This window comes from Pseudomonas sp. FG36 (assembly GCF_057809275.1).
In genome coordinates, this window is the sequence record NZ_JBMDJQ010000010.1 from 115,344 (window position 1) to 158,290 (window position 42,947).

General features: G+C 64.5%; 43 protein-coding genes and 1 pseudogene (1 of these 44 only partly in view). 19 read left to right on the plus strand and 25 right to left on the minus strand.

What is annotated here, in order from left to right; translation table 11 throughout:
* The 6 genes from ACODS9_RS10625 to exbB form a co-directional block, all read right to left on the minus strand.
* A protein-coding gene (locus ACODS9_RS10625) for an aminoacyl-tRNA deacylase and HDOD domain-containing protein (protein WP_489093875.1) crosses the window boundary here: on the minus strand, nucleotides 1-424 show its 5' portion. It extends 980 nt beyond the left edge of the window; only the first 424 of its 1,404 coding nucleotides appear in the window; its start codon is at nucleotides 422-424; the stop codon falls past the left edge of the window.
* A gap of 78 nt (nucleotides 425-502) precedes the next feature.
* Nucleotides 503-2,581 (minus strand): ATP-dependent DNA helicase RecG, encoded by a 2,079-nt coding sequence (recG, locus tag ACODS9_RS10630; protein WP_367857459.1) that lies wholly within the window; start codon nucleotides 2,579-2,581, stop codon nucleotides 503-505.
* A gap of 4 nt (nucleotides 2,582-2,585) precedes the next feature.
* Nucleotides 2,586-3,512, minus strand: a complete 927-nt coding sequence (locus tag ACODS9_RS10635) for a hydrogen peroxide-inducible genes activator (RefSeq protein WP_102684588.1) — start codon at nucleotides 3,510-3,512, stop codon at nucleotides 2,586-2,588.
* A gap of 94 nt (nucleotides 3,513-3,606) precedes the next feature.
* Entirely contained in the window at nucleotides 3,607-4,341 is a 735-nt protein-coding gene (locus ACODS9_RS10640) for an energy transducer TonB (protein WP_046857596.1), read from the minus strand.
* Nucleotides 4,338-4,766: a TonB system transport protein ExbD gene (exbD, locus tag ACODS9_RS10645; RefSeq protein ID WP_023632733.1), complete on the minus strand. Its 429-nt coding sequence runs from the start codon at nucleotides 4,764-4,766 to the stop codon at nucleotides 4,338-4,340. The genes ACODS9_RS10640 and exbD overlap by 4 nt, the downstream gene beginning before the upstream one ends.
* A gap of 3 nt (nucleotides 4,767-4,769) precedes the next feature.
* Nucleotides 4,770-5,756 carry a tonB-system energizer ExbB gene (gene exbB / locus ACODS9_RS10650; protein WP_401107951.1) on the minus strand — a complete coding sequence of 329 codons (987 nt, stop codon included), beginning with the start codon at nucleotides 5,754-5,756 and terminating at the stop codon, nucleotides 4,770-4,772.
* A gap of 191 nt (nucleotides 5,757-5,947) precedes the next feature.
* Between exbB and ACODS9_RS10655 the strand changes: the two genes are divergently transcribed.
* Nucleotides 5,948-6,805 (plus strand): SDR family oxidoreductase, encoded by an 858-nt coding sequence (locus ACODS9_RS10655; protein ID WP_489093876.1) that lies wholly within the window; start codon nucleotides 5,948-5,950, stop codon nucleotides 6,803-6,805.
* 46 nt (nucleotides 6,806-6,851) lie between these two features.
* Here ACODS9_RS10655 and ACODS9_RS10660 read toward each other — a convergent pair whose 3' ends face one another.
* From ACODS9_RS10660 to ACODS9_RS10680, 5 genes are all read right to left on the minus strand, one after another.
* A complete protein-coding gene (locus ACODS9_RS10660) occupies nucleotides 6,852-7,577 on the minus strand; it encodes a hypothetical protein (RefSeq protein WP_489093877.1) in 726 nt (241 codons plus the stop codon).
* A 55-nt stretch (nucleotides 7,578-7,632) separates the two neighbouring features.
* Nucleotides 7,633-8,013: a RidA family protein gene (locus ACODS9_RS10665; protein ID WP_489093878.1), complete on the minus strand. Its 381-nt coding sequence runs from the start codon at nucleotides 8,011-8,013 to the stop codon at nucleotides 7,633-7,635.
* Nucleotides 8,014-8,036: 23 nt separating this feature from the next.
* Nucleotides 8,037-10,145 (minus strand): bifunctional GTP diphosphokinase/guanosine-3',5'-bis pyrophosphate 3'-pyrophosphohydrolase, encoded by a 2,109-nt coding sequence (gene spoT, locus ACODS9_RS10670; protein WP_038707062.1) that lies wholly within the window; start codon nucleotides 10,143-10,145, stop codon nucleotides 8,037-8,039.
* Nucleotides 10,146-10,204: 59 nt separating this feature from the next.
* Nucleotides 10,205-10,468, minus strand: a complete 264-nt coding sequence (rpoZ, locus tag ACODS9_RS10675; protein ID WP_008091595.1) for a DNA-directed RNA polymerase subunit omega — start codon at nucleotides 10,466-10,468, stop codon at nucleotides 10,205-10,207.
* A gap of 239 nt (nucleotides 10,469-10,707) precedes the next feature.
* Nucleotides 10,708-11,583, minus strand: a complete 876-nt coding sequence (locus ACODS9_RS10680) for a LysR family transcriptional regulator (protein ID WP_038707061.1) — start codon at nucleotides 11,581-11,583, stop codon at nucleotides 10,708-10,710.
* Between the two features lie 207 nt (nucleotides 11,584-11,790).
* Here ACODS9_RS10680 and ACODS9_RS10685 point away from each other — a divergent pair, with 207 nt between their 5' ends.
* The 3 genes from ACODS9_RS10685 (at nucleotide 11,791) to ACODS9_RS10695 (ending at nucleotide 15,605) form a co-directional block, all read left to right on the plus strand.
* A complete protein-coding gene (locus ACODS9_RS10685) occupies nucleotides 11,791-13,173 on the plus strand; it encodes a glutamine synthetase family protein (protein WP_489093879.1) in 1,383 nt (460 codons plus the stop codon).
* Between the two features lie 4 nt (nucleotides 13,174-13,177).
* Nucleotides 13,178-13,951 (plus strand): gamma-glutamyl-gamma-aminobutyrate hydrolase family protein, encoded by a 774-nt coding sequence (locus tag ACODS9_RS10690; protein WP_489093880.1) that lies wholly within the window; start codon nucleotides 13,178-13,180, stop codon nucleotides 13,949-13,951.
* A gap of 112 nt (nucleotides 13,952-14,063) precedes the next feature.
* The gene (locus tag ACODS9_RS10695) at nucleotides 14,064-15,605 is read left to right on the plus strand and encodes an APC family permease (RefSeq protein ID WP_023631275.1); all 1,542 of its coding nucleotides are present in this window, start codon (nucleotides 14,064-14,066) and stop codon (nucleotides 15,603-15,605) included.
* A gap of 76 nt (nucleotides 15,606-15,681) precedes the next feature.
* On the opposite strand, the gene gmk is transcribed toward ACODS9_RS10695, so the two are convergent.
* Together gmk and ACODS9_RS10705 are read right to left on the minus strand one after the other, a co-directional pair.
* Complete coding sequence (gmk, locus tag ACODS9_RS10700) at nucleotides 15,682-16,302, minus strand: guanylate kinase (protein ID WP_401107932.1); 621 nt, start codon at nucleotides 16,300-16,302, stop codon at nucleotides 15,682-15,684.
* Nucleotides 16,303-16,315: 13 nt separating this feature from the next.
* Complete coding sequence (locus ACODS9_RS10705; RefSeq protein WP_038707059.1) at nucleotides 16,316-17,179, minus strand: YicC/YloC family endoribonuclease; 864 nt, start codon at nucleotides 17,177-17,179, stop codon at nucleotides 16,316-16,318.
* 224 nt (nucleotides 17,180-17,403) lie between these two features.
* On the opposite strand from ACODS9_RS10705, the gene rph reads away from it, so the two are divergent.
* Both rph and ACODS9_RS10715 read left to right on the plus strand, forming a co-directional pair.
* Complete coding sequence (rph, locus tag ACODS9_RS10710; protein ID WP_046857587.1) at nucleotides 17,404-18,126, plus strand: ribonuclease PH; 723 nt, start codon at nucleotides 17,404-17,406, stop codon at nucleotides 18,124-18,126.
* 24 nt (nucleotides 18,127-18,150) lie between these two features.
* A complete protein-coding gene (locus tag ACODS9_RS10715; RefSeq protein WP_401107929.1) occupies nucleotides 18,151-18,519 on the plus strand; it encodes a DUF4870 domain-containing protein in 369 nt (122 codons plus the stop codon).
* A gap of 47 nt (nucleotides 18,520-18,566) precedes the next feature.
* Here the strand turns inward: ACODS9_RS10715 and crc are convergent, their stop codons facing one another.
* Nucleotides 18,567-19,346 carry a catabolite repression control protein Crc gene (gene crc, locus ACODS9_RS10720; protein WP_023629898.1) on the minus strand — a complete coding sequence of 260 codons (780 nt, stop codon included), beginning with the start codon at nucleotides 19,344-19,346 and terminating at the stop codon, nucleotides 18,567-18,569.
* An 80-nt stretch (nucleotides 19,347-19,426) separates the two neighbouring features.
* Here crc and pyrE point away from each other — a divergent pair, with 80 nt between their 5' ends.
* Nucleotides 19,427-20,068: an orotate phosphoribosyltransferase gene (gene pyrE, locus ACODS9_RS10725; RefSeq protein ID WP_011536401.1), complete on the plus strand. Its 642-nt coding sequence runs from the start codon at nucleotides 19,427-19,429 to the stop codon at nucleotides 20,066-20,068.
* 57 nt (nucleotides 20,069-20,125) lie between these two features.
* Here the strand turns inward: pyrE and ACODS9_RS10730 are convergent, their stop codons facing one another.
* The 5 genes and pseudogenes from ACODS9_RS10730 to coaBC all read right to left on the minus strand — a co-directional run bounded on the left by ACODS9_RS10730 (nucleotide 20,126) and on the right by coaBC (nucleotide 24,627).
* A complete protein-coding gene (locus ACODS9_RS10730) occupies nucleotides 20,126-20,332 on the minus strand; it encodes a hypothetical protein (RefSeq protein ID WP_401107926.1) in 207 nt (68 codons plus the stop codon).
* A 177-nt stretch (nucleotides 20,333-20,509) separates the two neighbouring features.
* A complete protein-coding gene (gene argB / locus ACODS9_RS10735; RefSeq protein WP_023629901.1) occupies nucleotides 20,510-21,415 on the minus strand; it encodes an acetylglutamate kinase in 906 nt (301 codons plus the stop codon).
* Nucleotides 21,416-21,445: 30 nt separating this feature from the next.
* Nucleotides 21,446-22,819: pseudogene (locus ACODS9_RS10740) on the minus strand (phosphomannomutase/phosphoglucomutase); the annotation flags it as partial.
* Nucleotides 22,820-22,954: 135 nt separating this feature from the next.
* Nucleotides 22,955-23,410 carry a dUTP diphosphatase gene (gene dut, locus ACODS9_RS10745; protein WP_401107924.1) on the minus strand — a complete coding sequence of 152 codons (456 nt, stop codon included), beginning with the start codon at nucleotides 23,408-23,410 and terminating at the stop codon, nucleotides 22,955-22,957.
* Nucleotides 23,411-23,415: 5 nt separating this feature from the next.
* Nucleotides 23,416-24,627 carry a bifunctional phosphopantothenoylcysteine decarboxylase/phosphopantothenate--cysteine ligase CoaBC gene (coaBC, locus tag ACODS9_RS10750; RefSeq protein WP_401107922.1) on the minus strand — a complete coding sequence of 404 codons (1,212 nt, stop codon included), beginning with the start codon at nucleotides 24,625-24,627 and terminating at the stop codon, nucleotides 23,416-23,418.
* Between the two features lie 127 nt (nucleotides 24,628-24,754).
* Between coaBC and radC the strand changes: the two genes are divergently transcribed.
* Nucleotides 24,755-25,435 carry a RadC family protein gene (radC, locus tag ACODS9_RS10755; RefSeq protein ID WP_401107918.1) on the plus strand — a complete coding sequence of 227 codons (681 nt, stop codon included), beginning with the start codon at nucleotides 24,755-24,757 and terminating at the stop codon, nucleotides 25,433-25,435.
* Between the two features lie 57 nt (nucleotides 25,436-25,492).
* Here radC and ACODS9_RS10760 read toward each other — a convergent pair whose 3' ends face one another.
* Complete coding sequence (locus ACODS9_RS10760; protein ID WP_489093881.1) at nucleotides 25,493-27,082, minus strand: ABC transporter substrate-binding protein; 1,590 nt, start codon at nucleotides 27,080-27,082, stop codon at nucleotides 25,493-25,495.
* A 372-nt stretch (nucleotides 27,083-27,454) separates the two neighbouring features.
* Here ACODS9_RS10760 and rpmB point away from each other — a divergent pair, with 372 nt between their 5' ends.
* Together rpmB and rpmG are read left to right on the plus strand one after the other, a co-directional pair.
* Nucleotides 27,455-27,691 (plus strand): 50S ribosomal protein L28, encoded by a 237-nt coding sequence (gene rpmB / locus ACODS9_RS10765; protein ID WP_023629974.1) that lies wholly within the window; start codon nucleotides 27,455-27,457, stop codon nucleotides 27,689-27,691.
* An 11-nt stretch (nucleotides 27,692-27,702) separates the two neighbouring features.
* On the plus strand, nucleotides 27,703-27,858 hold the full coding sequence (rpmG, locus tag ACODS9_RS10770; protein ID WP_003253507.1) for a 50S ribosomal protein L33: 156 nt from the start codon (nucleotides 27,703-27,705) through the stop codon (nucleotides 27,856-27,858).
* Nucleotides 27,859-27,964: 106 nt separating this feature from the next.
* On the opposite strand, the gene ACODS9_RS10775 is transcribed toward rpmG, so the two are convergent.
* The gene (locus tag ACODS9_RS10775; protein WP_046857580.1) at nucleotides 27,965-28,324 is read right to left on the minus strand and encodes a cupin domain-containing protein; all 360 of its coding nucleotides are present in this window, start codon (nucleotides 28,322-28,324) and stop codon (nucleotides 27,965-27,967) included.
* 195 nt (nucleotides 28,325-28,519) lie between these two features.
* Between ACODS9_RS10775 and ACODS9_RS10780 the strand changes: the two genes are divergently transcribed.
* On the plus strand, nucleotides 28,520-30,013 hold the full coding sequence (locus ACODS9_RS10780) for an aldehyde dehydrogenase (protein ID WP_367857450.1): 1,494 nt from the start codon (nucleotides 28,520-28,522) through the stop codon (nucleotides 30,011-30,013).
* A 103-nt stretch (nucleotides 30,014-30,116) separates the two neighbouring features.
* Complete coding sequence (locus tag ACODS9_RS10785; protein ID WP_401107911.1) at nucleotides 30,117-31,256, plus strand: MFS transporter; 1,140 nt, start codon at nucleotides 30,117-30,119, stop codon at nucleotides 31,254-31,256.
* Between the two features lie 21 nt (nucleotides 31,257-31,277).
* Here ACODS9_RS10785 and ACODS9_RS10790 read toward each other — a convergent pair whose 3' ends face one another.
* Complete coding sequence (locus ACODS9_RS10790) at nucleotides 31,278-32,828, minus strand: phospholipase D family protein (protein ID WP_489093882.1); 1,551 nt, start codon at nucleotides 32,826-32,828, stop codon at nucleotides 31,278-31,280.
* A gap of 60 nt (nucleotides 32,829-32,888) precedes the next feature.
* Entirely contained in the window at nucleotides 32,889-34,319 is a 1,431-nt protein-coding gene (locus tag ACODS9_RS10795; RefSeq protein ID WP_401107906.1) for an aminotransferase-like domain-containing protein, read from the minus strand.
* Nucleotides 34,320-34,497: 178 nt separating this feature from the next.
* Here ACODS9_RS10795 and ACODS9_RS10800 point away from each other — a divergent pair, with 178 nt between their 5' ends.
* On the plus strand, nucleotides 34,498-34,728 hold the full coding sequence (locus tag ACODS9_RS10800) for a DUF1127 domain-containing protein (RefSeq protein ID WP_046857575.1): 231 nt from the start codon (nucleotides 34,498-34,500) through the stop codon (nucleotides 34,726-34,728).
* On the opposite strand, the gene ACODS9_RS10805 is transcribed toward ACODS9_RS10800, so the two are convergent.
* Nucleotides 34,725-36,017 (minus strand): NAD(P)/FAD-dependent oxidoreductase, encoded by a 1,293-nt coding sequence (locus ACODS9_RS10805; protein ID WP_489093883.1) that lies wholly within the window; start codon nucleotides 36,015-36,017, stop codon nucleotides 34,725-34,727. The two genes, ACODS9_RS10800 and ACODS9_RS10805, sit on opposite strands and share 4 nt — an antisense overlap.
* 117 nt (nucleotides 36,018-36,134) lie before the next feature.
* On the opposite strand from ACODS9_RS10805, the gene ACODS9_RS10810 reads away from it, so the two are divergent.
* Nucleotides 36,135-36,488: a YkgJ family cysteine cluster protein gene (locus ACODS9_RS10810; protein WP_401107900.1), complete on the plus strand. Its 354-nt coding sequence runs from the start codon at nucleotides 36,135-36,137 to the stop codon at nucleotides 36,486-36,488.
* Nucleotides 36,489-36,492: 4 nt separating this feature from the next.
* On the opposite strand, the gene dadR is transcribed toward ACODS9_RS10810, so the two are convergent.
* Complete coding sequence (gene dadR, locus ACODS9_RS10815) at nucleotides 36,493-36,981, minus strand: transcriptional regulator DadR (protein WP_003258963.1); 489 nt, start codon at nucleotides 36,979-36,981, stop codon at nucleotides 36,493-36,495.
* A 156-nt stretch (nucleotides 36,982-37,137) separates the two neighbouring features.
* Between dadR and dadA the strand changes: the two genes are divergently transcribed.
* From dadA to ACODS9_RS10840, 5 genes are all read left to right on the plus strand, one after another.
* Nucleotides 37,138-38,439 (plus strand): D-amino acid dehydrogenase, encoded by a 1,302-nt coding sequence (gene dadA / locus ACODS9_RS10820; RefSeq protein WP_094010769.1) that lies wholly within the window; start codon nucleotides 37,138-37,140, stop codon nucleotides 38,437-38,439.
* Between the two features lie 165 nt (nucleotides 38,440-38,604).
* Nucleotides 38,605-39,678, plus strand: coding sequence for an alanine racemase (gene alr, locus ACODS9_RS10825; protein ID WP_102684792.1), 1,074 nt, complete (start codon nucleotides 38,605-38,607; stop codon nucleotides 39,676-39,678).
* A gap of 108 nt (nucleotides 39,679-39,786) precedes the next feature.
* Nucleotides 39,787-40,335, plus strand: coding sequence for a cupin domain-containing protein (locus ACODS9_RS10830; RefSeq protein ID WP_023629132.1), 549 nt, complete (start codon nucleotides 39,787-39,789; stop codon nucleotides 40,333-40,335).
* 154 nt (nucleotides 40,336-40,489) lie between these two features.
* Nucleotides 40,490-40,894: a c-type cytochrome gene (locus ACODS9_RS10835; protein ID WP_046857927.1), complete on the plus strand. Its 405-nt coding sequence runs from the start codon at nucleotides 40,490-40,492 to the stop codon at nucleotides 40,892-40,894.
* A 145-nt stretch (nucleotides 40,895-41,039) separates the two neighbouring features.
* Complete coding sequence (locus ACODS9_RS10840; protein WP_489093884.1) at nucleotides 41,040-42,902, plus strand: acetyl-CoA hydrolase/transferase C-terminal domain-containing protein; 1,863 nt, start codon at nucleotides 41,040-41,042, stop codon at nucleotides 42,900-42,902.
* Nucleotides 42,903-42,947 lie beyond the last annotated feature (45 nt).

Genomic DNA, 42,947 nt, shown 5'->3' on the forward strand with positions numbered 1-42,947 from the left:
TCTTCTTGAAAGCCGTCCGGCCGATTTCCAGGAGCAGCCCGGCTTCACCGGACTGGATCAGCAGGGTTTCATTGTCGAGCAGGCTCTTTTCGTACTGGCACGGCGAGCTGGTCAGCGCGGGAATGGCGGGCAGGGCCTTGAGGTGATGCTTGTCGAGCATCTGCTTCAAGCGCTCCAGCGGCACGGCCTTGAGCTTGCGTCCGGTCAGTTCCTCGAGGCGCTTGAGGTCCAGCAACTGGCTTTGCGGGAACAGCACCATCAAGGCACCGATCTCGTCATCGAGCAGCACGGCCTGAACGCGCGAGTTGGCCGGCAGCCCCGGGTGCTCGGGGACCTCGCGGAAGCTGACGCCGAGCTTTTCGAGCAACAGCCGGATGACAGACGGTGCGTGTAGGGTTGCGGTATCCAGGGCAACTTCAGTCATGGCCTGTATCCAATCATTTCTGTAAACGCGAAGTATAACCAGCCTGGCCGCCAAGCTGGATCCATAATGGGACGGGCGTCACACCTGGCCATATTGTTGGCCGTGGCGCAACCAGCGGTCGAGTAGCGGGCTGACGTGGTCGGGCCAGCGTGCCAGGAGGGCCTGGGCGGCATCGCGCACCGCCGGCAACAGGTCGGCATCGCGCATCAGGTCGGCGACCTTGAACTGTAGCAGGCCGGTCTGGCGGGTCCCGAGCATTTCGCCTGGGCCACGCAACTCCAGGTCCTTCTCTGCTATGACGAAACCATCGTTGGTTTCCCGCATGATACCCAGGCGTTCGCGGCCGATCTGCGAAAGTGGCGGGTGGTAGAGCAGCACACAATGGCTTGCCGCGCTGCCCCTGCCGACCCGGCCGCGCAGCTGGTGCAGCTGGGCCAGGCCCAGGCGCTCGGGGTTCTCGATGATCATCAAGCTGGCATTGGGTACGTCGACGCCGACCTCGATCACCGTGGTGGCGACCAGCAGTTGCAGCTCGCCGGCCTTGAACTCGGCCATCACCGCAGCCTTTTCCGCGGGCTTCATGCGCCCGTGGATCAGGCCCACGCGCAGTTCGCCCAAGGCGCTGCCCAACTCCTCGAAGGTGCTTTCGGCTGCCTGGCAGGTCAGTTCCTCGGACTCTTCGATCAAGGTGCACACCCAGTAGGCCTGACGACCTTCGGCACAGGCGGCGCGGACCCGCTCGACCACCTCGAAACGACGGCTGTCGGCGACCAGCACGGTGTTCACCGGTGTACGACCGGGCGGCAATTCGTCGAGGACCGAGGTGTCCAGGTCGGCGTAGGCGCTCATGGCCAGGGTGCGTGGGATCGGGGTGGCGGTCATGATCAACTGGTGCGGGCACAGTTGGCCCATGACGCCTTTCTTGCGCAGGGCCAGGCGCTGTTGCACGCCGAAACGGTGTTGTTCGTCGATGATCGCCAGGGCCAGGTGCTTGAACTGTACCTCGTCCTGGAACAGCGCATGGGTACCGACCACCATCGGCGCGCCATTGGCGATCTGCTCCAGGGCGCTGGCGCGGGCCTTGCCCTTGAGCTTGCCGGCCAGCCAGGCGACTTCGATGCCCAGCGGCTCGAGCCAGCGTTTGAAGGTGATGAAATGCTGCTCGGCGAGGATCTCGGTGGGGGCCATCAGCGCCACCTGGTAACCGGCTTCCAGGGCCTGCAGCGCCGCCAGGGCGGCGACCACGGTCTTGCCAGCGCCCACGTCACCCTGTACCAGGCGCATCATCGGTTCGGGTTGACTGAGGTCGTAGGCGATCTCGTTACCGACGCGCTGCTGGGCACCGGTTGGATTGAAGCCGAGGTTGGCCAGGTACTGGGCCGGCAGGCGGGTGGCCTTGGGCAGTACCGGCGCACGCAGGCTGCGCTGGCTTTCCCGCAGGCGCTGCTGGGAGAGCTGGTGGGTCAGCAGTTCCTCGAAGGCCAGGCGGTGCTGGGCCCAGTGATGGCCCTCGGCAAGCTCGTCCAGATCGGCATCGGCCGGCGGGTTGTGCAGGTAGCGGATGGCATCGCTCAATGGCGCCAACTGGTAGTCGCGGGCCAGTTGGTCGGGCAGCCAGTCGGGCAGGCTGCGCGGGCCGAGCAAGCCCAGACTCTGCTGGCACAGCAGGCGCAGGCGCTGCTGGGTGAGGCCTTCGGTGGTCGGGTAGATCGGCGTCAGCGTCTGTTCGACCGGCGGCGGTGCTTCGTCGCCGTTCAGCGCCCGGTATTCCGGGTGGTAGATTTCCAGCCCCGAGGCACCGGGGCGCGCTTCGCCATAGCAACGCAGGTGGGTGCCACGCTTGAGGCCTTCCTTCTGCGCATTGCTGAAATGGTAGAAGCGCAAGCTCAGCGTGCCGCTGCCATCGCCCAGGCGCACCACGAGACTGCGACGCTTGCCCATGGTCACGTCAGCGCCGCTGACCACGCCCTCGATCACCGCGTCCTGGCCGGGACGCAGCTGGCCAATGGGCACCACACGGGTGCGGTCCTGGTAGCGCAACGGCAGGTGGAACAGCATGTCCTGCAGGTTCTCCAGGCCGACCTTGGCGAGTTTCTCTGCCATGGCTTCACCAACACCCTTGAGCGTGGTGACCGGGACGTTCGACAGCTCGGTCATGGGCTCAGGCCGGTTGTTCCACGGGTGGCTTGGCCACCGAGCAGAGACGGATCGAGTCGGCGAGGATCTCGATGGCCTTCGGCCGCGGGAAGCTGGCGCGCCAGGCGATGGCCACGGTGCGGAACGGCGCGGGCGCGGTCAGCGGGCGAACTTCGATGACGCCCGGCGCGTAATGATGGCTGTGCACCGCCGACAGCGGCAGGATCGAGACGCCCAGGCCGGAAGCGACCATGTGGCGGATGGTTTCCAGCGAGCTGGATTCGACCGTGGTGTGCTTGGAAGCTTCGCCGCCCTTGTTCAGGGTCGGGCAGGCTTCCAGCACCTGGTCGCGGAAACAATGCCCCTCGCCCAGCAGCAGCAGGCTCTTGTCGTTGAGCATGGCGGTGTCGATGGTGTCCTTGGCGGTCCACGGGTGGTCGGCCGGCATCAGCGCACAGAACGGTTCGTCGTACAACGGCAGGGTCAGCACGTCGGCCTCATTGAACGGCAGGGCGATGATCACCGCGTCCAGTTCGCCATTGCGCAGCTTCTCGCGCAGCACGTGGGTGAAGTTCTCTTCGATGTACAGCGGCATCTGCGGCGCCACGCGGTGCAGTTGCGGGATCAAGTGCGGGAAGAGATACGGGCCGACGGTGTAGATGGCGCCAACCTTGAGCGGGGCAGTCAGCTGGTTCTTGCCGGCCTGGGCCAGTTCGCGGATGCCCTGAGCCTGTTCCAGCACCTTCTGCGCCTGGGCGACGATGCTCTCGCCGACTGGCGTTAGGCGCACCGCGCTCTTGCTGCGCTCGAAGATCAGCACGCCGAGTTCGTCCTCGAGCTTCTTCACGCCCACCGAAAGGGTCGGCTGGCTGACGTGGCAACGCTCGGCCGCGTGGCCGAAGTGCTGCTCTTGCGCGAGGGTGACGATGTAGCGAAGTTCGGTGAGGGTCATAACGTGCGTCCATGAAGTTGCGGCCCCAGCATAGCGGCTGCAATCGATAGACGCACGTTATCAGACTTGCCGTTTTGTGACAGAAACAAAAACGTCAGCGTCGGTCCAGCGAGTAGACGAACGGCGCAACCACTTCGATCGTGCCATTGTTCAGCAACTCCGCCGGAGGCTTGGGTACCGTGCCGGCACGGCGGATCATCTCCAGCGTGGCCCGGTCCAGCGCCGCGCTACCCGAACCACCGGCCAGCGTGTACGACACCACCTTGCCTTCGGCGTCGACCACGAAGCGCAGGCGGTTGATGCCCTGCAACCCACGGCGGCGAGCGTCCTCGGGGTACTTCTTGTACTTGGCCAGGTGACGCAGCAGGTCACTCTGCCAGCTCGGCAGGGCATTGCTGTTGGACGCGATGCTTGGCTGCGGCGCCGCCGACTTCTGCGGTGGCGTGTTGCTGGGCGGTGTATCCGCCACATCGTCCTTGGCCGGCGGTTCGTCCTTCGGCGGCTCCAGTTTTTTCTCAGGCTTGGGCGGCTGTGGCTTGGCCTTGGGCTTGGGCGGCTTGGGGATGGCGATCTTCGGCTTCGGCGCCTCTGCCAGCTTGGGCAACGGCGGCTCCTCGATCGGCGTCGGCGGTTTCGGGGCGGCCTTGGGCGGTGGCGGTGGCGCGGGCTCTGGCAGTGGTGCCAGCTCGACCATCATCGCTGCCGGCGGCAACTCGAGGGCCTGGGGCACCGACCAGTTGAGCGTCAGCAGCACGGCGACCGCGTGCACACCCAGCACGATCGCCAGGCTGCCACCGTAGCGCGCCATGTTTGAGCGCGTTTTCGTCATTTCTTGGCTGCCGTCTCGAGTCCGACCAGGCCGACCTTGAGGTAGCCGGCGGCGCGCATGGTGTTCATCACTTCCATCAGGTCGCCGTAGTCGACGCCCTTGTCAGCCTGGAAGAAGATGGTGGTTTCCTTGTCGCCCTTGGTCTTGGCGTCGAGCATGGCGCCAAGCTGGTCGCGCTGGGCCACCTCGTCGTCGCCGAGGTAGAGCTTCTTGTCGGCCTTGACGCTGACGAACACCGGCTTCTCGGGCCTCGGCGCCGGCTTGGCGGTCGAGGCGGGCAGGTCGACCTTGATGTCGACCGTGGCCAAGGGTGCCGCGACCATGAAGATGATCAGCAGCACCAGCATCACGTCGATGAACGGCGTGACGTTGATTTCGTGGTTCTCGGCGAGGTCGTCGCCACCTTCGTTGAGATGCAGGCCCATGGTTTACCCCACTTTCACCATGTGCGGGGCGGCGCGTTCGCCACCCTGGTGGTCCAGATCACGGCTGACCAGCAGCAGTACCTGGGCGGAGGCGTCGGACACCTGTGCCTTGTAGCCAGCGATGGAGCGGGCGAAGACGTTGTAGATGACCACGGCCGGGATCGCGGCAACCAGGCCCAGGGCGGTAGCCAGCAGGGCTTCGGCGATGCCTGGAGCGACCACGGCGAGGTTGGTGGTCTGAGTCTTGGCGATGCCGATGAAGCTGTTCATGATGCCCCACACGGTACCGAACAGACCGACGAACGGGGCAGTGGAGCCGATGGTGGCCAGCACGCCGGTGCCGCTGCTCATGTTGCGACCGCTGGCGGCCACCAGACGCTCGAGGCGGAAGCTGACGCGTTCCTTGATGCCTTCCTTCTCGCGAGCGTTGGCCGACAGGCGCATCTCTTCGAGGGCGTCATGCACCAGGGTGTGGGCCAGGGTGCCTTCCTTGTTCGACACCTCGCTGGCCTCTTTCAGGCTCACCGAGCGTTTCAGGGCGGCGATCTCGCCACGCAGGCGGCGCTTGGCGCCCATCAGCTCGAAGCCTTTGGCGATCCAGATGGTCCAGGTGATGATCGAGGCGATGGCCAGGCCGATCATCACGGCCTTCACCACCACGTCGGCGTTCTTGTACATGCCCCATGGGGACAGGTCGTGGGCCATGCCCAGCGAGGTGTCCTCGACCATCGCCTGCACGTTCTCGTCGGCCGGTGCCTGGCCATCCACTGGGGCGTTGGCGTCGGCAGGCGCGTCGGTTGGCGCAGCGACCGGTGCCTGGCCTTCGGCGGCAGGCGCGGCGGGGGCGCTGGCGGCTGCCGGTGCGGCGGCAGTGGCGGCGGGCTCATCGGCCATGGCCACGGGGGCCAGTACCAGGCTGAACATCAGCGCGGCAATGGCGCGCCAGGCGCGCGACGGGGTTGGCGAAGCGGAAGGTTGAGTACGTGTCATGCTGGCCGGACCTGATGAAGAGAAATGGGTTGAGTTCTTCAAGGCCTCGAAGCAGGCCGAGAACAGACAGGGCCGCCATTATTGCAAGTAATTCTTGTTAACAAAAGAATGGAGAGCGCTTTTTTTAACCTTTGTCTAGCCGCTGATCGCTAAATCCGGTTAGCGTGAACCTTTGGATTTGGAGTTTCATGATGTCGGACCTGAGTGCGTTGATCGTCGGCTGCGGCGATGTGGGAGGCCGTCTGGCCCGCCAGTTGCTCGCCGATGGGTGGCAGGTCGATGGCCTGCGCCGGTCGGTGCGGGACCTGCCCGAAGGGGTGCGGCCCGTTGCCGCCGACCTGTCGAACCCGCGCCTGCCGGAAGCGTGGCCCGCGCGCGCGCCGGACTACCTGGTGTACTGCGTGGCGGCCAGCCAGCATGACGAAGCGGGCTACCAGGCCGCCTATGTCGACGGTTTGCGCCATGTGCTCGATTGGTTGAAAACCAATGGCCAGCGGCCGCGTCGCCTGCTGTTCGTTTCCAGCAGCAGTGTCTATGCGCAACAGGATGGTGAGTGGATCGACGAGAGCGCAGCCACCGCACCCGAGGGGTATTCGGGCAAGGTGATGCTCGAAGCGGAGCGCCTGGCGCTGGGTAGCGGCATTCCCGCCAGCATCGTGCGCCTGACCGGGATCTACGGACCGGGACGTGAGTGGCTGCTGAGCCAGGTACGTCAAGGCTACCGAGTGGCCGAGGAGCCGCCATTGTACGGCAACCGCATTCACGCCGAGGATGCCGCTGGTTTGTTGGCGCACCTGCTGCAGGCCGATGCCCGGGGTGTGGCGTTGGACGATTGCTACATCGGCGTCGATGACGATCCGGCGCCACTGGCCGAGGTGGTGGGCTGGCTGCGCGAGTACCTGGGGGTCACCGAGTGGTCGGACGAGCAGCGGGTGCGGCGTACCGGCAGCAAGCGCTGCAGCAATGCGCGGGCTCGGGCACTGGGCTGGGCGCCGCAGTATCCGAGCTATAAAGAAGGCTATGCGGCCATTCTGCAAGGGCGTGGTTGAGAGATCTGGCTCTATCGCGGGGCCAGTCGGGCCGCCGCGATGATGGCTAATCCTTTTCCAGCACCCACTGCCGGGCGCCGGCAGTCAGTTGCGGCATTTCATCCGGCTGGGCGCGGTTCACCGCCTGGAAGATCTCCAGGGTGTCGCCGTCGCGCTTGAAGATCCACGGCGCGCCACGCTGGTTGCGCTCCAGCCACAGGCTGTCGTTGCCATCGCCCATGGTCGCGCAGTCACCCGCCAGGCACAGGGCAAAGCGGTCCGGCCCGGGCAGGCCGGTGACATTGCCGGTATCGCTGAAGCGCACTAACCCGCCCTTGCCCTGACCCTCGACGATCTTCCAGTCACCGCCCAGGTATTGCTGGTACAGCGCCTTCTCGAAACTGCCGCCCAGCGCAGCGCCTTCTGGCGCCTTGCTGCGCACGAACGTCTGCTGATGGCCGGAGGGGTCGATAGTCACCAGTTCGTCGCCATCGAGCTTGAGCTGTTCGGTCAGGTCGCCTTCGAAGTTGACCTGCCAGTCCTTCTCGTTGGCGCTCAGACGCCCGTCGGCGGCCTCGAAGCCATTGCTGAAGCTGGCCTGCTGGTTCTTGACGTCGATCTTCCACTCGAACACCGGACCCTTCGCGTCCAGGGCTTGGCGCAGGCTGGTGCCTTCGCTGGCGGTGTCGATGGCGGCCTGGTTGATCCAGGTGCCGTTGAAATCTTCAGGCTTGTGGCTGGCGCAGCCGCCCAGGAGCAGGGCTGCCAGCGTGAGAGGCAATGCGTGGCGCATGGTGAAAACCTTGAGGCAGGAGGGGGGTGACGGGCCTTGACCCGTCACCGGGGTATTACTCGAGAACCAGGATGGCGTCCATCTCGACCTGGGCGCCCTTGGGCAGGGCAGCCACGCCGATGGCGGCGCGGGCCGGGTAGGGCTGCTCGAAGTAGCGGCCCATGATCTCGTTGACCTTGGCGAAGTGGCTCAGGTCGGTGAGGAAGATGTTCAGCTTGACGATGTCCTTGAACGAACCGCCAGCGGCTTCGGCCACCGACTTCAGGTTCTCGAACACCTGGACGGTCTGGGCTTCGAAGCCATCCACCAGTTCCATGGTTTTCGGGTCGAGCGGGATCTGCCCCGACATGTACACGGTGTTGCCGGCCTTGATCGCTTGCGAGTAAGTGCCGATGGCGGCTGGGGCCTTGTCGCTGGTGATGACGGTCTTGCTCATGATGACTCCTTGCGGTTGGCGGACTACGCACGCATCCGGGTGATGCGGACCACGCCGGTCAAGGTGCGCAGCTTCTTGATCACACGGGCCAGGTGCACGCGGTCGTGCACGCTGACCACCAGTTGGACCACGCTGATACGGCCGTCGCGTTCGTCCATGCTGATTTTCTCGATGTTGCCGTCGGCGGCGTTGACGCTGCTCGCCAGCAGGGCGATCAGGCCGCGCTGGTGCTCCAGCTCGACGCGCAGCTCGACGTTGAACTCGCCGGTGATGTCTTTGGCCCAGGAGAGCTGCAGGCACTTCTCTGGGTTATGCCGGACTTCACTGATGTTACGGCAGTCTTCCAGGTGCACGACCATGCCCTTGCCCGCCGACAGGTGGCCGACGATCGGGTCGCCCGGGATCGGCGTGCAGCACTTGGCGTAGCTGAGCACCAGGCCCTCGGTGCCGCGGATCGCCAGCGGGCCTTCCGGGGCCGGCAGCTGTTCGCCTTCGGCAGACAGCAGGCGGCGGGCGACCACGTAGGCCATGCGGTTGCCCAGGCCGATGTCTTCGAGCAGGTCTTCGACCAGCTCCAGGCGGTACTCGGTGAGGATCGCCTGGACGCGCTCCTGCGGAATCTTCTCAAGGCTGCTGTCGAAGCCGGTCAGCACTTTGTTCAGCAAGCGCTCGCCAAGGCTGATGGACTCGGAGCGGCGCTGCTGCTTGAGGGCGTGGCGGATATGCGTGCGCGCCTTGCCGGTGACCACGAAGTTGAGCCAGGCCGGGTTCGGCCGGGCCCCCGGTGCGCTGACGATCTCGACGGTGGAGCCGCTCTGCAGCGGCTCGGACAGCGGTGCCAGGCGGCGGTTGATGCGGCAGGCGATGCAGCTGTTGCCGACGTCGGTGTGTACCGCGTAGGCGAAGTCGACGGCGGTGGAGCCCTTGGGCAGCTCCATGATCCGGCCTTTCGGGGTGAAGACGTAGACCTCGTCCGGGAACAGGTCGATCTTCACGCTCTCGATGAATTCCAGCGAGTTGCCGGCGCGCTGCTGCAGCTCGAGGATGCCCTTGACCCATTGGCGGGCGCGGGCATGGCTGCCTTTTGGCTGCTCTTCCTCGTTGGACTTGTACAGCCAGTGCGCGGCGATGCCGTTGTTGGCCATCTCTTCCATTTCACGGGTGCGGATCTGGATTTCGATGGGCACGCCGTGCATGCCGAACAGCGTGGTGTGCAACGACTGGTAGCCGTTGGCCTTGGGGATCGCGATGTAGTCCTTGAAGCGGCCCGGCAGCGGCTTGTACAGGTTGTGCACGGCACCGAGCACGCGGTAGCAGGTGTCGACCTTGTCGACGATGATGCGGAAGGCGTACACGTCCATGATCTCGGTGAAGGCGCGGCGTTTGCCGCGCATCTTCTTGTAGATGCCATAGAGGTGTTTCTGCCGGCCGCTGACCTCGCCCTCGATGCCGTCGGCGGCCAGGCAGTTGGCCAGCGAGGTCTCGATCTTGGCGACGATTTCCTTGCGGTTGCCGCGCGCGGCCTTCACCGCCCGGTGGATCAGCGACGAACGCATCGGGTGCATGGCTTTGAAGCCGAGGTCCTCGAACTCCACGCGCACGGTGTGCATGCCCAGGCGATTGGCGATGGGGGCGTAGATCTCGAGGGTTTCCTTGGCGATGCGCCGGCGTTTTTCGCCGGAGAGCACTTCCAGGGTGCGCATGTTGTGCAGGCGGTCGGCCAGCTTGACCAGGATCACGCGGATATCGCGGGCCATGGCCATGGCCATCTTCTGGAAGTTCTCGGCCTGCGCCTCGGCCTTGGTCTCGAAGTTCATCTGGGTCAGCTTGCTGACCCCGTCGACCAGCTCGGCGACGGTCTCGCCGAATTGCTGGCTCAAGGCTTCCTTGGCGATGCCGGTATCTTCGATCACGTCGTGCAGCATGGCCGCCATCAGGCTCTGATGGTCCATGTGCATGTCGGCAAGGATGCTGGCTACCGCCAGCGGATGGGTCACGTAGGGCTCGCCGCTGCGGCGGCGCTGGCCATCGTGGGCCTGCTCGGCGTAGAAGTAGGCCCGACGAACCAGGTTGACCTGTTCGGGGCCCAGATAGGTCGACAGCCGTTCGGCGAGGGCTTCTATACCCGGCATGGTTTCACCTCTTGCAGTAGAAGAGGGCCTTGCGCCGCACGGTGTCGACTGGGCATCAATCAGACAGCCTCGTTGTTCTCGTCCTCGAACGCGGCGAATACCGGATCCTCGGTGACGATCTCTTCGGCGGCGATGAACTCTGGAGTGACGATGCCTTCGGCGATTTCACGCAGGGCGACGACGGTAGGCTTGTCGTTTTCCCACGCAACGCGTGGCTCTTTGCCGCCGGTAGCCAGCTGGCGGGCGCGCTTGGTCGAGAGCATGACCAGCTCAAAGCGGTTATCCACGTGTTCCAGGCAGTCTTCAACAGTTACGCGGGCCATGGTCTTCCTCAGTAGCAAATGCGGTTAGGCGTGCAGCCCAGAATGGGCAGGCGGACTCGATAGTTTAAAAAATCACCAGCCAATAGGGAAGGGCTGTTTTGTCGGGTGGCCTTTCTCCGATGCTGTTGGAATCGCTTTGCGGGCCCTGTGGAAGCGGACTTGCCCGCGCAGCAGTCCGTGTCCTGCCTGATTCGGACGATAACGGTTCTTGTTACCCGAAAACAACCGCCCTTGACGCGTTAACGCAACATTGCGTCGCGCAGGCGCGGGGTCAGCTCCTCGAACAGCGTCTGCACCGAGCGCAGGGCACGGCAATCGGGCCGCGTCAGCAGCCACAACTGGGTGTCGCAGCCGGGCAGTGGGCCGCTCAGTGCCTCGACGCCGGGCAGGTCGTGGACCATGTAGTCGGGCAGTGCCGCCACGCCCAGGCCGGTGGTCACCAGTTGGGCGATGGTCGACATGCCGCTGCACTGGTAACGCGGGATCAGGCCGGGATGGTGCTGGTTGCGCCAGACCACGGTGGCGTGGTCCTGCATGGAATCGTCGGGGGCGATCCACGGCACGCTCAGGGGTGCCTCCTGCAGCCGCTCGCGCAGCGCCGGCTGGCCGCAGACCACGTAGGAGGTCGACCCCAGGCAGCGCCCGACAAGGTGCTCCGGCGGCGTGTTGGTCAGGCGCAGGGCGATGTCGGCATCGCGGCGGCTGAGGTTGGCGAAGGTGTTGGAGGTACCCATCTCCAGCGACAACGCCGGATAGTTGGGCATGAACTCGGCCAGCGCCGGCAGCAGCAGGCTGTGCAGCACGGCTTCGGTACAGGTCAGGCGCACGGTGCCGCTGACCACCTGTTCGCCGCTGGTCAGGGCGATGCGCGCCGCATCCAGGGCCTGCTCGGCGCGCTCGGCCTGCTCGGCCAGGGCCTGGGCGGTGTCGGTGGGCAGGTAGCCTTTACGGCTCTTGACGAACAAGGCGGTGCCCAGCGCCGACTCAAGCCGGCGGATTGAGCGGAACACCGTCGAAACGTCGACCTTGAGCAGTTCGGCTGCCTTGGCCAGCGAGCGGCCGCGCTCCAGTGCCAGGACCAGGGAAAGGTCCGCATGGTTGATCTGATATTGCATCGGTGCACGCTCTGCTTGCCAAAATGCCAATGTCTGTTGCGTTTTGGCCATTTTATAGTGGAACGGCCCCCGGGAATCAATGCAGCCGGTCGGCAACCAGCCCCCAACGATGGGCCAGTGAAAAGAACAACAGCAGCACCATCGTCGCCCTCCAAGGCGTCATCCGCAGTTCCCACATCGCCGCTCCGAATCAAAGGATGTACAGCCATGACGTCGGTCTCCCCGTGCGCCAGTTCTTCCCGCGAGATGAATGAATTCCTGGATGCCCATCCGGATACCCAGTACGTCGACCTGCTGATCTCCGACATGAACGGCGTGGTGCGCGGCAAGCGCATCGAGCGTGCCAGCCTGCACAAGGTGTACGAGAAGGGCATCAACCTGCCGGCGTCGCTGTTTGCCCTGGATATCAACGGCTCGACCGTCGAAAGCACCGGGCTGGGCCTGGATATCGGTGACGCCGACCGCATCTGTCTGCCGATTCCCGGCACGCTGTGCGACGAACCCTGGCAGAAACGCCCCACCGCCCAGCTGCTGATGACCATGCATGAGCTGGACGGCGCGCCGTTCTTCGCCGACCCGCGGGAAGTGCTGCGCCAGGTGGTGAGCAAGTTCGACGACCTGGGCCTGGATATCTGCGCCGCGTTCGAGCTGGAGTTCTACCTGATCGACCAGGACAACCTCAACGGCCGCCCGCAGCCGCCGCGCTCGCCGATTTCGGGCAAGCGCCCGCAGTCGACCCAGGTGTACCTGATCGACGACCTCGATGAGTACGCCGACTGCCTGCAGGACATGCTCGAAGCCGCCAAGGAGCAGGGCCTGCCGGCCGATGCCATCGTCAAGGAAAGCGCCCCGGCGCAGTTCGAGGTGAACCTGCACCACGTCGCCGACCCGCTGAAGGCCTGTGACTACGCGATCCTGCTCAAGCGCCTGATCAAGAACGTCGCCTACGACCATGAGATGGACTCCACCTTCATGGCCAAGCCCTATCCGGGCCAGGCCGGCAACGGCCTGCACGTGCACATTTCGTTGCTGGACAAGAAAACCGGCAAGAACATCTTCGCCAATGAGGACCCGCTGCAAAGCGACACCCTGCGCCATGCCGTCGGCGGTGTGCTGGAAACCATGCCTGCATCGATGGCGTTCCTCTGCCCGAACATCAACTCGTACCGTCGCTTCGGTGCCCAGTTCTATGTGCCCAACGCGCCGAGCTGGGGCCTGGACAACCGCACCGTGGCCATCCGCGTGCCGACTGACAGCAGCGAGAACGTACGCATCGAACACCGTGTGGCCGGCGCCGACGCCAACCCGTACCTGATGCTTGCGGCAATCCTCGCCGGCATCCACCACGGCCTGACCAACAAGGTCGAGCCGGACGCGCCGATCGAAGGCAACTCGTACGAGCAGTTGGAGCAGAGCCTGCCGAACAACCTGCGCGATGCCCTGCGCGCGCTGGATGACAGTGAAGTCCTCAACCAATACATCAGCCCGGACTACATCGACATTTTCGTGGCCTGCAAGGAGAGCGAGCTGGCCGAGTTCGAAGTGTCGATCTCCGACCTCGAGTACAACTGGTACCTGCACACGGTGTAAGCCCATGAGCGCAATTGCGGTCCCCTTGATCGGTGTCAGCGCCTGCCGCCAGCAGGTGGGGAAAAACTCGTCGCACACGGTGGGCGACAAGTATGTCGAGGCCGCGGGCTTTGCCGGGCTGCCGCTGATCCTGCCGGCCCGTGACGGCGGCAGCGACACGCAGGCGCTGCTGGCCAGGCTCGATGGCATTCTTTTTACCGGTTCGCCTTCAAATGTCGAGCCGCATCATTACAATGGCGCGCCCAGCGCGGAAGGCACCCGGCACGATCTTGCACGTGACCGCCTGACCTTGCCGCTGCTGCAGGCGGCCATTGCCGCGGGTGTGCCAGTGTTGTGCATCTGCCGTGGCTTCCAGGAACTGAACGTGGCCCTCGGTGGCAGCCTGCACCAACGGGTGCATGAGTTGCCCGGCTACCTGGACCACCGCGAACCTGAGGACGCACCCCTGGAGGTGCAATACGGCCCTCGTCACCCCGTCGGCATACAGCCGGGTGGGATGTTCGAGCGCCTGGGCCTGGCTGCGCGGTTCGAGGTCAACTCGCTGCACAGCCAGGGTATCGACCGCCTGGCCCCGGGCCTGCGCGTCGAGGCACGGGCCCCGGATGGCCTGATTGAAGCGGTGTCGATGCCTGATGCGCCGGGCTTTGTACTCGGCGTGCAGTGGCACCCTGAATGGCGTTTCGCCGAAAACCCGGTTTCGCTGCGCCTGTTCGAGGCGTTCCGCGAGGCCTGCATTGCCCATGCTGCACGGGAGGGTGTGCGCCAGAAGACCCTCTGACGTCACCCGGTAGTCTCGGATGACCCACCCCGGCAGTGAGCTTTCAATGAGTGGAAGCGGGCCCTCTACGGCGGGCCTGTGAAAACAATTCCAATAGTTACGGCAAATACTCATGAGCGATTACACAGAAGCCGGCCGCCCACCCGACGTGGCGGCCGACTCGGGCAACACCCAGCGCAGCAAAGGCTTGGCCAAGGGCCGCCTCGGCCTGCTGGCCAGCGTCGTGCTGGGCATTTCCACCATTGCACCGGTCTACACCCTGACTGGCGCGCTCGGCCCGACCGTGCGTGAAGTCGGCGCCCACTTGCCGGCGGTGTTCATCGTCGGCTTCCTACCGATGCTGCTGGTCGCCCTGGGCTACCGCGAGCTGAACTCGGCGGAGCCCGACAGCGGCACGTCCTTCACCTGGTCGGCCCGGGCCTTCGGCCCGATGATCGGCTGGATTGGCGGCTGGGGGCTGGTGGTGGCCACCACCATCGTGCTGTCCAACCTGGCAGGCGTGGCGGTGGACTTCTTCTACCTGTTCCTGGCGCAGATCACCGGCAACCAGGAGCTGGCCGCGCTGGCGGACAACCTGTTGATAAACGTCACCACCTGTTGCGTGTTCATCGCCCTGGCAGTGTGGATCTGCTGTCGCGGCATGGCCACCACCATGACGGTGCAGTACGGCCTGGTGGCCTTGCAGTTGCTGGTGCTGATCGGCTTCGCCTTTGCCGCGTTCGGCGAGACCACCGCGCCGCCGCCGTTGGCGTTCGACCTGGCCTGGTTCAACCCGTTCGGTGTCGAGTCGTTCTCGGCCTTTGCCGCCGGCCTGTCGCTGTCGATCTTCATTTTCTGGGGCTGGGACGTGTGCCTGACCGTCAGCGAAGAGTCGATCGGCAGCGACGAAGTGCCGGGCAAGGCGGCGACCTGGACCGTGCTGCTGATCCTCGGCCTGTACCTGCTCACCGCCATCGCCACCCTGCAGTTTGCCGGGATCAGCGAGCATGGCCTGGGCCTGAACAACCCGCGCATCCAGGAGAACGTGTTCGCCCACCTGGCCGGCCCGGTCATGGGGCCGCTGGCGATCCTGATGTCGATCGCGGTGCTGGCCAGCACCGCCGCCTCGCTGCAATCGACCTTCGTCTCGCCGGCGCGCACCCTGCTCGCCATGGGTTACTACGGCGCTGTGCCGCAACGCTTCGCCACGGTGTGCCCGCGTTCGCAGACGCCGCGCTACGCGACCATCTGTGCCGGTATTGCCGCAGGCCTGTTCTACGTGACCATGCGTACCCTCAGCGAGAACGTGCTGGCCGACACCATCACCGCCCTGGGCATGATGATCTGCTTCTACTACTCGCTGACCGCCTTTGCCTGCGTGTGGTACTTCCGCCGCAGCCTGTTCGACAGCGTGCGCCACTTCTTCATGCGCGGCGTGTGCCCGTTGGTGGGTGGCCTGATCCTGTCGGTGATCTTCCTGCGCACGGCGATCGACAGCGCCTCGCCAGACTTCGGCAGCGGCTCGCATGTGGGTGGGCTGGGGCTGGTATTCGTGATCGCGGCGATCATCTCGGCGCTGGGCATCGTGCTGATGCTGCTGTCGCGGCTGCGTGCGCCAGCGTACTTCCTGGGGGCTACCCTGCGTCAGCAGGCGACGTTGCAGTTGCAGGAATAAACCAGTCGGAACCCTCGCGGGGCAATCCCGCCGCCACGCGTTTGGCGTGGCGGCGGGATTGCCCCGCGATGCTTTTTCAGCCGACCAGTTGTTTCAGCAGTGCTCCATGGCGCTGTTGCTGTTTTTTCAGCAGCAGACGGTTCGAGGCGAACACTGCCTTCATTTCTTCCAGTGCCACCGCGAAGTCATCGTTGATGATGACGTACTCATATTCGTCGTAGTGCACCATCTCGCTGACCGCTTCCTTCATGCGTCCGGCGATGATTTCCTCGCTGTCCTGGCCACGGCCGTCCAGGCGTTGGCGCAGGGCCTCCTGGCTTGGCGGCAGGATGAAGATCGAACGCGCCTCGGGCATCAGCTTGCGCACCTGCTGGGCACCTTGCCAGTCGATCTCCAGGATCAGGTCGTAGCCCTGATCGAGGGTTTCCTGCAGGGCGCTGCGCGAAGTGCCGTAGAAGTTGCCGAACACTTCGGCGTGCTCGAGGAAATCGCCCTGGGCGATCAGTGCCTTGAACGCTTCGTGGACGACGAAGTGATAGTTGACCCCGTGTTCCTCGCCCGGGCGCATGGCGCGGGTGGTGTGGGAGACCGAGACGCGGACGCGCTCGTCGTCCTTGATCAGGGCCGTGACCAGGCTGGTCTTGCCGGCGCCGGACGGGGCCGAGACGATGTAGAGGGTGCCGCTGCTGTGGTTCATGGTAGGGGTGGCCTTACTCGATGTTCTGTACTTGTTCACGCATCTGTTCGATCAGCACCTTCAGGTTGACTGCCGCCTGCGTGCTGCGTGGGTCGAATGCCTTGGAGCCAAGGGTGTTGGCTTCGCGGTTGAGCTCCTGCATCAGGAAGTCCAGGCGCCGGCCGGCGGCGCCGCCCGACTTGAGCACCCGGCGCACTTCGGTGACGTGGGTGCTGAGGCGGTCCAGCTCTTCGGCGACGTCGCTCTTCTGCGCCAGCAGGACCATTTCCTGTTCCAGGCGCTGCGGGTCGAGCTCGGCCTTCATATCGCCGAAGCGATCGAGGACCTTCTGCCGTTGCGCGGCCAGCATCTGCGGCACCAGGGTGCGCAGGGTGGCGACTTCGCCGGCCATGCTGTCCAGGCGCTCGTTGATTAGCCGGGCCAGTTCGGCGCCTTCGCGTTGGCGGCCGGCCTTGAGTTCGGTCAGGGCTTCGTCGAACAGTGCGATGGCTTCGGCATTGAGCGCTTGCGGATCGGTGGCGTCGGCCACCAGCACGCCCGGCCAGGCCAGTACTTCCAGCGGGTTGAGCGGTGCCGGTTGCTTGATCAGGCTGGCGACGGTTTCGGCGGCGGCGACCAGTTGCGCGGCGCGTTCGCGATCGACCTGCAGTGGCTTGCCGGTGCTGTCTTCGCTCAGGCGCAGGGTGCACTCGACCTTGCCGCGCGAGAGACCTTGGCGCAGGCCTTCGCGTACGGCGCCTTCGAGGTCGCGCAGGGCCTCGGGCAGGCGCAGGTGGGGTTCGAGATAGCGGTGGTTGACCGAGCGCAGCTCCCAGACCAGGGTGCCTTGGCTGCCAGCGCGCTCGACACGAGCAAAAGCGGTCATGCTATGCACCATGGGGAGTACCTCGCGTATTCAGGTGGACGGGGAGCCTGTCGGCTGCAAGGCGCAGGATTGTAGCGCAGTGCGGCGCGGGCGCCCAATCCAGCCATGCTAACGGTCGCCCCGAAACCTGTCGGAAAACACGACAGGCTGCGCGAGCGCGACGACAGGCGTGCCTTCGTCGGGTGTCGGGCTCTATAATGCTCGGCAGATTCAAAGTCCCCGTACAGGTATTCCAGATGAAACGTCCAAGTGGTCGCGCCGCCGATCAGCTCCGCTCGATCCGCATTACTCGCAACTACACCAAGCACGCCGAAGGATCGGTTCTGGTCGAGTTCGGTGACACCAAGGTCATCTGCACGGTCAGCGTCGAGAACGGTGTTCCCCGCTTCCTCAAAGGCCAGGGCCAAGGTTGGCTGACCGCCGAGTACGGCATGCTGCCGCGCTCCACCGGCGAGCGTAACCAGCGCGAGGCCAGCCGTGGCAAGCAAGGCGGCCGCACCCTCGAGATCCAGCGCCTGATTGGCCGCTCCCTGCGCGCCGCGCTGGACATGAGCAAGCTCGGCGACATCACCCTGTACGTCGACTGCGACGTGATCCAGGCCGACGGCGGCACTCGCACTGCCTCGATCACCGGCGCCATGGTCGCTCTGTGCGACGCCCTGGCGGTGATCAAGAAACGTGGCGGTCTCAAGGGTGGCAACCCGCTCAAGCACATGATCGCCGCAGTGTCGGTGGGCATGTACCAGGGCGAGGCCGTGCTCGACCTCGACTACCTCGAGGACTCCGCCGCCGAGACCGACCTGAACGTGGTCATGACCAGTGCCGGTGGTTTCATCGAAGTACAGGGCACTGCCGAGGGCGCGCCGTTCCAGCCTGCCGACTTCAACGCCATGCTGGCGCTGGCGCAGAAGGGCATGGACGAAATCTTCGAACTGCAGAAGGCGGCGCTGGCCGACTGAGCAGACACCAGGGAGGTGCGGGACATGAACGATTCGGATCTGCCGATCACTCCGCCCAGCGCCGATGTCCGGCAATGGGCGATGTTCTGCCACCTCTCGGCGCTCTTGGGGCTGGTGCTGCCCCTTGGGCATTTGCTGGGCCCGCTGGTGCTGTGGCACCTCAAGCGCGAGCAGGATCCGTTCATCGATGCCCAGGGCAAGGAGGCGCTGAACTTCCAGATCAGCGTGACCATCGCCGGCTTCGTCTGCTTCCTGCTGATGTTCGTGTTCATCGGCATCCTGCTGTTCGCCGTGCTGATGGTGGCGGTGCTGATCCTGATCATCCTGGCAGCGGTCAAGGCAAATGAAGGGCAGCCGTATCGCTATCCCTTCATCTGGCGGCCGATCAGATAGACACAAAAAAGCCGACCTGATGGTCGGCTTTTTTGTGCGTGCCATCCTCAGATGGTCAGCGTCCAGTCGTAGTCCACGATCAGCGGCGCGTGCTGGGAGAAGCGCGGCTGGCGCGGCAGGCGGGCGTTGCGCACGAAGCGGCGCAGGCCTGGGGTGAGGATCTGGTAGTCGAACCGGTAACCCAGGTTGAGCATCTCGGCCTGCTCGTTGTCCGGCCACCAGCTGTACTGGTCGCCTTCACGGCTGACTTCGCGCAGGGCATCGACATAGCCCATGTCGCCGACGATGGCGTCCATCCAGGCGCGCTCGGGTGGCAGGAAACCCGGCGACTGCTGGCTGTCACGCCAGTTCTTGATGTCGAGCTTCTGCTGCGCCACGTAGAACGAGCCGCAGTAGATGTACTCGCGACGCTTGCGGCGCTGCTTGTCCAGGTACTTGGCGAAGTCGTCCATCAACTTGAATTTCTGGTTCAAGTCCTCGTCGCCGTTCATGCCCGAAGGCAGCAACAGGCTGGCAATACTGACTTTGTCGAAATCTGCTTGCAGATAACGCCCGTAGCGGTCGGCTGTCTCGAAGCCCAGGCCGGTGATGACTGCCTTGGGCTGCATGCGCGAGTAAAGTGCCACGCCACCTTGGGTGGGCACCTCCGCGTCGCAGGCGTAAAGGAAATAGCCATCGAGCTGGAAAGCTGGGTCGTCGAGTTCAAAGGCCGAGGCGCGGGTATCCTGAAGGCAGATGACGTCGGCATTCTGGGCCTGTAACCAGCTGAGCAATCCACGCTCGGCCGCAGCCTGAATGCCATTTACGTTCACACTGATGATCCGCATAAATGGCCCCAAAAATCTCGTGCGTGTATGATACCCGAGCTCAACACATTTAGCTAAATCCGTGGTGTCCGGGACCTTTCATGCAGCCGTATCAGCGCGACTTCATCCGTTTTGCCATCGATCGCGGCGTTCTGCGCTTCGGTGAGTTCACCCTGAAATCGGGGCGTACCAGCCCGTACTTCTTCAATGCCGGCCTGTTCAACACCGGGTCCGCCCTGGCGCAGCTGGGGCGTTGCTACGCGGCGGCCATCGTCGACAGCAAGATCCCCTTCGACGTGCTGTTCGGCCCGGCCTACAAGGGTATCCCCCTGGCCGCGGCCACTGCCGTGGCCCTGGCCGAGCAGCACCAGCTCGACGTGCCGTGGTGCTTCAACCGCAAGGAAGCCAAGGACCATGGTGAGGGCGGCAGCCTGGTCGGCGCCCCGCTGGCCGGCGACGTGCTGATCATCGACGACGTGATCACCGCCGGCACTGCCATCCGCGAAGTGATGCAGATCATCAACGCCCAGCAGGCCAAGGCCGCCGGCGTGCTGATCGCGCTGAACCGCGAAGAGCGCGGCAATGGCGAGCTGTCGGCGATCCAGGAAGTCGAGCGCGACTTCGGTATCCCGGTCGTGAGCATCGTCTCGCTGACCCAGGTGCTGGAATTCCTGGCTGACGACCCGCAGCTCAAGCAACACCTGCCGGCGGTCGAAGCCTACCGCGCCCAGTACGGTATCTGACGTACACACGGCAACGGAAAAGGCGACCCTGAGGTCGCCTTTTTTCATGCCGGTGTTTCAACGGCCGTTGGGGTAGGGGTCCTGCACGGCGTCGCCGACACCGGTCAGGATCTTCCAGGCGCGCTTCGGGTGGGAAATGGAGTCGAAATCGGGGCAAGGCGGGAGTGACTTCTTACCCTGATTGGAGTACTCGTAGCCGCAGTCGGCACACTCGTAACTACCTGCGGAAACATCGCTGCCGTAGGGCACCTCGTCTTTTTTCATCGCTGGATCTCCTGTGTGTGGGAAGTCTCCATGCTAATCAGCCGATGAAAGCAGATGTTGTAGTACCCGTCCGACACTGCTGTGGGACTGTTCTGGGCGGTGCTCGTCTTGTCGCGATACAAGCCCGTACCCTCCATCTGCGTGGGGGCGGGCTTGCATAGCAGAGGGCTGGTTGAATCAGCGTGGCTTGCGGTTGCTGATCAGCGTGCCCACGCCGCTGTCGGTGAAAATCTCCAGCAGCACGGCATTCGGCACGCGGCCGTCGATGATGTGCGAGCTGTTCACGCCGCCCTGGACGGCATCCAGCGCGCACTTGATCTTCGGCAGCATGCCGCCGTAGATGGTGCCGTCGGCGATCAGCTCGTTGACCTGCTCGGTGCTCAGCCCGGTGAGGACCTCGCCCTGCTTGTCCATCAGGCCGGCGATGTTGGTCAGCAGCATCAGCTTCTCGGCCTTCAGTGCCTCGGCCACCTTGCCGGCTACCAGGTCGGCGTTGATGTTGTAGGACTCGCCGTTGGCGCCCACGCCGATCGGCGCGATCACCGGAATGAAGTCACCCTTGACCAGCATGTTCAGCAGGTCGGTGTTGACGCTGACGACCTCGCCGACATGGCCGATGTCGATGATTTCCGGGGTGGTCATCTCCGGGGTCTGGCGGGTGACGGTGAGCTTCTTGGCGCGGATCAGCTCAGCATCCTTGCCGGTCAGGCCGATGGCGCTGCCGCCGTGGCGGTTGATCAGGTTGACGATGTCCTTGTTCACCTGGCCGCCCAGGACCATCTCCACCACGTCCATGGTCGCCGCGTCGGTGACGCGCATGCCATCGATGAAGTGGCTGTCGATCGACAGGCGCTTGAGCAGGTCGCCGATCTGCGGGCCGCCACCGTGAACCACCACCGGGTTGATGCCTACAGCCTTCATCAGCACGATGTCACGGGCGAAGCCGGTCTTGAGCTCCTCGCTCTCCATCGCGTTGCCGCCGTACTTGATCACCAGGGTCTTGCCGACGAAGCGGCGGATGTAAGGCAGTGCTTCGGACAAAACCTCGGCTACATGGGAAGCGGCATCGCGATCGAGGGTCATGCAGGGCTCCAGGTAAGGAACGGATAGTCGTCAGAACGGCAGTTGCAGGCCTGGTTGGACCCGCAGCAACTGCGTGCGGAATACAGCCTTGATTCGGTCGAGTTCTGCGGCGCTGTCGGCCTCGAAGCGCAGCACCAGCACCGGTGTGGTGTTGGAGGCGCGAACCAGGCCCCAGCCGTGGGGATAGTCGACCCGCACACCGTCGATGGTGGTCAGGCTGGCTTCGCCCCAGTCGGCGTCGCGTTGCAGTGCATCAATGATGCTGAATTTACCCTCGTCGGTCACATCAATGTTGATTTCCGGCGTGGAAATATCATTGGGGAACGCGGCGAACAGGCTTTCGGCGTCCTGCCCGGCCTTGCTGAGGATCTCCAGCAAGCGCGCGGCGCTGTAGATGCCGTCGTCGAAACCGTACCAGCGCTCCTTGATGAAGATGTGCCCGCTCATCTCGCCGGCCAGCAGCGAGCCGGTCTGCTTCATCTTCTTCTTGATCAGCGAGTGGCCGGTCTTCCACATCAGCGCGCGGCCACCGTGCTGTTCGATCAGCGGGGTCAGGCGGCGTGTGCATTTGACGTCGAAGATGATTTCGGCGCCCGGGTTGCGCGACAGCACGTCCTGGGCGAACAGCATCAGCAGGCGGTCGGGGTAGACGATGCTGCCGGTGTTGGTCACCACACCCACGCGGTCACCGTCGCCGTCGAAGGCCAGGCCGATATCGGCGCCGGTCTCTTTCACCTTGGCGATCAGGTCTTCAAGGTTCTCGGGCTTGCCCGGGTCCGGGTGGTGGTTGGGGAAGTTGCCGTCGACTTCGCAGAACAGCGGGATGACGTCGCAGCCCAGCGCTTCGATCAGTTGCGGAGCGACCACGCCGGCGGCGCCGTTGCCGCAGTCGACCACCACCTTCAGGCGCTTGGCCAGTTTCACGTCGGCGACGATCTGCTGGAAGTAGCGCTCAAGGATCTCGACCTTTTCCACGCGGCCATCGCCACGGGTCAGGTCATTGGTCTTCAGGCGCGTCAGCAGGGCCTGGATCTGTTCATTGGCCAGGGTGTCGCCGGCGATGACGATCTTGAAACCGTTGTAGTCCGACGGGTTGTGGCTGCCGGTGAGCATCACGCCCGACTTGCCGGCCAGCACATTGGCCGCGTAGTACAGCGCTGGGGTCGGCACCAGACCGACATCGCTGACCTGGCAACCGGCGTCGGCCAGGCCTTTGATCAGTTGCTCGACCAGCATCGGGCCGGACAGGCGGCCATCGCGGCCGACCGAGATCTGTGGCTCGCCCTGGGCGAGGGTCTGAGCGCCGATGGCGCGACCGATCCAGTAGGCGGTCTCGGCATGCAGGGTCTTGCCGACCACGCCGCGGATGTCATAGGCGCGGAAGATGCTGTCGGGCAGTGCGGGGACCAGTTGGGCCATGTCGTTCATCTCTGGGGACTCCAAGTATTCAAAGGCTTCTGGGCAGGCACAAACTGAACGCTTGGACGGTGGTTTCGCCGCAGAGTTCGCCATCCATGGCCCGAACGGTCTGCTGTCGGCTCAGCGGGTGCCAGAGTGGCCGAAGCCGCCGGCACCGCGCTGGGTCTCGTCGAACTGTTCGACGATATCGAAGTGCGCCTGCACCACCGGCACCAGGATCAGCTGCGCGATACGCTCGCCGACGGTGATGGTGAACGGCGTGGTGCCACGGTTCCAGCAGGACACCATCAGCTCGCCCTGGTAGTCGGAGTCGATCAGGCCGACCAGGTTGCCCAGCACGATGCCGTGCTTATGGCCCAGGCCCGAGCGCGGCAGGATCATGGCCGCCAGGCCCGGGTCGCCGATGTACACCGACAGGCCGGTGGGGATCAGCAGGGTCTGGCCCGGTTCGAGGACGGTGTCCTCCTTGAGCAGGGCGCGCAGGTCCAGCCCGGCGGAACCGGGGGTGGCGTACTGCGGCAGGGGGAATTCGGTGCCCAGGCGTGGGTCGAGGATCTTGGCTTGAAGAGCGTGCATGTAACTTATTGAACCTGGTTGAGCCGTTCGGCGATGAAGGCGACCAACTGGCGGGCAATCTTGCCTTTGCTGGTCTGCGCGAAGAGGGTTTGATGCTGCTGCCGGTCGATCACGGTCAGGGCATTTTCCTCGCTGTTGAAGCCGATGCTGGGGTTGGCCACATCATTGGCGACGATCAGGTCGAGGTTCTTGTCCTTGAGCTTGCGCGTGGCGTAGTCGAGCAGGTGCTCGGTCTCGGCGGCGAAGCCGACGCTGAACGGGCGGTCGGCGCGGCCGGCAATGGTCGCAAGGATATCGGGATTGCGCACCATCTGCAGCAGCATGCCGTCGCCGGTGGTGGGATCTTTCTTGAGCTTCTGCGCGGCGACGACCTCAGGGCGGTAGTCCGCGACCGCAGCCGAGGCGATGAACAGGTCGCATGGCATGGCTGCTTCGCAGGCCGCGAGCATGTCCCGCGCGCTGACCACGTCGATGCGGCTGACCCGGTCGGGGGTCTGCAGGTGCACAGGACCGGTGACGAGGGTAACCCGGGCCCCGGCTTCGGCTGCGGCCTCGGCCAGGGCGAAGCCCATCTTCCCTGAACTATGGTTGGTGATGTAGCGCACCGGGTCGATGTTCTCCTGGGTGGGACCGGCGGTGATCAGCACGTGCTTGCCGGTCAGGGCCTGGCGTTTGAAGCTTTCGGCGGCGCACCAGGCCAGGTCGGTGGCTTCGAGCATGCGGCCCAGGCCCACGTCGCCACAGGCCTGGCTGCCGGAGGCCGGGCCGAACACCTGGATGCCACGGCGCTTGAGCAGGTCGAGGTTGTCCTGAGTTGCCGGGTCACGCCACATGGCCTGGTTCATCGCCGGGGCGACGGCGACGGTGGCGTCGGTGGCCAGCACCAGGGTGGTCAGCAGGTCGTCGGCCATGCCTTGGGCCATGCGCGCCATCAGGTCGGCGGTGGCCGGGGCGATCAGCACCAGGTCGGCCCATTTGGCCAGCTCGATATGGCCCATGGCCGCTTCGGCCGCGGGGTCGAGCAGGTCCATGTGCACCGGGTGGCCGGACAGCGCCTGCAGCGTGAGCGGGGTGATGAACTCGGCGCCACCACGGGTCATGACCACGCGCACCTGCGCGCCGTGTTCCAGGAGTCGGCGAATCAGCTCGGCGCTCTTGTAGGCGGCGATGCCGCCACCCACGCCGAGAACGATGCGCTTGCGATACAACCGCTGCATAGGCCTTGCCTTATTCCAGTGAAAGCGGGTGGCGACGACGGCTGCCTGCGGCAGATCGTCGCATTTTCGAAGCGAACTAGATTAACACAGCGCCCAAAGGGGCCGTAGTGGCAGGCGAGGAGGGGAAATGAACATCAGGGAGTGGCCGGCTGAAGAACGGCCGAGGGAGAAGTTGTTGCAGCGCGGGGCGGCGATTTTGTCGGATGCGGAATTGCTGGCGGTACTGCTGGGGTCTGGGGTTGCCGGGCGCAATGTGCTCGACCTGGCGCGTGGGCTGCTGGCGAAGTTCGGCGGGCTGCGGCAGTTCCTCGAGGCGGATCGGGCCATGGTGCTGCGCGAGCCTGGCCTGGGGCCGGTGCGGTATGCGCAGTTGCAGGCATTGCTGGAAATAGGCAGGCGCTACCTGGACGAGCACATCGAGCGTGCGTCGGTCCTGGAGAGCCCAGCCTCGGTTAGGCGCTATCTCAAGTCCATGCTGCGGCACGAGTCCAGCGAGGTGTTCGGCTGCCTGTTCCTGGACACCAAGCATCGGCCGTTGGCGTTCGAGATACTGTTCCGTGGCACCATCGACCGCGCGAGTATCTACCCCCGCGAAGTCGTTCGGCGCTCATTGCTGCACAACGCGGCGGCCCTGATCCTTTGCCATAACCATCCGTCGGGCATTTGCGAGCCGAGCCAGGATGACGTGCACTTGACACTGATGCTCAAGCGCTCGCTGGCGCTGATCGATGTGCGGGTGATGGACCATGTCATCGTGGGTGATGGCGAGCCGTTATCGATGGTCGAGCATGGATGGCTGGCCGGTTAGGCAGCGCGGGGCAAGCCCGCTGTCACAATGACTGTGGGCTTGCCTCGCGATTGGGCGTCAGCGGTTGACTGAGACCTTGCTGAAATCCTGCCGCCCGAACGGGCTCACCTGGTAACCCTGTATGTCCTGGCGCAGCAGCGCGGCCGCCGTCGGATGCGCCAGCGGCAGCCACAGCGCCTGCTGCTGGATCAGCGTCTGTGCCTGCTGGTACAGGCGGCTGCGCACGCTCTGGTCGTTGGTGGTGCGTCCGGCGTTGATCAACTGGTCCAGGCGGTTGTCGCAGAAACGCGCGAAGTTGGTCCCGGACTTGACCGCGGCGCAGGCAAACTGCGGGCTGAGGAAGTTGTCCGGGTCGCCGTTGTCTCCGGCCCAGCCCATGAACAGCAGGTCGTGCTCGCCGGCCTTGGCGCGGCGGATCAGCTCGCCCCACTCGATGGTGCGGATCTCGGCCTTGATGCCGATTTTCGCAAGGTCGGCCTGCAGCATCTGTGCGCCCAGGCTGGGGTTGGGGTTGAGCAGGCTGCCCGACGGGCGGGTCCAGATGGTGGTCTCGAAACCCTTGCCCAGGCCGGCCTTGGCCAGCAATGCCTTGGCTTTCTTGTGGTCGAGCGTGTAGCCGGGCAGGTCCTTGGCATAGCTCCAGGTATTCGGCGGATAGGGACCGTTGGCGGCAGTGGCGGTGTCTTCGAACACGGCCTTGAGGTAGGCAGGCTTGTCGAAGGCCAGGTTGATGGCCTGGCGCACTTCAGGCTTGTCCAGTGGCGGGTGCTGGCTGTTGATGGCGACGAAGGCGGTCATGAATGCCGGGGTGGTGGCGACCTTGAGGTTGCCGTCCTTGCCGGCCTCGGCGATGTCCAGCGGCTTGGGCGACAGGGCCACCTGGCATTCGCCGCGCCTGATCTTTTGCAGACGGACGTTGGCGTCCGGGGTGATGGCGTAGATCAGCGGGTCGATCGACGGCTTGCCGGCGAAATAGTCAGGGTTGGCGCGGTAGCGCACCACGGCGTCTTTCTGGAAACGCTGGAAGACGAACGGGCCGGTGCCCACTGGCTGGTTGTTGAGTTTCTCGGGGGTACCGGCCTTGAGCAGCTTGTCGGCATATTCGGCGGAGTAGATCGAGGCAAAGCCCATGCTCAGGGTGGCCAGGAAAGTGGCGTCGGCGTGGGTCAGGGTGAAGCGCACGGTGTGCGGCTCGGGTGCGTCGATGGCCTTGATCAGGCTGCCCAGTTGCAGAGATTGGGCATGCGGGTAGCCGCCAGGGGCGGTCTTGTGCCAGGCGTGGGCCGGGTAGAGCATGCGTTGGAAGCTGAACAGCACGTCGTCGGCGTCCAGTTCGCGGGTCGGCTTGAAGTAAGCGGTGGTGTGGAACTTCACGTCCGGGCGCAGCTTGAAGTCGTAGACCAGGCCGTCAGGCGACACCGTCCAGCTTTGCGCCAGGCTCGGCACCACCTTGCCCTCGGCTGCGTCGAACTCGACCAGGCGGTTCATCAGCACGTCGGCCGAGGCGTTGGTGGTGGTCAGCGAGTTGTACTGCACCACGTCGAAGCCTTCTGGGCTGGCTTCGGTGCACACCGACAGCGCTGCGGCCTGGGCAAGGCCCGCGGCGCACAGGGTGGTGAACAGGAGGGAAAGGGCGGCGGCACGCATGGTGACTCCTTGGCTGGTCGGTGGCCCATCTGCCGGTGCAGTCTGGAAAATTGAGGAAATGTCCTACCCTAGTGCGGGCATGGGCAAATGACCACACCCTTTCGCATTAATTCGGCGACGGGCGGTCGACAGCTTGCCGCCCCAGTCGTTATGCTGCCCAGGCGCGCTCGGCCCGACCGGAACTCTCATATTCTGTTGTTGTGGCGGAGTCTTTCTGGTATAAAGCAGCGCTCTTTTCTAGGGGCTCGGTCTGTCGCGTAAGCGCACCCGGCCGATAAGACCCCCGGGAACACGGCGCCTTGGCGCCATTGACTGAGAGATTAAGCGGCCAACCCATGCCGGGTTGGGCATGTGGTTTTAGAGGGCTGAGGCATGTCGAGAGTCTGTCAAGTTACCGGTAAGGGTCCGGTAACTGGGAACAATATTTCCCACGCAAACAACAAAACCCGTCGTCGTTTCCTGCCGAACCTGCAGCACCACCGTTTCTGGGTTGAGTCCGAGAAGCGCTTCGTGCGTCTGCGCGTTTCCGCCAAAGGCATGCGTATCATCGACAAGCGCGGCATCGATGCCGTTCTGGTCGACATCCGTCGCGCTGGCGCCAAGGTTTAAAGGAGAACATCATGCGTGAATTGATCCGTCTGGTTTCGAGTGCCGGTACCGGCCACTTCTACACCACCGACAAGAACAAGCGCACCACTCCGGACAAGATCGAGATCAAGAAGTACGATCCGGTCGTCCGCAAGCACGTGGTGTACAAGGAAGCCAAGATCAAGTAATTGATCGGCAACCTGAAAAAACCCGCAACCGCAAGGTGGCGGGTTTTTTTATGTCTCCAGCAAAGTCATCGCGGGGCCTGCATAAGGCGGGGCCCCGCGATTGGGTTCATTTCTGCTCGAACATCACATAGATCTTGCGGCACGGCTCCAGCACTTCCCAGGTGCCCTTGAAGCCTGCGGGGATCACAAAGCGATCGCCGGCACGCAAGGTCTTGGCGCCGCCGTCCTGGTCGCGCAGCACCGACACACCCTGGACGATCTCGCAGTACTCGTGCTCGGTGTAGTTCACCGTCCACTGGCCCACCTCGCCTTCCCAGACGCCCGCGGCGAACTGCCCGCACGGGCTGGCGTAGTGGTTGTAGACAGCCTGGTCAGGCTCGCCCTTGAGGATTTTCTCCGCTGCCGGGCGGTAGCGTTCGGCTTCGGTCAGAACCTGGGCAAAGTCGACGATGCTGGTGATACTCATGGTGGTTACCCTGTTGTTGTTTAATAAAATGAACATCAGTAGGCATTTGAGCCGTTGGTGTCAAATATATTGATAGTTTCCCCGCCCTGGTTTAGGGTGGCAGGTGCCCGTGTGCGTCGTCACCCGGCCAGAATTTCTGACAGCGCCCGTGAGTCCTCAGTGCGGCGTTGCACCTTAACAAGAGAGGAGTTTCCTATGACCACCCTGACTCGTGCGGACTGGGAACAGCGTGCCCAGCAACTGAAGATCGAAGGCCGCGCCTTCATCAACGGCGAATACACCGATGCCGCATCCGGTGAAACCTTCGACTGCCTGAGCCCGGTGGACGGACGCTTCCTGGCCAAGGTCGCCAGCTGCGACCTGGCCGACGCCAACCGCGCTGTCGACAACGCCCGCGCCGTGTTCGAATCCGGCGCCTGGTCGCGCCTGGCCCCGGCCAAGCGCAAGGCCAAGCTGATCCGCTTCGCCGACTTGCTGCGCAAGAACGTCGAGGAGCTGGCCCTGCTCGAAACCCTCGACATGGGCAAGCCGATCGGTGACTCCTCCACCATCGATATCCCGGGGGCGGCCCAGGCCATCCACTGGACTGCCGAAGCCATCGACAAAGTCTACGACGAAGTCGCCCCGACCCCGCACGACCAGCTCGGCCTGGTGACCCGCGAGCCAGTGGGTGTGGTCGGTGCCATCGTACCGTGGAACTTCCCGCTGCTGATGGCGTGCTGGAAGCTGGGCCCGGCCCTGGCCACCGGCAACTCCATCGTGCTCAAACCGTCCGAAAAATCGCCGCTGACCGCGATCCGCATCGCCCAGCTGGCCATCGAGGCCGGTATTCCGGCTGGCGTGCTGAACGTGCTGCCAGGCTACGGTCACACCGTGGGCAAGGCCCTGGCCCTGCACATGGACGTCGACACCCTGGTATTCACCGGTTCGACCAAGATCGCCAAGCAACTGATGGTCTATGCCGGTGAGTCGAACATGAAGCGTGTCTGGCTGGAAGCCGGTGGCAAGAGCCCGAACATCGTCTTCGCCGACGCCCCTGACCTGCAGGCCGCCGCCGAGGCCGCCGCCAGCGCCATCGCCTTCAACCAGGGTGAAGTCTGCACCGCAGGTTCCCGCCTGTTGGTCGAGCGCTCGATCAAGGACAAGTTCCTGCCCATGGTGGTCGAGGCCCTCAAGGCCTGGAAACCGGGCAACCCGCTGGACCCGGCAACCACCGTCGGTGCACTGGTCGACACCCAGCAAATGAACACCGTGCTGTCCTACATCGAGGCCGGCCACCAGGATGGCGCCAAGCTGCTGGCTGGCGGCAAGCGCATCTTGGAAGAGACTGGTGGCACTTACGTCGAGCCGACCATCTTCGACGGCGTGACCAACGCCATGAAGATCGCCAAGGAAGAGATCTTCGGCCCGGTACTGTCGGTGATCACCTTCGATACCGCCGAAGAGGCCGTGGCCATCGCCAACGACACGCCATACGGCCTGGCGGCGGGCATCTGGACCTCGGACATCTCCAAGGCGCACAAGACCGCCCGCGCCGTGCGCGCCGGCAGTGTCTGGGTCAACCAGTACGACGGTGGCGACATGACCGCGCCGTTTGGCGGCTTCAAACAGTCGGGCAACGGCCGTGACAAGTCGCTGCACGCGCTGGAGAAGTACACCGAGCTGAAGGCGACCTGGATCAAGCTGTAATCGGGTAGCGCCTTTTTCGCGGGGCAAGCCCGCTCCCACGTGAGTTGTGGGAGCGGGCTTGCCCCGCGATGCTTTTTGCCAGAATTCTTACCCGGAGGCCGCTATGCGTTGGGGAACCTACTTTGCCGTCCTGGCGTCGGTGCTCAGTGTCGGCCTTGCGCTCGGCGTGAGCATGCCGCTGGTGTCCCTGCGCCTGGAGGGCTGGGGCTACGGTGGGTTCGCCATCGGCGTGATGGCGGCGATGCCGGCCCTTGGTGTACTGGTCGGTGCCAGCCTGGCCAGCCGCCTTGCCGGCTGGGTCGGCGTGCCCATGGCCATGCGTCTGTGCCTGTGGGGTGGGGCGCTGTCGATCGGCCTGGTGGCGGTGCTGCCCAGCTATGCCCTGTGGCTGGTGCTGCGCTTGATGATTGGTATGTCGCTGACGGTGGTGTTCATCCTTGGCGAGAGCTGGATCAACCAGTTGGTAGTCGAGCAGTGGCGTGGCCGGCTGGTGGCGCTGTATGGCAGCAGCTATGCCCTGAGCCAATTGGCCGGGCCGCTGGTGCTGGGGTTCCTGGGCTCGGACGATGATTTCGGTTTCTGGGCCGCGACCGGGTTGCTGCTGGTCGCACCGCTGATCCTGCTGGGGCGCGGCGGTGCACCCACCACCGAGGCGTGCAGCGTCACCTTTGCCGACCTGTTCGGCTTCTGTCGGCGTCTGCCGGTGATCGCCTGGGCCATCGCGCTGTTCGCGGCATTCGAGGCGATGATCCTGACGTTGCTGCCGGTGTACTGCCTGCAGCAAGGGTTCACCACGGAGGTGGCGTTGTTCATGGTCAGCACCGTGGTGGTGGGGGATGCGGTGCTGCAATTGCCGATTGGCGCCTTGGCCGACCGCATGTCGCGGCGCACGTTGTTCAGTGGTTGCGCACTGACCTTGATGGTTTCCAGCCTGGCGATTCCGCTGCTGTTGCATACACCGGTGATCTGGCCGTTGTGGGTACTGTTCGGTGCCAGCGCGGGTGGGTTGTTCACCTTGTCGCTGGTGCTGATCGGCGAGCGCTACCGGGATGACGAACTGGTGCGGGCCAATGCCCATGTGGCGCAGCTATGGGGCATCGGTTGCCTGCTCGGGCCTTTGCTGGCTGGGGCGGGAAGCCAGTGGATCAGCGGACATGCACTGCCGTTGCTGATGGCGGTGGGCGCGGCGGGGTTGGTGCTGCTGACGCGGCGCAAGGATGCCTTCGAGCCGGCGGCGGCCTGACCGATCGCTCCGCCATGGGTACTACAGCATCTTCTCCAGCCCGACCGCCTTGCTGATCCAGGCATTGAAGCGCCGCCATATTCCCCCAGGCTCGGTCACCAGCATATGCCGCTGGCCGTTGTCTTCTGTCGCCCAGACCATCTTTCCCTCCACCAGCTTCACCTGGTAACTCAGCGCTGGTGCCATGCCTTGTAGCGCCAGTTCGCGGGTGTACTCGGCCAGCTCTGGGCTGTCCACCATCACGCCCACCTCGGTGTTCCACAGCACGGAACGCGGGTCGAAGTTGAACGAGCCGATGAAGGTCTTGCGTCGGTCGAACACCATTGCCTTGCTGTGCAGGCTCGAATCGGAGCTGCCGTGAAAGCCCAGCCGTGGGCGCGGATCGCCGGGCTGGCGGCGCAACTCGTACAACTGCACGCCATGCTCCAGCAAGGCGCGGCGATAAGGCGCGTAGCCGCCATGGACCGCTGGCACATCGGTGGCTTCCAGCGAGTTGGTCAGGAGCTTGACCGAGGTGCCGGCGTCAGCGCGACTGGTCAGGTACAGCAGGCCGGGTTCGCCGGGTACGAAGTAGGCGGACACCAGGATCAATTCCTTGTGCACGCGGTTCAGGTCGGGCGCCAGTTGCTGGGTCATCAGCAGTTGCGGGTCCGGCTCGCCATCTGCCAGGACTTTGCTGGGCGCGTCCCACAGAGCCTGACTGTGGGCCCAGATCAGCTCATTGCGCCATACATCCAGGCGGGGCTGCGACTGATAGGCCATCAAGCGATCGTACAGGGCCTTGCGCTTGATCCGTGCTTCGGCCAGGGACACCTCCAGGCGCTGACGGCTGCTGAACAGGTCGTCGGCGTCGGGCTGGCGCCAGAGAAAATCGCCGATCGGGCGGCTCAAGGCGCTGTTCCAGTACTGGTCGAAGCTGTGTCCGAGTTGTTCGGCCACAGGCCCCACGCCCAGCAGGTCGATGTCGGTGAAGTTGAGGTTGGGTTCGGCGTCGAAGTACTCGTCGCCCAGGTTACGGCCGCCGACGATGGCCATGCTGTTGTCCACCAGGAACAACTTGTTGTGCATGCGCCGGTGCTGGCGCGACAGGTTGAACAGCCGGCCGACGGCGCGGGTGGCACCGGTACTGCGCCCCAGGTGCAGCGGGTTGAACACGCGGATGTGGATGTTCGGGTGGGCGGCGAGGGTACCCATGAGGTTGTCGAGGCCATCGCTGGTGGTGTCGTCGAGCAGGATGCGCACACGTACGCCGCGGTCGGCGGCGCGCAGCAGTTCATGGACCAGGGCGCGGGTGCTGAGACCATCGTGGACGATGTAGTACTGCAGGTCGATGCTTGCCTGGGCGTTGCGGATCAGCTCCGCGCGGGCGCGGAATGCCTCGTTGCTGTTGGGCAGCAGGCGAAAGCCCGAGCGTCCCTCGTAGGGCGCGGCCTGGCGCTGCACCGAGCGGCCGAAGGCCGAGTCGGCCGCCGGCAGCGCCTGGCTGACTTCACGTGGTGTACCGACACTGGCGCAGCCCGACAGGCCGAGCAGCAGCACCAGCAGCAGGGGCAGGGCATGCTGGAGTCTCAAGGGTGGATCGTCCTGTGCGGCAAGGGCTTATGAAGTTGGACCGTGGCAGGCGGCGCAAAGTTACCCGCCAGGGTGTTCGGCATCCAGTAGACGAAGGGCGGTTTCACCGACCTTGCGCACGGCGGCTTCGATCTGCTCCGTAGGCCGGGCGGCGAAGTTCATGCGCAGGCAGTTACGGTACTTGCCCGAGGCCGAGAATATGCTGCCCACCGCGATCTGCACGCCTTGCTCCAGTAAAGCGCGGTTCAGGCGCAGCGTATCGAAACTCTCCGGCAGTTCCACCCACAGCATGAAGCCACCTTGCGGGCGGCTGGCCCGGGTGCCTGTCGGGAAGAAGCGGGTCACCCAGTCGCACATCTGGTCGCGGCCGCGCTGGTACTGGCTGCGCATGCGCCGCAGGTGCGGCTGGTAGTGACCTTCGGCGATGAAGTCGGCGATCGCCAGTTGCGGTTGGCAAGAGGTGCTGCCGGTGCTGATGTACTTCATGTGCAGTACACGCTCCAGGTAGCGCCCCGGGGCCACCCAACCTACCCGCAGGCCCGGGGCCAGGGTCTTGGAGAACGAACTGCAGAGTAATACCCGGCCATCGTCGTCGAACGACTTGATGGTGCGCGGGCGTGGGTAGGTGTAGGCCAGGTCGCCATACACATCGTCTTCGAGGATTGCCACATCGTAGCGTTGGGCGAGTGTCAGCAGCGCCTTCTTGCGTGCCTCGGGCATGATGTAGCCCATTGGGTTGTTGCAGCTGGGGGTGATCTGGATGAGCTTGATCGGCCATTGCTCGAGGGCCAGCTCGAGGGCTTCCAGGCTGATGCCGGTGATGGGGTCGGTGGGGATTTCCAGGGCCTTCATGCCCAGACCCTTCAGCGTCTGCATGGCGCCGTGGAAGCTGGGTGAATCGACCGCGACGATGTCACCGGGTTCGCATACCGCGCGAATACTGCACGACAGCGCCTCGTGACAGCCGGTGGTTACCACCAGGTCGGCCGGGCCCAGGCGGCAGCCGGAGTCGAGCATCAGCCGGGCGATCTGCTCGCGCAGCAGGGCGTTGCCGTGGATGTTGTCGTAGTACAGGCCGGGCATGTCCATGCGCCGGCTGATCTGCGCCAGGCTGCGCAGCAGTGGCTTGAGCGTGGGGCTGTCGACGTCGGGCATGCCGCGGCCGAGCTGGATCACATCCGGGCGTGGAGTGGCACGGATCAGTTCCAGTACCTGTTCCCACTGTGAGATATCCACAGGTCGTTGGACGGGGCGGCTGATGTCGGGCAAGGCCGGGAGCTGGTGATCTTCGGCGACGAAGTAGCCGGACTTGGGCCGTGGCGACACCAGGCCGTTGTCCTCCAGCAGGCGATAGGCCTGCTGTACGGTGCTCAGGCTGACGCCGTGCTCGACACTCAGGGCGCGCACCGAAGGAAGGCGCTGGCCGGGGCGGTAGAGGCCTTGCTCGATACGCGAGCCGAGCAGTTCGGCGAGGTTCAGATAGAGTGTCACGGCATACTCCTGCCCGTTGTGCGGGTCGATAACCGATACAGATTGTTGAAAAATACTTCATTCAGGCGTCTTTTCGCCAATTCTGTATGGGAATAATAAGCCGCTGTTGAGTCTGTATTGTCGAGGGTATGAGCGCGCATGCTTTCTCCACGGTATCAACTGATGGGAGAACGCAGTGATGGGTGGCATGAGCGATGTGCGCTTGCAACTGTTGGCCAGTGAGCTGGAGTCGGAGCAGCGTCCCCGGGTCTTCAGCGCGCCTCAAGGCATGGGTCGTTGGAGCCTGATGCTGCATCGCTGGCGCACCCGCAGGGCCCTGTTGCAGTTGGAGGATTACCAACTGCGCGATATCGGCATCAGCTGGGAGCAGGCTCGGCATGAGGCGAGCAAGCCCTTCTGGCGTGACTAGGCCAGCTCTTTGAGTCGATACCAGAGCATCCCCAGTGCCAGCAGCGGCGAGCGCAGCAGCTTGCCGCCGGGGAAGGTGGTGTGCGGTACCTTGGCGAACAGGTCGAAGCGCCCGCTCTGCTGGCCGCTGATGGCCTCGCCGAGCAGACGCCCGGCGAGGTGGGTGGCGTTGAGCCCGTGGCCCGAATAGGCCTGGGCGTAGTAGACGTTGGGCTGGCTGGCCAAGCGGCCGATCTGCGGCAGGCGGTTGGCACCGATGCCGATCATGCCGCCCCATTGGTAATCAATGCGCACATCGGCCAGTTGCGGGAACACCTTGAGCATTTTCGGGCGCATGTAGGCGGCGATGTCTTGCGGGTCGCGCCCGGAATAGTGGCAGGCGCCGCCGAACAGCAGGCGTTTGTCGGCAGAGAGGCGATAGTAATCCAGCGCCACGCGCTGGTCGCATACCGCCATGTTCTGCGGCAGCAACTGGCGGGCGCGTTCCTCACCCAAGGGCTCGGTGGCGATGATGTAGCTGCCGGCGGGCAGCACCTTGCCACCCAGTTCGCGGTTGAGGTCGTTGTGGTAGGCGTTGCAGCACAGCACCAGCGTCTTGGCGCGCACCCGGCCTTGGGCGGTATGCACCTTCACTTCCGGGCCGTACTCGATGCGGGTCACTTCCGACTGCTCGTACAAGCCGACACCTAGGCGCCTGGCCACGGCGGCTTCGCCCAGCGCCAGGTTGAGTGGGTGCAGGTGACCGGAACCCATGTCGATCAGGCCGCCGACATAGCGATCAGAACCTACTACCGAGTGCATGTCGTCGGGCTGCACCAGGCGCAGTTCGTGACGATAACCCAGGCTGCGCAGTTCCTCGGCGTCCTCGGCGAAGCCTTCCAGTTCGGCGGGCTTGTTGGCCAGGTCGCAGTAGCCCCAGGTCAGGTCGCAGTCGATGCCATGGCGCTCGACGCGTTCGCGGACGATTTCCACCGCCTCCAGGCCCATCAGCTTCAGGCTGCGCACGCCTTCCTCACCGATCACCGGGAGAAACTGTTCCAGGCCGTGGCCGACGCCACGGATGAGCTGGCCACCGTTGCGGCCGCTGGCGCCCCAGCCGAGCTTGCGTGCTTCCAGGAGGATCACCGACAGGCCGCGTTCGGCCAATTCGATGGCGGTGTTCAGGCCCGAGTAGCCACCGCCGACAATGCACACGTCGGCGCTGTGCTCGCCTTGCAGGAACGGGTAGTCGGGGTGTGGCGCGCTGCTGGCGGCGTAGTAGGAGGCGGCGTGTTGCGCGCTGTGGACCATGTATCGTTTCCTGGGTGCAAGGCGAAAAGGCGAGGATAGGCAACCGGTCAATCGCGGGGCAAGCCCGTTCCCGCGATTGCCTTATAATCCAGCATTCATGTCCAAGATGCGCCGCTTATGTCCTGCAACCGCCACAAGATCCATTTTCTGCGCGAGCTCATCCCCTCGTTCGAGTGCGAGCCCGGCTGCCATGACTGCTGCGGCCCGGTCACCACCTCGGCCGAGGAAATGGCCCGCCTGCCGCGCAAGACCCAGGCCGAGCAGAAAACCGCGTTGGAGCGCCTGGACTGTGTGCACCTGGGCCCGAACGGCTGCACCGTATATGAAGAGCGCCCGATGATCTGCCGCCTGTTCGGCACCACGCCGCGTCTGGCCTGCCCCAGGGGGCGGGGCCCAGAGCAGCCGATCGACCCGGCGGCCGAGCAGCTGGTTCACACCTATATAGCCAGTACCCGCCAGGTGCTGGTGTAAGGCTTCAGTCCGGGATCGGCAGGCACAGACTCTCTTTCACTTCTTCCATCACGATGTAGCTCTTCGACTCGCGCACATGGGGCAGCTTGAGCAGGATGTCGCCGAGCAGCTTGCGATACGACGCCATCTCCGAGATCCGCGCCTTCACCAGGTAGTCGAAATCGCCCGACACCAGGTGACATTCCAGTACATGGGGCAGCTTGAGCACGGCACGGCGGAACTCCTCGAAGGTGTCGCCGGACTTGTAGTCCAGGCTGATCTCGACGAACACCAGCAAGCTGCCCTTCAGGTGCTGCGGGTTGAGCCGGGCGTTGTAGCCCATGATGATCCCCTCGCGCTCCAGGCGCCGCACCCGTTCGGTGCAGGGGGTGGTGGACAGCCCGACCTTCTCGCCCAGTTCGGTGAAGGAGATGCGCCCGTCATTCTGCAGGATCCGCAGGATGTTGCGGTCGATCTTGTCCAGTTCACGTTTGCTCTGGTGCTGGGTTCTCATAGGGGATGCCCCTCCGTGAAAGGCAATTTTGCCGAGAATTCTCGCCAAATATAGCTGCTTATATAGTGAATAGCACTGGTCGGAGATTCTTATACTGCGCGCATCCATGCCATTTCAACAAAAGACTGCGGCAAGCCGCGTGCGAGGGATACAACAATGCGAGTTCTGGTACTTGGTAGCGGTGTGATCGGTACCGCCAGTGCCTACTATCTGGCCCGGCAAGGTTTCGAGGTGACGGTGGTCGATCGCCAGCCGGCGGTGGCCATGGAAACCAGCTTCGCCAACGCAGGCCAGATCTCGCCCGGCTATGCCTCGCCCTGGGCCGCCCCTGGCGTGCCGCTCAAGGCCATCAAGTGGCTGCTGGAGCGCCACGCGCCCCTGGCCATCAAGCTGACCGGCGACGTCGATCAGTACCTGTGGATGGCGCAGATGCTGCGCAACTGCACCGCCAGCCGTTATGCGGTGAACAAGGAGCGCATGGTGCGCCTGTCCGAGTACAGCCGCGATTGCCTCGACGAGCTGCGCGCCGAAACCGGCATCGCCTACGAAAGCCGCAGCCTGGGCACCACCCAGTTGTTCCGCACCCAGGCGCAGCTGGACGCCGCGGCCAAGGACATCGCGGTGCTGGAGCAGTCCGGTGTACCGTACGAACTGCTCGACCGTGACGGCATTGCCCGGGTCGAACCGGCCCTGGAGAGCGTGAAGGGTATCCTCGCTGGCGCCCTGCGACTGCCCAACGACCAGACTGGCGACTGCCAGATGTTCACCACCAAGCTCGCCGAGATGGCCATCAAGCTGGGTGTCGAGTTCCGCTTCGGCCAGGACATCCAGCGCCTGGACGTCGCCGGCGACCGCATCAACGGCGTATGGATCGACGGCAAGCTGGAAACCGCCGATCGCTACGTGCTGGCGCTGGGCAGCTACTCGCCGCAGCTGCTCAAGCCGCTGGGCATCAAGGCTCCGGTCTACCCGCTCAAGGGCTATTCGCTGACCGTGCCGATCACCAACGGCGACATGGCGCCGACCTCGACCATCCTGGACGAGACCTACAAGGTCGCGATTACCCGTTTCGACAACCGCATCCGTGTCGGCGGCATGGCTGAGATCGCCGGTTTTGACCTGTCGCTGAACCCGCGTCGACGCGAAACGCTGGAGATGATCGTCAACGACCTTTATCCTCGCGGCGGCGACCTGAGCCAGGCGAGCTTCTGGACCGGCCTGCGCCCGGCCACCCCGGACGGCACCCCGATCGTCGGGGCGACCAAGTTCCGTAACCTGTTCCTCAACACCGGTCACGGCACCCTGGGCTGGACCATGGCCTGCGGTTCCGGTCGCCTGCTGGCCGACCTGATTGCGCGCAAGAAGCCGCAGATCAGTGCCGAAGGCCTGGACATCTCGCGTTATGGCAATAGCCGCGAGACTGCTAAGCACGGACAGCCGGCGCCTGCGCACCAGTAAGCATTCGATGCTGTTGGCCTCATCGTGGTGCGCCGATGCGACTTGCCCCGCGATGAGGCCCGAAACCGATTGACCTGTTCCCTCACCCCGGCGCGGTGGGTACCTACCCCCCATCTGCCGCGCCGGGGTTTTACCGATAACCAGAACTGCCAGAAGGCTGCCGCCATGCGTCCCGCCCGTGCCTTGATCGACCTCCAAGCCCTCCGACACAACTACCGCCTCGCCCGTGAGCTGACCGGCGCCAAGGCCCTGGCCGTGGTCAAGGCCGACGCCTACGGTCATGGCGCGGTGCGTTGCGCCCTGGCGCTCGAGGCCGAGGCCGACGGTTTTGCCGTGGCCTGCATCGAGGAGGCCCTGGAGCTGCGCGCGGCAGGCATCAAGGCACCCGTTCTGTTGCTCGAAGGTTTCTTCGAGGCCAGCGAGCTTTCGCTGATCGCCGAGCATGATCTGTGGTGCGTGGTGCATTCGCCATGGCAGTTGGAAGCGATCGAGAAGACCTCGGTGCACAAGCCGCTGACCGTCTGGTTGAAGATGGACACCGGCATGCACCGCGTCGGCGTGCACCCCAAGGACTACGCCGATGCCTACCAGCGCCTGCTGGCCAGCGGCAAGGTCTCGCGCATTGTGCTGATGAGCCACTTCGCCCGCGCCGACGAGCTCGACGCCGCCGCCACCGAGCAGCAGGTCGCCGTGTTCGAGGCTGCCCGCCAGGGCCTGGCCGCCGAGTGCAGCCTGCGCAACTCGCCGGCCGTGCTGGGCTGGCCGAGCATCAAGAGCGACTGGGTGCGCCCAGGCATCATGCTCTACGGCGCCACGCCGTTCGAAGTGGAGCAGGCCGAGGCTGCTCGCCTGCAGCCTGTGATGACCCTGCAATCGCGCATCATCAGCGTGCGCGAGCTGCCTGCCGGTGAGCCCGTGGGCTATGGCGCCAGGTTCATCAGCCCGCGGCCGACCCGGGTCGGCGTGGTTGCCATGGGCTATGCCGATGGTTACCCGCGCCAGGCACCTACCGGCACGCCAGTGGTGGTGGCCGGCAAGCGCACCCAGCTGATTGGCCGTGTGTCGATGGACATGCTCTGCGTCGACCTGACAGACGTGCCCGAGGCCACTGTCGGCAGCCCGGTCGAGTTGTGGGGCAAGCAAGTACTGGCCAGCGACGTGGCCATGCAGGCCGGGACCATCCCGTACCAGATCTTCTGCAATCTCAAGCGCGTGCCGCTGGACTATATCGGCGAATAAAGCGCCAAAGCGGACAGGCTGCGGGGCTGTGTGTTGTAAATACTGAACGGCATTGCCATCATATCGTTCACACTCCCCCAACCTCGACCGTTTCTGGAGGCGCAAGCTTTGGACGTCGGTGAACGACTGCAAGCCATCCGCAAGCTCAAGGGCTTGTCCCAGCGCGAACTCGCCAAGCGCGCGGGGGTGACCAACAGCACCATCTCGATGATCGAGAAGAACAGCGTGAGCCCGTCGATCAGCTCCCTGCGCAAGGTGCTCAGCGGTATCCCCATGTCCATGGTCGAGTTCTTCTCGGTGGAGCTGGCCCCGGAAAGCCCGACCCAGATCGTCTACAAGGCCCATGAGCTGATCGACATTTCCGACGGCGCGGTCACCATGAAGCTGGTCGGCAAGTCGCACCCCAATCGCGCCATCGCGTTTCTGACCGAGGTCTACCCACCGGGCGCCGACACGGGGGCGGAAATGCTCACCCACGATGGCGAAGAGACCGGCATTCTTCTCGAGGGCCGCCTGGAACTGGTGGTCGGCACCGAGATCTTCATCCTCGAGGCCGGCGACAGCTACTACTTCGAAAGCACCCGCCCGCACCGCTTCCGCAACCCGTTCGAGGAGCCGGCCCGGCTGATCAGCGCCGCCACCCCGTCGAACTTTTGATCCAGCGCAGTGCATTGACGGGTCAATACCCTTTCCCTGAGTGTGGTCGTTTCACGCCTTCCAGGTTCCCGCTATACTTTTCAACGCTCGCAATTCCGTGGCCGCGGGCGTGATTAGCCACCATGAGGGTGTTCGCGTGAACCAAATCAAGAAGATGCTGGCCGTACCAGCAGCCGTATTCGCCCTTTGGGCAATGAGCGCAACCGCTGCAACCAACGACGACATCGCCAAGCGTCTCGAGCCGGTCGGCCAGGTGTGCGTCCAGGGCCAGGAATGCAAGGGCATGGAAGTGGTCGCCAGTGCCGGTGGCGGCGGTGCCAAGACGCCGGACGAGATCATCGCCAAGCATTGCAATGCCTGCCATGGCACCGGCCTGCTGAACGCGCCGAAGATCGGTGATACCGCCGCGTGGAAAGAGCGTGCCGACCACCAGGGCGGCCTTGATGGCATCCTGGCCAAGGCCATCACCGGGATCAACGCCATGCCACCGAAGGGCACCTGCGCCGATTGCTCGGATGACGATCTGAAGGGTGCGATCAAGAAGATGTCCGGGCTGTGAGCCAGACCTGACTTGTATAAAGCCCGCCTCTGATGGCGGGCTTTTGTTTTTGGGCTGGTAACCCTGTTGCGGGGGCGGGACAGGCAACCAACCCGCTGTGACTTGTGTCCAACCCCTGAACCCACGGATGACTCAGGAGGCCCAGATGTATCGCTGCTCCATCGACCAGGCTGTCGAACAGGCCCTGGCCCGACTGCCCAGCCATATTCACATGGGCCTGCCGCTTGGCCTGGGCAAACCCAACGCTTTCGTCAACGCGCTGTATGCCCGCATCCGCGAGTTGCCTGAGCGTCGCTTGACCCTCTACACCGCCCTGTCCCTCGGCCGCCCGCCGTTGGGCGATGGCTTGCAACGGCGCTTCCTTGAGCCTTTCGTCGAGCGTGTATTCGCCGACTATGAGGAGCTCACCTACCTGGCCGACCTGCGTGCCGACAAGCTCCCGCCGAACATCCGCGTCGAGCAGTTCTTCATGCAGCCCGGGAGCCTGCTGCACAGCGAAGCGGCCCAGCAGGACTACGTCAGCAGCAACTACAGCCACGCCGCACGGGACATCAACGCCAAGGGACTGAACCTGATCGCGCAGCTGGTGGCGGCCACGCCCGAGCGGCCCGGTCACCTGAGCCTGGCCTGCAACCCCGATATCACCCTGGACCTGCTGCCGATGATCGCCCGGCGCCGCGCCGAGGGCGAGACCATCCTGGTGCTTGGCCAGGTCCATGACGAACTGCCCTACATGCCAGGGGACGCGGAGCTGGGCCTGGAACAGTTCGACCTGCTGATCGACCAGCCCGAAAGTCGCCGGTTGTTCTCCACGCCAAACATGCCGGTGAACACCCAGGACCATTGCATCGGCCTGCATGCCAGCACCCTGGTGCGCGACGGCGGTACCCTGCAGATCGGCATCGGCGCCATGGGCGATGCGGTAGCGGCGGCGCTGCTGGCACGCCAGGGCGACAACGAAGGCTATCGTGCGCTGCTCGATGAGCTGGATGTCGGCCCATGGCAGGCACTGATCGAGCGGGAAGGAGGGCTGGATACCTTCGCCCAGGGGCTATATGGCTGCAGCGAAATGTTCGTCAACGGGTTGCTTGCCCTGGCTGAGGCCGGGGTGGTGCGCCGCCCGGCTGACGAGCATGGCGTGCTGGTGCATGGCGGCTTCTTCCTCGGCCCACGGGCGTTCTACCAGCGCCTGCGCGAGATGCCGCTGGAACAACGCGCACGCTTCGCCATGACCGCCATCAGCTACATCAACGAGCTGTACGGCCAGGAAGAGCGCAAGCGCCGTCAGCGCCGGGATGCGCGCTTCATCAATACGGTATTCGGCATGACCTTGCTGGGGGCCGGTGTCGCCGACCAGCTCGAAGATGGCCGGGTGCTCAGCGGCGTGGGCGGGCAGTACAACTTCGTGGCCCAGGGCCATGCGCTGGAGGGCGGTCGCTCGATCCTGTTGCTGCGTAGCTGGCGCGAGGCCGGGGGCGAGGTGAGCTCCAACCTCTACTGGACCTACGGCCACTGCACCATACCCCGGCACTTGCGAGACATCGTGATCACCGAATACGGCATCGCCGACCTGCGCGGGCAGACCGACAGCGAGGTGATTGCGCGGCTGCTGGCGATCAGTGACTCTCGTTTTCAGCGCGAGCTGATGGAGCGAGCCAAGGCGGCGGGCAAGCTGGCGAAGGATTTCGTGCTGGATGCGCGCTATACCGACAACACTCCCGAGCGCCTGGAGGCAACCCGCGCGCGGCATGCGCGATTGTTCCCGGAATATCCGCTGGGCAGCGATTTCACGGCCGAGGAGCGTGACTTGTTGCGGGCGCTGAATTGGCTCAAGAGCAAGTTCAAGCTGAGCGAGGTGCTGGAGCTGGGCAAGGCGGCGCTGGATGCGCCGGCGCCCGAAGCCTATGCAGCGCAGTTGGCGCGCATGGGGCTGGGGGAGCCACAGGGGCTGAAGGAGGAGCTGTACCAGCGGCTTCTGCTGGCGGGGCTTCAGGCTACCAAACCGTGAGGCTGCGTGGGTGCGGGCAAGCCCGCTCCCACCGAACCATCACTC

Excerpts from the sequence above, each read along its gene's own strand:
- ACODS9_RS10760 (WP_489093881.1), bottom strand. The coding sequence starts at position 27,082 with ATGCGTGCCGCCGCCCTTTCCCTCCTGTTCACCACCCTGTGCGCCGCG.
- rpmG (WP_003253507.1), top strand. The coding sequence starts at position 27,703 with ATGCGTGAATTGATCCGTCTGGTTTCGAGTGCCGGTACCGGCCACTTC.
- recG (WP_367857459.1), bottom strand. The coding sequence starts at position 2,581 with ATGACCGAGCTGTCGAACGTCCCGGTCACCACGCTCAAGGGTGTTGGT.
- crc (WP_023629898.1), bottom strand. The coding sequence starts at position 19,346 with ATGCGGATCATCAGTGTGAACGTAAATGGCATTCAGGCTGCGGCCGAG.
- ACODS9_RS10705 (WP_038707059.1), bottom strand. The coding sequence starts at position 17,179 with ATGGTGCATAGCATGACCGCTTTTGCTCGTGTCGAGCGCGCTGGCAGC.
- dadR (WP_003258963.1), bottom strand. The coding sequence starts at position 36,981 with ATGAGAACCCAGCACCAGAGCAAACGTGAACTGGACAAGATCGACCGC.
- radC (WP_401107918.1), top strand. The coding sequence starts at position 24,755 with ATGAACATCAGGGAGTGGCCGGCTGAAGAACGGCCGAGGGAGAAGTTG.
- ACODS9_RS10810 (WP_401107900.1), top strand. The coding sequence starts at position 36,135 with ATGTCCTGCAACCGCCACAAGATCCATTTTCTGCGCGAGCTCATCCCC.
- ACODS9_RS10800 (WP_046857575.1), top strand. The coding sequence starts at position 34,498 with ATGGGTGGCATGAGCGATGTGCGCTTGCAACTGTTGGCCAGTGAGCTG.
- dadA (WP_094010769.1), top strand. The coding sequence starts at position 37,138 with ATGCGAGTTCTGGTACTTGGTAGCGGTGTGATCGGTACCGCCAGTGCC.
- ACODS9_RS10840 (WP_489093884.1), top strand. The coding sequence starts at position 41,040 with ATGTATCGCTGCTCCATCGACCAGGCTGTCGAACAGGCCCTGGCCCGA.
- ACODS9_RS10660 (WP_489093877.1), bottom strand. The coding sequence starts at position 7,577 with ATGCGCCACGCATTGCCTCTCACGCTGGCAGCCCTGCTCCTGGGCGGC.
- pyrE (WP_011536401.1), top strand. The coding sequence starts at position 19,427 with ATGCAGCCGTATCAGCGCGACTTCATCCGTTTTGCCATCGATCGCGGC.
- rph (WP_046857587.1), top strand. The coding sequence starts at position 17,404 with ATGAAACGTCCAAGTGGTCGCGCCGCCGATCAGCTCCGCTCGATCCGC.
- ACODS9_RS10635 (WP_102684588.1), bottom strand. The coding sequence starts at position 3,512 with ATGACCCTCACCGAACTTCGCTACATCGTCACCCTCGCGCAAGAGCAG.
- ACODS9_RS10715 (WP_401107929.1), top strand. The coding sequence starts at position 18,151 with ATGAACGATTCGGATCTGCCGATCACTCCGCCCAGCGCCGATGTCCGG.
- coaBC (WP_401107922.1), bottom strand. The coding sequence starts at position 24,627 with ATGCAGCGGTTGTATCGCAAGCGCATCGTTCTCGGCGTGGGTGGCGGC.
- dut (WP_401107924.1), bottom strand. The coding sequence starts at position 23,410 with ATGCACGCTCTTCAAGCCAAGATCCTCGACCCACGCCTGGGCACCGAA.
- argB (WP_023629901.1), bottom strand. The coding sequence starts at position 21,415 with ATGACCCTCGATCGCGATGCCGCTTCCCATGTAGCCGAGGTTTTGTCC.
- ACODS9_RS10655 (WP_489093876.1), top strand. The coding sequence starts at position 5,948 with ATGTCGGACCTGAGTGCGTTGATCGTCGGCTGCGGCGATGTGGGAGGC.
- ACODS9_RS10690 (WP_489093880.1), top strand. The coding sequence starts at position 13,178 with ATGAGCGCAATTGCGGTCCCCTTGATCGGTGTCAGCGCCTGCCGCCAG.
- ACODS9_RS10680 (WP_038707061.1), bottom strand. The coding sequence starts at position 11,583 with ATGCAATATCAGATCAACCATGCGGACCTTTCCCTGGTCCTGGCACTG.
- ACODS9_RS10685 (WP_489093879.1), top strand. The coding sequence starts at position 11,791 with ATGACGTCGGTCTCCCCGTGCGCCAGTTCTTCCCGCGAGATGAATGAA.
- ACODS9_RS10785 (WP_401107911.1), top strand. The coding sequence starts at position 30,117 with ATGCGTTGGGGAACCTACTTTGCCGTCCTGGCGTCGGTGCTCAGTGTC.
- spoT (WP_038707062.1), bottom strand. The coding sequence starts at position 10,145 with ATGCCGGGTATAGAAGCCCTCGCCGAACGGCTGTCGACCTATCTGGGC.
- ACODS9_RS10695 (WP_023631275.1), top strand. The coding sequence starts at position 14,064 with ATGAGCGATTACACAGAAGCCGGCCGCCCACCCGACGTGGCGGCCGAC.
- ACODS9_RS10805 (WP_489093883.1), bottom strand. The coding sequence starts at position 36,017 with ATGGTCCACAGCGCGCAACACGCCGCCTCCTACTACGCCGCCAGCAGC.
- ACODS9_RS10780 (WP_367857450.1), top strand. The coding sequence starts at position 28,520 with ATGACCACCCTGACTCGTGCGGACTGGGAACAGCGTGCCCAGCAACTG.
- ACODS9_RS10730 (WP_401107926.1), bottom strand. The coding sequence starts at position 20,332 with ATGAAAAAAGACGAGGTGCCCTACGGCAGCGATGTTTCCGCAGGTAGT.
- ACODS9_RS10665 (WP_489093878.1), bottom strand. The coding sequence starts at position 8,013 with ATGAGCAAGACCGTCATCACCAGCGACAAGGCCCCAGCCGCCATCGGC.
- alr (WP_102684792.1), top strand. The coding sequence starts at position 38,605 with ATGCGTCCCGCCCGTGCCTTGATCGACCTCCAAGCCCTCCGACACAAC.
- rpmB (WP_023629974.1), top strand. The coding sequence starts at position 27,455 with ATGTCGAGAGTCTGTCAAGTTACCGGTAAGGGTCCGGTAACTGGGAAC.
- rpoZ (WP_008091595.1), bottom strand. The coding sequence starts at position 10,468 with ATGGCCCGCGTAACTGTTGAAGACTGCCTGGAACACGTGGATAACCGC.
- exbD (WP_023632733.1), bottom strand. The coding sequence starts at position 4,766 with ATGGGCCTGCATCTCAACGAAGGTGGCGACGACCTCGCCGAGAACCAC.
- ACODS9_RS10835 (WP_046857927.1), top strand. The coding sequence starts at position 40,490 with ATGCTGGCCGTACCAGCAGCCGTATTCGCCCTTTGGGCAATGAGCGCA.
- ACODS9_RS10775 (WP_046857580.1), bottom strand. The coding sequence starts at position 28,324 with ATGAGTATCACCAGCATCGTCGACTTTGCCCAGGTTCTGACCGAAGCC.
- exbB (WP_401107951.1), bottom strand. The coding sequence starts at position 5,756 with ATGACACGTACTCAACCTTCCGCTTCGCCAACCCCGTCGCGCGCCTGG.
- ACODS9_RS10640 (WP_046857596.1), bottom strand. The coding sequence starts at position 4,341 with ATGACGAAAACGCGCTCAAACATGGCGCGCTACGGTGGCAGCCTGGCG.
- gmk (WP_401107932.1), bottom strand. The coding sequence starts at position 16,302 with ATGAACCACAGCAGCGGCACCCTCTACATCGTCTCGGCCCCGTCCGGC.